Below are 56204 nucleotides of genomic sequence, written 5' to 3'. Positions count from 1 at the left end.
AGCCGGACCTGCCCGACGTCGTCTATCTCGAACAGCTCAGCAGCGCGTTGTACCTCGACAAGCAGGAGGACGTGGACGACTACACCGCCGTGATGAACGACCTCAGCGTGCAGGCCGAGTCGGCCCGCGACACCGTGACCATGTTGCGCGCGATCCTCCGGGATCTGTGAGGCGGTGATCTGCGAGGCGGGGAGCTGTGCGGTCAGCCCCTGCCCAGGTGGGCCAGCAGGCGGTCGAGGGGCCAGGTGTTCACCACGTCGTCCGGGGTGAGCCAGGCCCGCTGCGCGATGCCCACGCCGAACCGCTGGTGGGCCAGGTGCGGGACGGCGTGGGAGTCGCTGTCGATGGAGAACTTCACGCCGTGGTGGCGCGCGAGCCGCACCAGGTCGGAGGGCAGGTCGGCCCGGTCGGGATAGGAGTCGATCTCCATGATCGTCCCGGTCCTGGCGGCGGCGCGGAACACCGCGTCCCAGTCCGCGTCAACCGGCGGCCGCTTGCCGATCTTCCGGGTCGTGGGGTGGCCGATGACGTGGACGTGCGGGTTGTCGCATGCCGCGATGAAACGGCGGGTCATCTCCTCCCGTGACTGGGTGAAGTGCGAGTGCACCGACGCGACGCAGACGTCGAACCCGGCCAGCACCTCGGCCGGCCAGTCCACCGAGCCGTCCGGGGCGATGTTCAGCTCGCTGCCGTGCAGCAGCCGCATGTCCGGATATCTCGCCTGCAGCTCGGCGATGCGGGCGCGCTGGGCGAGGGCCTTGTCGAGGGTCATCCGCTGCATGACCAGGTCGGGCGCGTGATCGGTCACCGCGTAGTAGGAGTAACCGCGCATCGCGGCGGCGGCCACCATGTCCTCCAGTGAGGCGATGCCGTCGGTGAGGTCGGTGTGGGTGTGCAGGTCGCCCCGCAGGTCGTGCAGCTCGACCAGGCGCGGCAGCTCGCCCCGCAGCGCGGCCTCCACCTCGCCGCCGTCCTCGCGCAGCGCCGGGTGCACCCACTCCATGCCGAGCGCCTGGTAGATCTCCTCCTCGGTCTCCGACGCGATGAGGCGGTCGCCGTCGAACAGGCCGTACTCCGACAGCTTCCAGCCCTTCTTGACCGCCATCTCCCGGATGCGGACGTTGTGCTCCTTGCCGCCGGTGAAGTAGACCATGGCCGCGCCCCACGACTCGGCGGGGATGAGCCGCAGGTCGACCTGCAGGCCGCGGTCGGTCCTGACCGAGGTCTTCCGCTCGCCCTTCGCGACGATCTCGGTGACGTACGGCTGCCGCACGAACAGCTCCATCAGGCCGGGGTCGCCGACGGCGAGGATGTCGATGTCGCCGATCGTCTCGCTCATCCGGCGCAGCGACCCGGCGAAGGCGATCCGGTCGGCGGGCAGCGAGGCGATGACCCGCTCGGCGAGATCCGTCGCGACGCCGAGATGGACCCGGTCGCCCGACCGTTCCATGTGCTCGATGCCCTTGAGCAGGTTCTCCTCGGTCTTGGCGCCGAAGCCGCGCAGGCCCTTCAGACGGCCGTCCCGGATGGCGTCGGCCAGCGCGGCGGGAGAGTCGATGCCGAGCTCCTGGAACAGGAACAGCGCCTTCTTCGGGCCGAGCGAGGGGATCCGGGTCAGCCTGCGCACCCCCTCGGGCACCTTGCCCCGCAGGTCGTCGAGCTGGCGGAAGCTGCCGCGCTGGAGGAACTCCTCGACCTTCTTGGCGATCGCCTCGCCCACGCCCGGGATCGACCGCACATCGGTCTCCTCCAGGTCGCCGGGGAATCCCGCGATCGACTTGGCCGCCTTCTGGTAGCTGCGCACCCGGAAGGCGTCCCCGCCGTTCAGCGCGAAAAGCTCGGCGTACTCCTGCAGCGCCGCGGCTGCCTCGTCATTGGCCCGTCCCATGCGTCTCAGGGTAGGAGAAGCGGCAGCGCGCGTTCGAACGAACGGATCCAGTACGGCCAGGTGTGGGTGCCGTTTCCGTAGAAATCCGTCGTCACCTTCACCCCGGCCTTCTCCGCCGCCCTGGCGAAGTTCAGGTTCTGCCGCATGATCGCGGCCTCGGTGCGGTCGATCGCTCTGTCACCCTGGTCGAGCGGACCGGGCTCGCCGTCGCCCGCGGACGCGTAGAGGCGCACGCCCTTCAGCCGCCCGGCCAGGTCGGCGGGGTTGTGCGACGGCCAGGCGCTCGGGTCGCCCCACAGGTCCTCGGTGTCCACGCCGTTGTCCGCCATGAACGCCCGATATCCGGGGACGTCGGCGCGGGTGTCGAGCACCCCGGAGAACGACGCCGCGGCCTCGAACACACCCGGATGCCGGGCCGCGTAGACGATCGCGCCGAGCCCGCCCATGGAGAAACCGGCGATCGCGCGGCGCGTGCCGACGCCGTACCGCGGCTCGACCAGGCGCGGCACCTCGGTCAGGTGGAAGGTCTCCCAGGCGGGGCCGTCACGCCAGTCGGCGTACCAGCCCATCGAACCGCCCTCGGGGACGATGACGACGGCGTCGAGGCGGGTGGTCAACCGGGCCACCTCGCCCGTCCTGAGCCAGTCCCAGCCGCCGCCGGCGCAGCAGCCGTGCAACAGGTACAGCGCGCGCCAGCCGGTGGAGCCCGGCTTCCAGGCCGCGGGCTTCAGCACCCACACCGAGCGCCTCCCGCCCGTGGCCGGGGAGTCGATCACGAGCCTGTCCGTCCTCCCGTCCACGGCCTCCTGCGAGACGACCGTGGCCGTGGCCGGGGCACGGACGGGCGGCGGCGCCGCGGGCTCGGCGGTGCTCTGGCAGCCGGTCGCCATGACGACGAGGACGAGCCACGTCAGGATCCTCTTCACGAGGAGCTGGATGCCATACCGATCAACCGCCGTCAACCCCGGAAAAGGGCTTCGCGTAGACGAAAGGCCCGCGCGGCGGCGCGGCCGGTCGCTCGAACACCCGGACCTGGAAATACGTCCCCCACTTCGGCTCGGGGGCCGTCACGCCGTACGTCTCGGAGTGCTCGAAGCCGAAGCGGGAGTAGTACGCCGGGTCGCCGAGCAGCGCGACCAGCGGCTCGCCGAGCGCCTCGGCCGCGCCGAGCACGGCGTGCACGAGCGCCGAGCCGACGCCCCGCCGCTGGTGAGCGGGGTGCACGGCCAGCGGGCCGAGCCCCAGCACGGGAACGGCCCCCACGTGGGCCCTCGTGCAGACGACGTGACCCGCGATCCCGCCGCCCGGCGCCGGTGCGACGAGCGACAGCTCCGGCAGCCACCCGGGGTCGGCGCGCAGCTCGTCGAGCAACCTCACCTCGACCGGCGGTCCGTCCGGCCGGTCGGGGTTGCGGGCCGCCTCGTAGGGCGCGAAGGCGGTGGCGACGACCGCGCGGACGGCCTCGACGTCGCCGGGGTTCTCCCGTCGGATCAGCATCCGCCCAGCCTCCCGCCCACCCTCGGGACCCGGCAAGGGATTAACGGGCCGAGCCGACCGGGGAAGGCGGAAGCGAATTTGCGACTTTATGCGCGAATTGGTGCGAAATAGAGTTTGCAGGGGCGTGACCGGCCGCAAGCCGGACCGCCGCCGGCCAGCCGACTTGACCCGGATCCCGGTGGGCGAATACCGTTTCCCGAAAATTGCGTAAAATGCCGCGAAAGTTTCTGCGGCGGTTGGGCACAGCGATCGGGTGCCGCTGTGTCCCCCTGTCGATCGAGAGACAACGATCGACAGACAACAGTAAGGAGCACTGATGTCAGAGCCGACGGATCCCGAGCCGGTCGCCAGGCCCGTCCCGCGAATCAACACCGCGGTTCCGCACCCTGCCCGGATATACGACTACCTGCTGGGCGGCAAGGACAACTTCGCGGCCGACCGCAAGGCGGCCGAACAGCTCCTCAAGGTTTCGCCGGGCACCCGCGAGGGCGTTCGCGCCCACCGTGCCTTCCTTCGTCGGGCGGTGCGTCATCTCGCCGCCGAGGCGGGAATGACGCAGTTCCTCGACATCGGCACGGGCATTCCCACTCAGGGCAACACCCACGAGGTCGCTCAGCAGGCCAACCCCGAGGCCCGGGTGGCGTACGTGGACAACGACCCCATCGTCCTGGTGCACGGCCGTGCCCTGCTGACCGGCAGCGCCGCGGGGAAGACCTCGGTGATCGAGGCCGACATGCGGAAGCCGGAGACGATCCTGTCCCACCCGGAGGTCCGGGCCGTGATCGACTTCGACCGTCCGGTGGCCGTCATCATGGCGGGCGTCCTGCACTTCGTCACCGACGCGGAGGACCCGTACGGCCTGGTCGAGAGCTTCAAAGCGGCCGTGCCCCCGGGCAGCCACCTGCTGCTGTCGCACATCACGCTCGACTTCGCCCCTCAGGTGCGCGAGGAGGACTTCACCAAGCCCTACGACAACAGCACCGCGCCCATGGTGCCCCGCACCCTCGACCAGGTGCTGCGGTTCTTCGAGGGCTGGCAGGTGATCGATCCGGGCGTGGTCGAGGTGGTGCGCTGGCGGCCTGACGAGCACAAGGACCAGGAGCGGATTCCCGGAGGTCACGCCTGGGCCTACGGCGCCCTCGCGGCGAAGCCCTGACCAAGGAGCTGCGCGAGAAGGAAACGTACGGTTCCACGCATGGCCTCCGGTGCGGCGTGCGCACCGGAGGCCATCGCTTGGGGCTAGGGGAAAAGGGTCAGCGGGTGGAGCCGGCCTGAGTCAGCGGCCCCGCGGGACTCACTGCGTGAAGGTCCACTTCTGGTTGTTTCCGCCCCAGCAGGAGTAGAGCTGGATCTGGGTGCCGTTGCCGGTGCCCTGTCCGACGGCGTCCAGGCACAGGTTCGACTGAACACCGACGATGGTCCCGTCCGAGTTGAGGCGCCACTTCTGGTTGTCGCCGCCCCAGCAGGAGTAGATCTGGACCTTGGCGCCGTTGCCGGTGCCCGCGGCGTCCAGGCACTTGTTGCCGTAGACCCGCAGCTCCTGGGCGGAGGTGTAGGTCCAGGTCTGGTTGGTCTGGCCGTTGCAGTCCCAGATCTGCACCTGCGTGCCGTCGTTGGTGCTGGCGTTGGGCACGTCGAGGCAGCGGCCGGAGCCGACACTCCTGATCGGCCCGGTTCCGTTCCCACCACCGGGGGTCGGCGAGGTGCCCGGGCTGGGGGAGGTGCCGGGGCTGGGGGAGGTGCCGGGGCTGGGCGACGTCGTCGGCGTGGCCGCGTTGAGAGCGTTCAGGACCGAGGTGTAGGCGGCCTTCTTGTTGCCGTTGCTGTCGAACAGCAGCGGGCTGGTGTTCGCGCCGAGCCAGGAGTCGCTGTCGCGCACGCCCCACACGGTGATGCCGATGCAGCGGGAGACGGCAAGGCAGTCGTTCACGACGCTGGCGTAGGTCGAGGCGGAGCCGCCCTGGATGTCCAGCTCGGTGATGGCCACGTCCACGCCGAGGGCGGCGAAGTTCTGCAGCGTCGTCCGGTAGTTGCTGGGGTAGGGGCTGTTGCTGTTGAAGTGCGACTGGAAGCCGACGCAGTCGATCGGGACGCCGCGGGACTTGAAGTCCTTGACCATGTTGTAGACGCCCTGCGTCTTGGCCCAGGTCCAGTTGTCGGTGTTGTAGTCGTTGTAGCAGAGCTTGGCGGCCGGGTCGGCGGCGCGCGCGGTGCGGAAGGCGACCTCGATCCAGTCGTTGCCGGTGCGCTGGAGGTTGGAGTCACGCCGGCCGCCGCCGCTGTCGGCGTAGGCCTCGTTGACGACGTCCCAGTAGGGGATCTTGCCCTTGTAGTGGGCCATCACGCCGTTGATGTGGTTGATCATCGCCTGGCGCAGCGCGCTGCCCGACAGGGACTGCATCCAGCCGGGCTGCTGGGAGTGCCAGGCCAGCGTGTGCCCGCGCACCTGCTTGCCGTTCTGCACCGCCCAGTTGTAGATCCGGTCGGCGTTGGTGAAGTTGAACTGGTTCTGGTTCGGCTCGGTGGCGTCGATCTTCATCTCGTTCTCGGCCGTCACCATGTTGAACTCCCGGCTCGCGATGCCGGTGTAGTTCCCGTCGCCGAGTTTGCCGCTCGCGATGGCGGTGCCGAAGTAGCGGCCGCTTTGCGCCGCAGCCGCGCCGAGCGTGCTCGCCGCGGCGTCGGCGGGGACCGTCACCGCCACCACCGCCGTGGCCGCGGTGAGCACGCCGAGAGCGCCGGCGACCAGAGCCCGGCGCAGCCGGGTTCCGGGCGGGGACATGACGTTTTCGCCCATGTCTGAGCCTCCATAACTGAATCACCGAGGGGGAACGTGGAAGTTCCCGTGAGATCGACGCCGCGCCTCGTCGCTTGAGGACGCACACCACCGGGACGTCGGGATGGGCGGCCCCCTGCACGTGCACCACCACCTGGGAGCGGGGGACCGCCTTGGAGGATCAGTGTGGAAACCTCCCCGAAACTTGTCAAGACTTCAACGGAAACTTTCGGGCTACCTGGCCGAGGCGTATGCGCAAAATCGGTTAAGTGGGCGGGATCCGCGATCCGAAAGTTTCGGCGGTCCATACGTTGGGCGGGTGGAGTGGAATGAAAGTTTCACCACAGGCTTCTCACTGGTCTCGGGCCATCGCGATAACGCGCAGTTGGGCCACGCTCGGACCTGAGCGGCGGCGTGATCACGTATCAAGCCCCTTGACAAGGGTTCTCCGCCTCGTATTGGCTCCGCCCCACACCACCTCCAAGCACCCCGATGGAGAGGAGAGCAAATCGGCAGACGCATTGTGAACGCTCACAGCTTCGGCAGCGGCGGTCTCCCGCCGTCGCCCCGGTCGTCCGCCGGGCTCGGAAGACGCTCCGCCGACGTGCGGGCACCTCGATCACGGCCGGCGGTGCGGGGGAGGACGGCGGTGGCACTACCCTGCCAGGGTGAGCGTGGAAGTGTCCGTGGTGGTCCGCTATCGCAAGGCCGTGACGTACGGCGTGAACGCGCTGCTCGGCGCGCTCGAGACCGCGAAGGCCGAGTGCGATCTGCGGCTCGGGACCACTCCCGAGGAGACCGCGGAGCACATCGCGGCCAGCCCCGCGGACCGTGTCCTGGTCCTCTGGTCGTTCTACTCGCCGGACGCCGAGGCGATGGCCGCCGAGCTGGCCACCGTACGGGCCCTGGCCGACGACCCCCGCGTCCTGCACATCGCCGGCGGAGTGCACGCCACCGCCGAGCCGCAGCAGGTCGTCGACGCCGGCTGGGACCTCGCCGCGATCGGCGAGGGGGAGCCGACGATCGTCGCCCTGGTCGAGGCGCTGCGCGCGGACCGGCCGCTCACCACCGTGCCCGGGCTGGCCGTGCGCGACGGCGACGGCACGGCGCTGCGCACGCCACCGGCCCCGCAGTTACCGCTGGACGCGTTTCCGTCCTTCCCCGACCGGCGCCGCCACTTCGGGCCCATCGAGATCACCAGGGGCTGCGCCTACACGTGCCGCTTCTGCCAGACGCCCTTCATGTTCGGCGGCAGGTTCCGGCACCGCAGCGTGGACAGCGTGCGCGAGCACGTCCGCCGGATGGCCGCCCACGGCCTGCGGGACGTCCGTTTCATCACCCCCACCTCCCTCTCGTACGGCACGCAGGGGCCGGAGCCGGCGCTTGACGCCGTGGAGGAACTGCTGGCGGGCGTGAAAGAGGAACTGCCGGCGAACGGGCGGGTGTTCTTCGGCAGCTTCCCCTCCGAGATCCGTCCGGAGCACGTGACGCCGGAGGCGATGCGGCTGCTCAAGCGTTACGTGGCGAACGACAACATCATCATCGGCGCGCAGTCGGGCTCCGACCGCGTGCTGGCCGCGGCAGGCCGCGGCCACGGCAGTGCGCCGGTGCGCGACGCCGTGCGGATCGCCGTGGAACACGGCTTCCGCCCGAACGTCGACTTCATCTTCGGACTGCCCGGCGAGTCGTCCGAGGACCAGGACGCGTCCCTGCGGCTCGCCGCGGACCTCGCGGATCTCGGGGCGCGCATCCACACCCACACGTTCATGCCGCTGCCCGGCACGCCGTGGCGGGACGCCGAGCCCGCGTTCATCCCGCTGGCCACGATGCGAGAGCTGGACCGGCTCGCGCAGCGCGGCGACGCCTACGGGCACTGGCGCAAGCAGGCCGAGCACGCGGCGCGGCTCGCCGAGACGGCCAAGGCGTACCCGCGCCGTGCCCGGCGCCGCCGCACCACCGACCGCTGACGTCCCCGCGCTGATTCCCCGCCCTGGAGTCCCCGCCCGCCGAGCCCTCTCCCGGGCCCGGCGAGCGTGGGGCCTCTCGATCAGAACTGCTGCGGCCGCGCCTGGTACGGCTCCTCGAGGAAGGCGATCTCCTCCTCGGTGAGCTCCAGCTCGACCGCGGCGAGCGCGTCGTCCACGTGGTGCTCCTTGGTCGCGCCGACGATCGGAGCGGTCACGGCCGGGCGGCTGAGCAACCACGCGAGGGAGAGGGTCGCGGGGGAGACGCCCCGCTTCTCGGCGGTGCGGGCCACCCGCTCCAGGACCGCCTCGTCGGCGGGCCCGCCGTACAGCTGCTCCTGCCTGGCGCCGTCGCCGACCTGCCGCACGGTGTCGGCCTGCTTGCCCGCGCGGGCGAGCAGCCCGCGGGCGAGCGGGCTCCACGGGATGAGCCCCACCCCCTGGTCGAGGCACTGCGGGATCATCTCCCGCTCCTCCTCGCGGTGCAGCAGGTTGTAGTGGTTCTGCATCGAGACGAACCGGGTCCAGCCGTGCTTGTCCGCGGCGTGCTGGGCCTTGGCGAACTGCCACGCCCACATGCTGGAGGCGCCGATGTAGCGGGCCTTGCCGGCCCGGACGATGTCGTTGAGCGCCTCCATGGTCTCCTCGATCGGCGTCTCGTCGTCCCACCGGTGGATCTGGTACAGGTCGACGTAGTCGGTGCCGAGGCGGGCGAGGGAGGCGTCGATGGCCGACATGACGTGCTTGCGGGACAGGCCGTAGTCGTTCCTGCCCTCGCCCATCGGGAAGTAGACCTTGGTGGCCAGCACGTAGTCGTCGCGCCGGGGGAAGATCTTGCGCAGCAGCCGCCCGGTGACCTCCTCGCTGACGCCTCCCGAGTAGACGTCGGCGGTGTCGAAGAAGGTCACGCCGCCCTCGGCCGCCTTGCGCACGATGGGCTCGGCCTGCTCCTCGTCCAGGACCCAGCCGCCCCACTTGGCCGGTTCGCCGTAGCTCATCATGCCCAGGCAGATCCTGCTGACCTTCATCCCGGTGGTGCCAAGTCGTCGATACTCCATGGCAGCACCCTATTTGCCCCATCACGTTGCCGGGCGGGACGGGTGTCGCCCGCGCGCGGAGCGGGGCGCGTCACCAGCGCAGCGCGGTGAAGTCGACCGGCCGGGGTGAGAGCCGCCCGGTGCGGCCGGCCAGGTCGTGCATCCGGCGGGCGAACTCGTCGGCGGGCAGTCGCTTGCGGTCCCCGTGGCCGGGCAGCAGCCATTCGAAACGCACCCGCGGTGCCGTACGGGTCAGCGACGCGGCCAGTTCCGTGATGGAGTACCAGGTGACCGACTCGGCGACGGCGATGTCCCCGTCGGTGCGGGACCAGTAGAAACTGTCACCGCTGAAGCAGTAGGTCTCGTCGGCGAGATACAGCACGCTGCCCTCGGTGTGTCCGGGCAGCGGATGCGCTGTCACACCGTCGGCGATCTCGATCGGCTCGGTGCCCCGGAGGATGCCGTCGGCGTCCGGCGCGGCGGCCAGGTCTCCTTCGTGGATCCACAGGCGGGCGCCGAAACGGTCGGCGTATTCGCGGCCGTGCGCGGCGTGGTCGCGGTGGGTGAGCAGCACGTCGGTGATCGGACCGAGGGCGGCGTATTTGGCGGCCAGGGCGGAGCTCCAGCGCGGCGTGTCGATCATCATCAGGTTTCCGGCCGGTCGGCGCAGCAGGTAGGAATTCGCGCCGGCGGTGTGCCGCGAGTTGTGCCCGCACAGGTGCACGTGCTCGGAAAGGCGGAGGGGGAAGGGATCGAGCGCCGGGTCCGGTCCGCGCGCGCCGTGCCGGATCGACCGGGTGTGACAGGCGAAAGCCGCGGCGTACAACGCTTCTTCCTCCGCATCCGTGCGCGGCTGACGGACGACCGAGGAGCGGCCGTCGACCTCGGCGATTAGTTCCGGTGCGAGCTGCCGGGCGACGTCGCAGTTGGTGCAGCGATGATCGACGTGCCAGACGGCGTCGGCCGATTGCTCGTTCATGACGTGGTCCCTCCGCACGGGCCGGTGGAAAGCGGCGACCAATTGAATATCACGCGCCAGGAGGAGAACAAACCGAAGAATGTCATTGACTTTTCCGAAGACGGCCGCTCTCGGATGCCTTCTCCGGGTGCGGTTGACAATTTCGAAAATAGTGCTCTGTGCGCCGTTCGCGGATAACGCAATTGTCATGATGCGCTCAAGGAGCCGGCCGTACACCGTGCTCTGCTCGTCTTCCATGAATCCGATTTCCTGCACACGTGGATCGCGACGATATTCGCCTCCGCGGCCGGCAGGGGGGCCTCGGCTGGAGGTGAGCAGCGGACCCGTTTGACATAGGACAAAGGTTTCGTTGTCATAGGACATACGGCTGGCGTCTGCTGGTGGAGGTGAGGTCGTGCGGATCAGCGGGACGACGGCGACGGAGATCGCGGACAGCGTGCGGAACCTGATCGCGTCCGGAGAGCTGGCGCCGCAGGCGCTGCTTCCGCCGGTGCGGACACTGGCGCCTGAGCTGGGGGTGAACCGCAACACGGTGGCGGCGGCGTACCGGCAGCTGGTGGCCGCCGGTGTGGCCGAGACCCGCGGCCGCGGCGGAACCTTCGTCGCCGGAGTGCCACGCCTGGCGCGCGAGGGGGCGGGATTCGGCGGTCGGCTGATCGACCTGGCCAGCGGGAACCCCGACCCCGAGTTGCTGCCCGACGTGCTGGCGGCCGTTCAGCACGGGGAGTACCGGCAGCCGCTGTACGGCACGCCGGCGGTCGACCCGGCACTGGCCGAGTGGGCGGCGGCCCGGTACGCCGAGGACCTGACGGGCTCCTCGTTCCGCGTCCTGGTGACCAACGGCGCGGTGGACGCGACCGAGCGGTTGTTGAACGCGCACCTGACACGTGGCGATGCGGTGGCGATCGAGGATCCGTGTTTCTTGGCCAGTATCGGCACGCTGCGGGTGAACGGATATCGCACCGAGCCCGTTGCCGTGGATCACGCCGGGATGCGTCCGCAGAGCCTGCGGGCCGCGCTGGAGCGCGGTGCGCGGGCGGTCGTGTGCACACCGCGCGCGCACAACCCGACGGGAGCGAGCCTGACCGTCGAGCGGGCCGCCGAACTGCGCGCGATCCTCGCTGACCACCCGCAGGTCCTGGTGATCGAGGACGACCACTTCTCGGCCGTGTCCGCCATGCCTTACCACCGCATCACTCCGCCCGGGACAACCCATTGGGCGCTGGTCCGCTCGGTGTCGAAGTTCCTCGGCCCCGACCTGCGCCTCGCCCTCGTCGCCACCGACGAGGGCACCGCCAGGCGCCTGGAGGTCCGGCTGAGCCCGGGGACGATGTGGGTGAGCCGGCTGCTGCAGCACGCGGCCCGCGAACTCCTCCTCGACCCGGAGGTTCAAGAGCTGCACACGCGGGCTCGCACCGCCTACGCCCAGCGGAGCGCGTCGCTGGTGAAGGAGATCAACGCTCGTGGCATCGGCACCCCGGCCGGCTACCGCCCGGACGGGCTCAACGTGTGGATCGACCTCGGCTCCGACGCGCGGGAGGTCGTCGACGCGCTGGCCCGGCGCGGCTGGGCCGTGCGGCCCGGTGACCTCTTCGCCGCCGGCCGGGCGGAGCGACCGGCGCTGCGGGTGACCACCGCGACCCTCACCGAGCCGCAGGCGCGGGAGTTCGCCGCCGACCTCGCCGCCGTCCTCGACCACCCTCAGGCGACCTGAACGTCATCCGGCCCACCGCACCGCCGACCACGCAAGGAGACCAGCATGTTCATACAGCCCTGGGACGCCGCCCTGGACGAAGCCGAGTGGCAGACCTGGATCGCCGAAGGCCACGACTTCGGACAGCTGAGCGTCAACGGCCTGCCCGGCCGCGCGCCCGTCGTCGTCCCCACCCACTTCACCTGCGACGGACACGACCTCCTCGTCCACCTCGCCCGGCCCAACCCGGTGTGGAAGGCGATCGAGCACGACCCGAACGTCGTCCTCACCGTCATCGGCGACTACGCCTTCGTCCCCGGCCCCTGGCGCGCCACGGCCGGCGCCCCGCCTCACGACGGCGTCCCCACCAGCTACTACACGGCGGTCCAGTTCACCTGCCGCGCGGTCATCGTCGACGACCCCGAGGCCAAGGCCGAGCTGCTGCGCCGCCAGCTCGCCCACTTCCAGCCCGGCGGTGACCACGCCGTCGTCGCCGTCGACCGGCCTCCCTACAGCCGGTTGCTGCCCGGCATCCGCGGCCTGCGCCTGGAGGTCGCCGGCGTCCTGGCCAAGTTCAAGTACGACGACCACAAACCCGTCGAGCACCGCACCGCCGTCGCCGGCCACCTCACCGCACGCGGCCAGGGCCTCGACGTCCCCGCAGCACGTCAGCAGCGCCGCCGCCTGGACCGCATCGGCCCCTGGAAGCCCTGACCCCATGCCCGCACGCACGTACGCGGGATTCGCTAGCGTGCGGGGCTGTGGCGGAGAACGTATACGTGGGGAACGCTCATCTGGACTCGCTCGGCGACCGCGGGTGGCTGCTGGGGCATTTCAAACCCGATGGCGATGTGCGGCACAGCGAGGACGTCGAGATCAAGTGGTACGCGCATCCTCGTGGCGACCGGCGTGCGGAATGGGTCACGGGCGAGAAGCGCACCGCGCTCCTCGTGCTGATCAGCGGCCGCTTCCGCGTCGAGTTCCCCGGGCGGAGCGTGCTGTTGGCGAATCAGGGCGATTACGTGGTGTGGGGCCACGGGGTCGACCACTCCTGGCATGCCGAAGAGGAGTCGGTGGTGCTCACCGTCCGGTGGCCGTCGATTCCGGGGTATGCGGTCTCCGGCACGGCTCCCGCGTAGCCCCGGGCCGGGTCGGCGGGCGGACCCCCGAACGGTGGTGCGGTGCGCCGGTCGAAGGGACCCGCGGAGCCGCCTCTAGAATCTTGTTCCATGGCGATGTACGTCCCCCTCGATCAGGGCCGATACCAGGCGACGGAGCACACCCAGGGGCCGTGGGACCCACGGCATCAGCACATGGGGCCCGTCACCGCGCTGCTGGTGCACGAGCTGGCCCGCGTTCCCGGCCGTTCCCCCGGCCTTCCTCCGGCCCGGCTGGCGGTGGACGTGTTCGCCCCCGTCCCGGTGGCTGAGGTGGAGGTGCGCGCCGAGATGATCAGGGACGGCAGGCGCGTGCAGTGCCTCGGCGCATCCGTCACCTCCGGCGGGCGTGAGCTCGTCAGGGCGACCGCGTGGCGTATCCGGGAGGCCGGCAGCCCGGCGAGCGAGGCCGCGCCGCCGCCCGCGCCGGTCCCGCCGCCGGCCCCGGGCGACGCGGAGTCGTGGATCGCGCAGGGCTTCGGGTATGGCAGGGCCACGGACTGGCGGTTCGTCAAGGGCTCCCCGGACGAGGCCGGGCCCGCCGTCGCGTGGGGCAGGGCGCGGGTGCCGCTCGTCGAAGGTGAGGAGATCACGCCGCTGGAACGGCTCGCGATGTTCGCCGACAGCGGCAACGGCATCAGCGGCGTCCTGGACTTCGGCGCCTACCTGTTCGCCAACGTGGACCTCACCATCTCTCTGTTCCGCGCCCCGGAGGGGGAGTGGATCTGCCTGGACGCGTCCACGACGATCGGTCCCCGGGGACGCGGGCTCACCCGCACCACGCTGTTCGACCAGTCCGGCGAGGTCGGCACGGCCACGCAGACCCTCTTCGTCGAGCCCCGGACCGCCTGATCCCGTAGCCGGGGCGTCAGGCGGCCGTACAGGTGATGGGCGACGGCGCCTCGACGGCGCCACCGGACCAGCCGACCGCGAATTCCTGTGTCACCGCCGCGCCCGGCGGCAGCACGCCGTTCCAGGGCTGGCTGGTGACGGTCACCGTGGCTCCCGGCGTGCTGTAGCCACCGTTCCACACCACGTAGCTCAGACCGTTGGGGACCTTGAAGGTGACAATCCAGGAGGAGATGGGCAGCGTTCCCGTGTTCCGCACCGTCAGCTCGCCCCGGGAGGCCGCCGTCCACGAGAGGATGAAACGGATCGTCGCTTCGCACGAGCGTGTGCCGGTGGGCGGCGACGGGCTGGGCGACGGTGAGGGACTGGGCGAAGGCGACAGGCTTGGCGACGGTGACGGGCTGGGCGTTGGAGAGGGGCACGGCGAGGCACTGGGCGAAGGCGACGGGCTGGGCGAGGGGCTGGGTGACGGCGTCGGTGAAGGGCTGGGCGAAGAGGAGGCGCTGGGCGAAGGCGAGGGGCTGACCGACGGTGACGGGCTGGGTGACGGCGACGGTGACGGGCTGACCGACGGGGAGGGGCACGGCGAGGATCCGCCGGACGGTGAGGGCGACGGCGAGAGCGACGGACCGGCTGATGGCGAGGGCCACGAGCTGCCGACGGGCGGGATCCGGATGATCCGGTCGTCGCCGACGACCGGAGTACCGCCGCTGTCGTGGTTGCTCGTCGTCACCCAGAGCCAGCCGTCCGGACCGAGGGCCACGGCGCGCAGCCGTCCGTACCTCCCCTGAAGCTCGGCCACCGGGGTGCCCGCGGTGCCGCCCGCGGCCGGCACCGCCCACAGCCGCGTACCGCGCAGGGCCGCGGCGAAGAGCGTCCCGTTGGCGTACGCGAGGCCGCTGGGCGACGCCTCGGCCGGGCGCCAGGTCACGATCGGGTCGCGCCAGCGTGTGTCGCCGCACACACCTTGGCAGGCCGGCCAGCCGTAGTTGCCTCCCGGGACGATGGCGTTGAGTTCGTCCCAGGCGTCCTCGCCGAACTCCGTGGCGTACAGCCGGCCGCCCGTGTCCCAGGCGAGGCCCTGGACGTTGCGGTGGCCGTAGCTGTAGACCGGCGAGCCGGCGAACGGGTTGTCCGGAGGGACCGAGCCGTCGGGCCTGACGCGCAGGATCTTGCCGCCCAGGGTGCCGTTCTGCGCGTTGCCGGGGTTCCCGGCGTCGCCGGTGGAGACGTACAGCATGCCGTCGGGACCGAACGCGATCCGCCCGCCGTTGTCGGACTGGCCGCGGGGAATGCCGCTGAGGACGACCTGCTGTGTCTGGGGCGAGCTCAGCCGGAACCGGATCACGCGGTTGTCGGAAGCGCTGGTGAAGTAGACGTAGACGATCTGGTCCTGTGCGAAGGTGGGGGACACGGCGATGCCGAGCAGGCCGCCGTCGCCCGTCGCGTACACGTTCCGGATGGTGGTCACCAGCGTGGGTGTGTACCCCGGATACACCCGCCAGATGTCGGCGGTGGCGCGTTCGGTCACGAGGGCGCTGCGGTCCGGCAGGAAGGCCATCCCCCAGGGTGTCTGGAGCCCCGTGGCGGCGACCTGCGCCTTGGTGAAGTCGAACCCGCCGGTGGCCGCTCCCGCGGGGGCCGGCCGGGTCACGGCGAGCGCCGCGGCGGCGGTCACGGCGCAGAGGACGGCCGCGAGTGCCGCGGACAGACGCTTGGGCATCACGTGCTCCCGGGAGGGGGACGGGGGCCGCATACCGGCTCGTCAATCATCGAAAGCGTCCGCCGCGCCCGAGGCAATGGACCGGCGGAGGCCCGTCCACCGGCCTGCGCGTTCGTCCGCCGCCGGAGCCCGGGTGAGGAAACTTTCAGACCCGCGGCGGTGATGGCAGGTCAGCGGGCCGCGGGCCGGACGCGGATGATCCGGTCGTCGTCGGCGGATGGGGTTCCTCTGCCGTCGCGGTTGCTCGTCGCCACCCACAGCGAGCAGTCGGGCCCGACGGCCACGGCGCGCAGCCGCCCGTACGTCCCCTGGAACTCCGCCACCGGGGTGCCCGCCGTGCCGTCGCTGATCGGCACCGTCCACAGCCGCGTCCCGCGCAGGGCCGCGGCGAAGAGCGTGCCCTTGGCGTACGCGAGGCCGCTCGGAGACGCCTCGGCGGGGCTCCAGGTCACGAGGGGATTGGTGAAGCGCGGGTCGGAGCACACGCCCTCGCAGATCGGCCAGCCGTAGTCGCGGCCGGGGAGGATGCGGTTGAGCTCGTCCCAGGTGTTCTGGCCGAACTCCGTGGCGTACAGCCGGCCGTCCTCGTCCCAGGCGAGCCCCTGCACGTTGCGGTGCCCGTAGCTGTAGACCGGTGAGCCGGCGAACGGGTTGTCCACCGGCACCGAACCGTCGGGCCTGACGCGCAGGATCTTGCCGCCCAGGCTGTTCAGGTTCTGCGCGTTCGCCGAGTTTCCGGCGTCGCCCGTGCCCACGTACAGCCTGCCGTCCGGGCCGAACGCGATCCGCCCGCCGTTGTGGGTCTGGGCGCGGGGGATGCCCGTGAGGATCGGCTGCTGCGTCTGGGGCGAGCTCAGCCGGAACCGGACCACCCGGTTGTCGGAGGCGCTCGTGTAGTACGCGTAGACCCACTGGTCCAGGGCGTAGGCCGGGGAGACCGCGATACCGAGCAGGCCGCCCTCACCCCCGGGCGCCACGTTCGGGACCGTGGCCACTTTCACGGGCGCGGATCCGCGGCGCACCCGCATGATGTCCGCCGTGTCGCGCTGGGAGACCAGGGCGCTGCCGTCGGGAAGGAAGGCCATCCCCCAGGGCGCCCGCAGTCCCGTCGCGACGACCTGCGGGTCGGCGAAGTCGTACCCGCCGGTGTCCGCGTCCGCGGTGCCCGGCCGGATCGCGACGAGAGTGGCGGCGGCGGTCACCGCGCTGAGTGCGGTCGCGAGCGCCACGACGAGACGCTTGGGCATGAGAGGCTCCCGGTGCGGGACATGGGCTTACGGCTCGTGACGTACAACTCGCGAACCGTACACCGGGCGAACCGGGGAATCCGCCCGCCGCGCCGGCGCCCACCAGGGAAAACGCCTTCGGCCGATCCTCGGCGACCCGCGCGTCCTTCCGTTCCCCCGGCCCGCACGACGGCCGGAGCGCGGGAGCCCGACGCGCCTCGCGCGGCCCCGCGTCACCCGATCACGTCGGTCGTCCAGTCGCGTTCGTCGGCGCCGAGTACGGTGATCCGGTCGAGCAGCCCCCGCGGACCGCCGATCGCGCGCAGCGACGCGGGCACCGGGCCGTCGACCTGCACGCACAGGTCGAGGCCGGTGGCGCTCGTGCAGGTGCTCTTCCGGGGCTGCGGGGAGCCTCCTGCCGGGCTGACGCCGACTGTGACGGGCAGCCCGTTCGCCGAGAGGAACAACTGGAGTTCCCACGCGCCTGCGCCCCGCAACGGCGGCCGCCACAGATGCACTTCCTGCACGCGGACACCGGCGGGCAGGCCGTCGATGCGCAGCGGCAGGCAGGCCAGGGCCGCCCGCAGGTCGAGCGCCGCGTCGACGTTGTCCGCCCGGCCGGCGCGCTGCCAGTTGGTGTAGAGCTTCGTCACGGTGGCCTGCACGAGGTCGTCGGCGGCATGCCAGTCGCCGCACAACAGGTAGGCGACTTTGCGCAGCCACAGCGCCTTCTCCGTCACGTACTCGGTGAACTCGGCGTTGCGCCCTGGACTTCGGCTCACGTGCGTCCGCCCCCGTTTCAATGCCCGCGGGCGTGCTCGCCCTCTCTGATGCGCGCGGTGCCGCGAAGGTTGCACGGCGGGCCGAGATCGCTCGGTCCCGCGTCGCCAATTCAGCGGCAAGCGGCCCACAAGTCGCGATGCGTACAAACAGTGGCGTGAACGACTACGACATCCGGCGGCCGACGCCCGCCGACGCGGCGGCCATCCACGAACTGGTCGCCGAGCACGACATCGAGGTGACCGGCAAGCCCGACTGGACGCTCGACGACATCGCCGACACTCTCGGCGAGCTGGACCTGGAGCACGACAGCTGGGTGGTCCGCTCGGGCGGGCGGCTCCTCGGCTGGGGCTACGCCAGGCGCAAGGGAACGAGCGACAACGTGGACGTCGACGTGCAGGCGCGGGAGCCGGGCGCGGCCGCCCTGGTGTGGGACCTGGTGCTCGGCCGGGCCGGCGACCTCGCCCGTGAGGCCGGGCACGACCACGCGGTCGTCGACGTCAGCGTCTACGAGCAGGACACGGTCATGCGCGAGGCGGCCAAGGAGCGCGGCTTCGCGCCCGCGACCAGCTTCCACCGCATGCGGACCGACCACGCCGGCGTACGGCCCCTCTTCCTGCCCGGGGTCACGGTCGAGGCCGGCGCGCCCGAGGGCGAGGAGCTGCTGCGCGCGGCGCACGCCGTCCAGCAGGAGGCGTTCGCCGAGCACTTCGGGTTCGTGCCGAAGACGTTCGAGGAGTGGGCCGACGAAATGGAGGCGTCCAGCGCGAACGACTGGACGCAGCTGCTGCTGGCCCGCGTCCACGGCGAGCCCGCGGCCATGCTGCTCGGCACCAACCACTTCGTGCCCGACGAGAACTGCGGCTACGTCCGCACGCTGGCGGTGCGGCCCGCCTTCCGCGGGCGCGGTCTCGGCCGGCTGCTGCTCACGCGGGCCTTCGAGGCCGACGAGCGGCGCGGGCGGGTGGGCACGATCCTGCACGTGGACAGCAACAACACCACTCCCGCGCTCGGCCTCTACCGGTCGGTCGGCATGCGCCCGGTGCTCGTCATCGACGTCTGGCGCGCTCTCGTACGTCCCACGCGCTGAGATGTGGTTGCTCACAACCCGGATACCTCTACTGTGAAATGCGGAGGAACCAGACACCAAGGGAGTGGTTGATGCTGCACGAGAGGCTCGAGGCGGTCTACGACAACGTCCTGCGCCGCAATCCAGGTGAGATCGAGTTTCACCAGGCCGTACAGGAGGTGCTGGAGAGCATCGGCCCGGTGCTCGGCAAGCACCCCGAGTATGCGGAGCAGAAGATCATCGAGCGGATCTTCGAGCCCGAACGGCAGATCATCTTCCGGGTGCCCTGGGAGGACGACCGGGGCGAGGTGCACATCAACCGCGGCTTCCGGGTCGAGTTCAACAGCGCCCTCGGGCCGTACAAGGGCGGGCTGCGCTTCCACCCCTCCGTCTACCTCGGCATCATCAAGTTCCTGGCGGTCGAGCAGATCTTCAAGAACAGCCTGACCGGCCTGCCGATAGGCGCGGGCAAGGGCGGCGCGGACTTCGACCCGAAGGGCCGCTCCGACCGGGAGATCATGCGCTTCTGCCAGAGCTTCATGACCGAGCTCTACCGGCACCTGGGTGAGTACACCGACGTGCCCGCCGGGGACATCGGCGTCGGGGGACGAGAGATCGGCTACCTGTTCGGCCAGTACAAGCGCATCACCAACCGGTACGAGTCCGGCGTCATCACCGGCAAGGGGCTGACCTACGGCGGCGCCCAGGTCCGCACCGAGGCCACCGGCTACGGCTGCGCGTTCTTCGTCGAGGAGATGCTCAAGGCGCGGGGCACGTCGTTCGACGGCAAGCGCGTGGTCGTCTCGGGCTCGGGCAACGTCGCCGTCTACGCCATAGAGAAGGTGCGCGAGCTGGGCGGCGTCGTCGTGGCCTGCTCCGACTCATCCGGCTACGTGGTGGACGAGAAGGGCATCGACCTCGACCTCCTCAAGCAGGTCAAGGAGGTCGAGCGGCGCCGCCTCAGCGACTACGCCGAGCGCCGCGGCGCCGAGGCGACGTACGTCGCCGGGCGCAGCGTGTGGGAGGTGCCCTGCGAGGTGGCGCTGCCGTCGGCCACGCAGAACGAGATCACCGGCAAGGACGCCGAGGCACTCGTGCGGGGCGGGTGCGTCGCGGTCGGCGAGGGCGCCAACATGCCCACGATGCCCGAGGGCATCCGGGTGTTCCGCGAGGCGGGGGTGGCCTTCGGCCCCGGCAAGGCCGCCAACGCGGGCGGCGTGGCCACCAGCGCCCTGGAGATGCAGCAGAACGCCAGCCGCGACTCGTGGACGTTCGAGTTCTCCGAGCGGCGGCTCCAGGAGATCATGAGCGACATCCACGCCCGCTGCCTGGAGACCGCCGACGCGTACGGCATGCCGGGCGACTACGTGGCCGGCGCGAACATCGACGGGTTCAGGAGGGTGGCGGACGCGATGCTCGCCCTCGGCCTCATCTGAGCGCTCATCCGGGTGCTCGGATGAGTGCTCATCCGGAGTTCCGGCGGGTGCGCAGGAGAGGCAGCGCGCACCCGCCCGCGGCCAGCGAGACCGCGGCCAGCCACAGCGACGTCACCGTGGCGGCGTGCGCCGACGGGGCGAGGCTGAGGAACAGCGTGCCGAAGACGGCCACGCCGACGACCTGACCGAGCTGGAGCATCATCGCCAGCAGGCCGCTGGCGTCGGCCGCGTCGGCGGGCGCGACCCGGGCCAGCGCCACGGCCATGAGCGGGCTGAACGTGCCCGCCATGCCGGCCCCGATGGCCACGAAGCTGATCTCCAGCAGCGGCTCGCCGTGGCCGCCGCCGGCCAGCGCCGCCGCCAGGGCCAGCTCGCCCGCGGCGGTGACGACGGCGGACGCGACGATCATCGGCCGGTGCAGGCGGGCCGGCAGCCGCTTCCAGTTGAGGCTGGTCAGCCCGAAGGCGGCCGCCGCGGGGATGAACAGGCAGCCCGCCCGCAGGGCGCTGTCGCCGAGGTCGCCCTGCAGGTGGAGGGCCATGGCGAACAGCCAGCCGCCGTACGCCGCCATCACGAGGAAGATGCCGGACGCGGCGACGGCCACCCCGGGGGCGCGCAGCAGGCGGCCGGGGACGAGCGGATGCGCCGCACGCCGCTCCACGAGCAGGAACGCGCAGAACGCGAGAACCGACAGGCCCATCGCGACCCACCCCCACAGCGGCCAGTCCTCCTCGTGGCCGAGCACGAGCGGCACGACCAGCAGGCAGACCGCGAGCGACAGGGTGACCAGGCCGGGCACGTCGAGCCCCTGCTCACGCCGCACGTGCACGGCGGGCAGCGTGCGGGCGCCGACGGCGAGCAGCGCGAGCCCGATCGGCACGTTGACCAGGAAGACCGGCCGCCAGGCGGTGCCGAACAGGTCGGCGGTCACCAGCAGCCCGCCGAGCACCTGGCCGACGACCGCGCCGGCCGAGATGACCGTGGCGTAGACGCCGAGCGCCCGGCCCCGCGTGGCGCCGTCGAAGGTGACCTGGATCAGGCTGAGCACCTGGGGCACCATCAGGGCGGCTCCCGCGCCCTGCACCAGCCGGAAGGCGATCAGCACGCCGATCGACGGGGCGAGCCCGCACATCAGCGACGCGGCCGTGAACACCGCGAGCCCGGTGAGGAACAGCCGCCGGTAGCCGAGCAGCCCCCCGAGGCGTGCCCCGGTGATCAGCAGCATGGCGTACGCCACGGTGTAGCCGGAGATGACGAGTTGCAGTCCGGAGCCGGTGGCCCCGAGGTCGGTGCGCATCGTGGGCGCGGCGACGTTGACGATGGTGGCGTCGAGGATGGCCATGAACTGCCCCGCCAGGATGACGGTGAGCAGCACAGCCGGTGAGGTTCGCCGCGCGGCCGGCGCGCGGGTCGTGACAGTGGTCATGGCGGCAACGATGCGGCCGCCGCGATACCGGTAACGAGAGCCTGCCGATACTGGTACTGACACCACCTGGCAACGCGGTCGCGCACCCGGCACGATGGGGAGGTGACGACGGGGATGAGCACCAGGCACACCAGGCGTGAGGAGCTCGCGGCCTTCCTGCGCAGCAGGCGCGAGCGCATCCGGCCCGAGGACGTCGGCCTGCCGCCCGGCCTGCGCCGCCGCACGCCGGGCCTGCGGCGGGAGGAGGTCGCCCAGCTCGCGGGCGTGGGCGTGACCTGGTACACCTGGCTGGAACAGGGCCGCCCCATCAACGCGTCGGTGCAGGTGCTCGACGCCATCGCCCGTACGCTGCGGCTGGACGCGGCCGAGCGGGAGCACCTCTACCGGCTGGCGGACCTGCCGGAGATCGCCGATCCGGCAGGAGACGGGGACGGCCTCGACGCCGAGGTGCACACCATCCTGCGCCAGCTCGACCCGCTGCCCGCGTGCGTCTACAACGGGCGCTACGATCTGCTCGCCTGGAACGCCGCGTACGGCACGATCTTCGCGTCCGTGGTCGGCCGGCCGCGGCTCGAGCGCAACGTCCTGTGGCGGGTGTTCACCATGCCGGACTGCTGCTGCCCGCTCGTGAACAAGGACGAGGAACTCCCGCAGATGGTCGCGACGCTGCGGGCGGCCTTCGGCAGGCACGTGGGAGAGCCGGCGTGGACGGGCTTCGTCACCCGGCTGTCGGCGGCCAGCCCGGAGTTCGCCCGGATGTGGGCGATGCACGAGGTGGCCAGGCCGGGCGTCCGGATGAAGCTGTTCAAGCACTCGTCGGTGGGGCTGATCCGCCTGACGTCCACCAGCATGGCGCTGGCGGCGCCGCCGGAGACCCGCATCGTGGTCTACACGCCGATGGACGACGAGAGCCGGCGGCGGCTCGAATGGCTGACGGTCCATCCGGAGGTCGCCCACTGCCCGCTGCATGGGGAGCCCGTCCACGGGTAAAGCCGCAGTCATGGCCTGTCGTATCAGTGAACTCGTCGTCGACTGCCACGATCCCGAGCGGCTCGCCGCCTTCTGGTGCGAGGTGCTGGGTTTCGAGGTGATCGAGCGCAAGGACGGCTGGGTGGAGATCGGCCCGCCGGGCACCGGCTTCGGCGGTCTCCAGCCGACGCTCATCTTCGAGCCGGTGCCCGAGCCCAAGCGGGGCAAGCTGCGCCTGCACATCGATGTCAACCCCACCGACCGCGACCAGGAGGCCGAGCTGGAGCGCCTGCTGAAGCTCGGCGCCGTGCCGGCCGACGTGGGCCAGACCGGCGAGGAGAGCTGGCACGTGCTCGCCGACCCGGAGGGCAACGAGTTCTGCCTGCTGCGCCGCCGCCTGTGAGCCTCGCGCGGGCCGATGCGGTAGCGTCCGGAGGGTGGCGAGGATCTTCACGGTCGACGAGGCCAGGTCGCTGATGCCGGCGGTGCTGGAGCACGCCCGCGCGTTCGTCGTCGTACGCGCCGACCTGGCCGAGCTCACCCACGACCTGCGGCACGCGGGCGCCTCACCCCTCGGCGGCCTGCCGGAGGCCAAGGGCCTGGAGGCGCGGATGGACGAGATCCTGAGCTGGTTCGACGCCGAGGACATCGAGATCAAGGGCGTCGCCCCGCTGCTCGTCGACTTCCCCGCCGTGCTCGGCGAGGTGTCCGTACGGCTGTGCTGGCTGGAGGGGGAGACCGCCCTCGGCTGGTATCACCGCAGCGACCTCGGCTTCCCCGGCCGCCGCCCTCTTTCCTGACGACGCGGCCACGGCCGCGCCTGCCCTGACCTCGGCCGCGCCGATCTGGCCGGGCCGCTGCGCGACGCCCTCCTCGCCTGCCGCATGGATCTGTCCCTGCTGCGCGCCCGGCCCTCCGTCCGGCTTTCCGTCCGCGAGCTGCTGGGCCCGGCGACGCTCGCGTACCTCGACGCCGGAGACTTCGCCCCCGCCCACACCGGCGTCCGGGTCGAACGTCTGCCGGCGGGCCATCCGGACGTCGGCGGCCTGGTGGACTCCGTGGACGGGCAGGACGCCGAGGAGAGCGCGACGCGTCGCCAGGGCCCTCGGGTTCCGGGAGGCCGGCGCCCAGATCAGCCTTCTCGTGCGGCGCTGACCGCCGGCACCGCTCTCACTCGGACAGGTCGTCGAAGCCGTCGAAACCGCCGAAGGCGGCGCCGTACCGCACGCACACCATGCGGGCCACGGACTCGTGCGCGCCGAGGGGCTCGGCGCACCCGGCGCCGATCGACTCGGCGGCCGTCGTGATCCCCCCGAGGTCGGCCTCGGGGCCGATGACGTACGGCACCATGGCCAGCCGGTTGGCACCGATGTTGCGCAGGCGTTCGGCGGCGTCGCGCACGCTGGGCTGGCCGTCCAGCGCGGCGGGGACGACGGGGAGCGTCAGGCGGGCGGCCAGCAGGACGGCGGTCGCGTCGGCGCCGCGGGCGGCCTCGTCGCCCCCGGCGGTCGCGACGATGATCCCGTCGACCGGCGACGAGACGTTGAAAAGGCGCATGCGGTCGGCGCGGGCCAGGCCCGCCTCGGCCAGGCGCACGTGCAGGGCCTCGGCCAGCAGCGGATGGGGGCCGAGCGGCTCGGTGATCCGCACTGCGGCCTCGCTCTGCGTCACGGCGTCCCGTACGGCGCGCAGGACGCGCGGATGGGGCCCGGTGACGAGGGGGACGACCACCGCGGCCGGTCCGTCCGCGGGCCGCTGGGCGGCGATGGACGCGAACTCCTTGGTGAGGTCGGCGCCGCCGTCGGCCAGCGAGACGATGCGAAGGTCGATCTGCGGGTTGTCGAGCCTGACGATGGAGGCGACCTCCATGGCCACGTCGCCGCTCGGGCCCACCGGGTCCCCGGCCTTGCCCGGCACCGCCAGGACCAGGGCGGGCGCGTCGGGCGGCAGGTCGGCGGGGAGCGGCCGTCGGTGGCGGCCGGTTCCGGGCCGAGGAGAGCGCTCTCTGGTGGGGAGCTTCGGCGGGTCCTCGTGACCTTCGTTCACATCGGCGGATTCTAGGGCGAATCTGGTCTCAGAGCAGAACCAACGCGCGGCTTGTTGCGGCTTGGTGATCTAGGCGGTTTATGTGTTCGTTACTTGACGCTCCCCAAGGGACCCGCTTTGATATGGACTCATCCGGCCGTAAACGTTTACAGACCGCTGTGCGTTACCGGCTGGTAAACGATTACAGGACACTCTCTTCCAAGTGAGGTGCCGTTGACCGAGGGTCCCACGATCACCACGATCGCGCAACGCGCCGGTGTGTCGATCGCCTCGGTGTCACGGGTGCTCAACGGGCTGCCGACGCGCGAGGACACCGTGCAGCGCGTCATGCGCGCGGCCGACGAACTCGGCTACGTCCCCAATTCGGTCGCCCGCTCGCTCCGCAACCGCCGCACCGACCAGATCGCCTTCGCCATGGCCGACATCGGCAACCCGGTCTACGTGGCGATGGTGCGCGAGATCCAGCCGCTGCTGAAGGAGGCCGGCTACCGGCTCCTGATCCACTCCACGGACGGCGAGGCAGAGGACGAGCTCGGCGTGCTGCGCGGGCTGCGCGAGCGTTACGTGGACGGTCTCATCATCAGCCCGCTGCGCGGCGTCACCGAGGAGCACGTCGAGGCCATCGTCGCCGCGCGGGCGCCCGTCGTCGTCATCGGCTCTCTGCCCGAGGACATGCCGGAGGGCGCGCTGGTGGACAACGTGCGGACCGACTCGAGAACCGGCGTACGGCTCGCGCTGGATCACCTGCACGCCATCGGCAGGCGGCGCATCGGCTTCCTCAACGGCCCGCTCGACACCGTTCCCGGCGCCGCCCGCGCCGCCGCGTACCGGGAGGCGCTGGAGGCGCTGGACCTGCCGTACGACGAGGACCTCGTCGAGGTGGGCGACTTCTACCGCGACAGCGGCGCGCGCGCCGCGCGGGCGCTGCTGTCGCGCGTGCCCGGTGTGGACGCGCTGATGTGCGCCAACGACCTCATCGCGCTGGGCGCGCTCGACGTGCTGCGCGAGCAGGGCAGGGACGTCCCCGGCGATGTGGCGGTGGTCGGCATGGACGACACCGACCTCGCCTCGGTGACCTGGCCGACGCTGACCAGCGTCTCGCTCGGGTCGGCCGAGCGCGGCCGGGCGGCGGCCGGGCTGCTGCTCGACCGGCTGCAGAACGGCCCGCGCGAGCCGCGGGTGGCGGTCGTGCGGCCGAGCCTCACGATCCGCGGCTCGACCACCCTTCCCGAGGCGTCGCCGGGAGGTGCCCGGTGACCGCGCTCGCCGAGCGGCGGTACGGCCGCGCCGGAGGCGGGCCGCGGCGCGGGCCGCGGTCCGGGGGCGGCCTCGCGCTGCTGCTCCCCGCGCTCGTGCCGGTGCTGATCTTCAGCGTGGGCCCGCTGGTCTACGGCATCCTGCTGGCCTTCACCGACGCGCGGTCCGGCCGCAACACCGAGACCTCGTTCGTGGGCCTGGAGAACTTCGCCGAGCTGCTGTCGGACGGCGACTTCTGGGAGTCGTTCCGGATCGGCATGATCTGGGGCCTGTCGGTGACCGTGCTGCAGTTCCTCGCCTCGCTGGGGCTCGCGCTGCTGCTGAACCAGGACCTGCGCCTGCGCGGCGTGGCCCGGGTGCTGGCGGTCGTGCCGTGGGCCATGCCGCCGGTGGTGGTCGGCCTGATGTGGCGGCTGGTCTATCACCCGGACGCGGGCCTGCTCAACGGCCTGTTCGGCTCGAACGTCGACTGGCTGCACGACTTCTCCCTCGCGTTGCCCGCGGTCATCGTCGTCGGGGTCTGGACCGGCATGCCGCAGACGACGGTCGTGCTGCTCGCCGGCCTGCAGAGCGTGCCGAGGGAGCTGTACGAGGCGGTCAGCGTGGACGGCGCGGGCCCCTGGCGGCGGTTCTGGAACGTCACGCTGCCGCAGCTGCGGCCCGTCATCGTGGCCATCACCTCGCTCGACTTCGTGTGGAACATCAACCAGTTCAGCCTGGTCTACGTGCTCACCCAGGGCGGGCCGGGCGGGCGGACGAGGCTGCCCATGCTGTTCGCGTACGAGGAGGCGTTCCGGTACGGCTTCTTCGGGTACGCCGCGACGCTCGGCGTGGCGATCACGATCGTCGTGCTGGTCGTGCTGGGCCTGTACCTGTGGCGGCAGGCGCGGGAGGGAGACTGACATGACCCGCGCGCTGAAGTACCTCGCTCTGCTGGGGTACGTCGTGTTCCTGGCGTTCCCGCTGCTGTGGCTGCTGTCCACGGCGCTGAAGACGCCGCAGGAGATGGCGGCTCTCGACCCCACGTGGATCCCGCGGCATCCCACGCTGGCCAACTTCGCCGACGCCTTCGCGGAGCAGGACCTGGTCGGCGCCGGGCTGCGCAGCCTCGTCGTCGCGGTCGCCACCGCCCTGATCACGGTGGCGCTCGCGCTGCCCGCGGCGTACGCGCTGGCCCGGTTCCGCGGCGTCGCCGGGAAGATCGCGATCGGCTGGGTGCTGGTCAGCCAGGTCTTCCCGGTCGTCCTGATCATCATCCCGCTGTTCATGGTGCTGCGGCGGCTGGAACTGGTGAACACCCTCGCCGGGCTCACGGTCGTGCACGTCACGTTCGTCCTGCCGTTCGCGCTGTGGATGCTGCGCGGATACGTGCGGGCGGTGCCGCGCGAGCTGGAGGAGGCGGCGGCCGTGGACGGCGCGGGCCGGCTGCGCGCACTGGCCGCCGTCGTCGCGCCGCTGCTCGCGCCCGGCGTGGTCGCGACGCTGCTGTTCAGCTTCATCTCGTCCTGGAACGAGTTCATGTTCGCCCTCGTGATCCTCAAGGATCCCGAGGTGGAGACCCTTCCGCTGACGCTGGTGCGCTTCGTCGGCCCGGAGGGGGTCGCCCGGCTCGGCCCGCTGGCGGCGGCGTCGCTGCTCGCGACCGTGCCGAGCCTCGTCTTCTTCGCCATCATCCAGCGGCGCCTGCGGTCCGGCCTGATGGCCGGGGCCGTCAAGGGCTGATCCGCATGGCGACACCTGATAGGAGGTCTCAATGAGCGAGCGTAGCGAGCGAATCGGGAAACACTGCGATCGACGAATGTCGCTCCGAGCCGAAGGCGAGGAGGCGGCATGAAGAGATTGAGTGCCGCACTGGCCGTGGCGGCGGTCGCGCTCGCCGCCGGATGCGGGAGCGGCGGAGGTGACGGCGGCGGCGACGCCGCGTCCGGGGAGCCGGTGAAGCTGCGCTTCCTCAGCCTGGCCTGGCAGAAGGAGTCGATCGAGGCCAACAAGCAGATCGTCGCCGACTGGAACGCGGCCAACCCGAAGATCCAGGTCGAGTACGTCCAGGGGAGCTGGGACAACGTCAACGACCAGCTCGTGACGTCGTTCGAGGCCGGCGACCCGCCGGACGTCATCCACGACGACTCCCCGGCGCTGTCGAGCTTCGCCTCGCGGGGCTTCCTGCTCGACCTCACCGGCAAGGTCCCCGCCGAGCTGAAGAGCGACATCCCGCAGGCCGCGTGGGACACGGTCACCTTCTCGGACGGCAAGAGCGGCCAGGGCGTGTACGGCGTGCCGTTCCTGCAGGAGTCGCAGGTGCTCATCGCCAACAAGAAGCTGCTCGACGACGCCGGCGTGCGCGTGCCCACCCCCGACTCCCCGTGGACGTGGGACGAGTTCGCCGACGTGGCCAAGAAGCTCACCAAGAAGGGCGCGTACGGCGTGGCCTGGCCGATGAAGTCGCCGGTCAACAAGATGCTGAACCTGGCGCTCAACTTCGGCGGCACCTTCTTCGACACCCAGAACGGCAAGACCACGGTGAAGGTCGGGCCGCAGGAGCGCGAGGTGCTCCAGCGCGTCCACGACCAGCTCTACACCGACAAGTCGGCCGACCCGTCCGCGCTCGGCATGGGCACCGCCGACCCGCTGCCGGGCTTCTTCGCCGGCAAGTACGCGATCGTCCCGGCCGGGGTCTACCTGCGTCAGCAGGTCGCCGAGCAGGCGCCGAGCGGGTTCGAGTGGGTCACGCTGCCCCCGCTGAAGGGACAGACCTCCCAGCAGGGCGCGGTCTCCCAGACGCTGTCGGTCGCGGCCGACAGCAAGCACCCCGACGAGGCGCTGAAGTTCATCGCCTACTTCCTGAACGGCCCGAACCAGGCGAAACTGGCCAAGGGTGACTGGCTGCTGCCCACCAGCACGACCGCCGCGAAGGACCCCGCGCTCACCACGAAGGAGAACGGGTGGGACGTCGCCACCGCCTCGGCGAAGGACCTCGTCGTCGCGCCGTTCCTCAAGGTGAACGGGTTCGACGAGTGGAAGAGCAAGGTGGCCACGCCGGCGATGCAGGAGTACTTCGCCGACAAGATCAGCCTGGACGAGCTGGCCAAGCGGCTCGTCGAGGAGGGGAACAAGGTGCTGGAGCGGTACAGCCGTTGATCTCCGTACGCGACCGCGCCCGGGGCTGCCTGCTCGGCCTCGCCGCCGGCGACGCCCTGGGCGCCCCCGCGGAGAACCTCACTCCGGAGGAGATCGCCGCCCGGTGGGGCGTGCTCACCGAGATCGAGCGCGGCGGCACCGACGACACCGAGTACACGATCTTCGCCGCCACCGTGCTCCTGCGCCACGGCCACGCGCTCACCTCCGAGGACGTGGCACGGGCCTGGCGCGAGGAGATCGTGGCGCGGCTCGACGGGCCGATGCGCGGCGCCGGGTTCTCCGAGCTCGGCACCGTCGAGGCCCTGCGCCGCGGCCTGGAGCCGCCGCTGACCGGCCGGTGGCACGCCCACGGCTGGTCCGACGGCCTGGCCATGCGGGCCGCGCCGTACGGGATCTTCGCGGCGGGCGACCCGGACGAGGCGGCGCGGCTGGCGGAGGCCGACGGGCGGGTGAGCCACACTGGCGAGGGGATACTCGGCGGCCGGGCGGTGGCCGCGGCGGTCGCGGTCGCGATGACCGGCGCCCCGCCCGCCGAGGTGGCCGGGGCGGCGCTGCGGGCGGTCCCGGAGGACTCCTGGACGGCCCGCAACCTCCGCGCCGCGCTCGACGTCGCCGCCCGCACGCCCCGTCCCCTCCTGGGACGTGCGCTACACGACACGGTCGTGGTCAAGCACTACCCGTGGACGGACCTGGCGCCCGAGGCGGTCGCCCTCGCGTTCGCCGCCTACGTGGCGGGCGGCGGGGAGGTCGAGGCGTCGGTTGTCACGGCGGCCAACCTCGGCAGGGACGCCGACACCACCGCCGCCGTCGCCGGGGCTCTCGCGGGGGCGGGCCGGGGCGAGGCGGCGGTGCCCGCGCGCTGGGCCGAGCGCATCGGCCCGGTGGCGGGCCGGTGCCTGCCCGTGGTCGCCGGACGGGACGTCCGCGACGTCGCCGACGAGATCGTGAAAGGACTGTAGGACCACATGCCATCGGGGGACAGGCGGGACGGGCGGGACCGGCTCGATCGTGTGCGCGGGGCCTTCGCCGGGCTCGCCGCGGGCGACGCGGCCGGGTGGCCGGCCGTCCGGCACCGGTCCACGCTGCTGGCCGGCTGGAGCAGGCGGCTTCACCGGGAACTCGACGCGTTCGCCGAGGAGCATCAGGTCACCACGCTGCCGGTGCCGTTCGCGCTGAACCAGCCGGTGGCGCCGCTGGCGGCCGGCCCGTCGGACGACGCCGAGTGGCTGGCCTGGACGGCCCTGAGCATCCGGGAGGACCGCGCGGAGGCGTTCGGCCGGCTCGCGGGCCGCGACGACGTCCGGGCGCGCATCTCGGTGTGGGCGGCGCTCGACAACCTGGCGGCGGGCAAGCGCCCGCCCGCCAGCGGGCATGACAACCCCCACCACTTCGACGACGCCGCGGCCGTGCGGGCCGTCGCCTTCGGCGCGGCCGGGCTGGACCCGCTGGAGGACGCGTGCGTCACCAACGCGGAGGACGGCGTGCTCGGCGCGGTCGCGATGGCCCGGGCGGTGGCGGCGCTGACGGAGGGCGCCGCGATGGCCGACGCGGTGGAGGCGGCGCTCGGCGCGCTGCCGCCGGACACGGCCATCGGGCACGCGGCGCGCGAGGCGCTCACGGCGGCGCGGGCGGCAGGCTCGCCCTTCGCCGCCGTCCCGGCGCTGGACGCCGCCGTGCTCGACCACGTCTACAGCTACGGCGTGGCCGCCGCGCAGACGGTGCCGATCGCGCTGGCCCTCGCGGAGGCCGCCGTCTCCTCCGCCGGAGGGACGCGCGGTATGGAGGAGTTCGGTGTGAAGGAGTTCGGCGCGGAGGCGTTCGGTGCGGGCGTCTCGGCGGCGGCCTGCCTCGCGCCGGTCGCCGACTCCGCGCCCGCGCTCACGGGTGCGCTGCTCGGCTGCGCCGCGGGGTACGACGCGCTGCCCGCCGCCTGGCGCGAGCGGGTCCGCACCCTGGCCGGTTGCTGCCTGCCGGAGCTCGCGGGAACCGACCTGCTGGACATCGCCGGGCGACTCGCATGACGCCCGTCACGCGTACGGACAAGGGGGAGGACTGGATGACGCCGCAGGAGGACCTGCCGGATGATGACCTGCTGGCCGATCGCGCCGTGGGGTGTGTGGCGGGCGCCGCGGTGGGTGACGCGCTCGGCGGGGCCACCGAGGGGTGGACGCCCGAGCAGATCCAGGAGCGCTACGGAGGCCGTGTCCGCGGCGTCGTCCCTCCCTTCAACGAGGACTGGCGCAACGCCCGCCCGATCGCGCCGTACCACAAGGGAGACGGCCACGTCACCGACGACACGTTGATGACGCACGCCCTCATCCGGGTGTACGAGCGGGTCGGCGCCCACCTCGACGCCTACGCCGCCGCCGAGCATCTGGTCCCCGAGATGATGGGGGAGAAGCGGTGGATCCCCGAGCTGGAGGCCGAGGCGCTGCCGCTCCACCGGGTGTTCCTCGCGGAGAAGTGGCTCGTGCTGCGGCTGCACTACGGCCACGCCGACCCTCGCGAGGCGGGCGTGGGCAACATCGTCAACTGCGGCGCCGCGATGTACATGGCCCCGGTCGGCGTCGTCAACGCCGGCGACCCCGACGGCGCGTACGCCGAGGCGATCGACCTGGCCGGGGCGCACCAGTCGAGCTACGGCCGCGAGGCGGCGGGGGTGCTCGCGGCGGCGGTCGCCGAGGCGATGCGGCCGGGGGCGACGCCCGACTCGGTCGTCGCCGCCTGCCTGCGGCTCGCCCGCGACGGCACCCGGTCCGCCATCGACGCCGTGTGCTCGGTCGCCCGGGGCCTCGGCCACTGGGAGGGCTCGTTCGAGGCCCTGCGGGCGGCGATCAGGCCGTACGACACGGTGGCCGACACCTACCGCGACCAGGGTCTCGGGGCGCGGCGGCCGAGCCGGGTGCACAGCATCGAGGAGCTGCCGCTCGCGCTCGCGTTCCTGGTGATGGCCAAGGGCGACTACCGCGAGACCGTGCTCGGCGGCGTCAACTACGGGCGCGACGCCGACTCGATCGCCTCGATGGGCGGCGCCGTCGCCGGGGCGCTCGGCGGGCGGGCCGCCGTCCCCGCCGACTGGCTGGAGCAGGTGGCGACGGCCAGCCGTACGGACCTGGTCGGGCCGGGGCTGGCGCTCGCGGCCGTGGCGCGGCGGGTGCACCGGGCCGACCGGGAGCGCCGCCGCGCGCACGAGGCCGCCTTCGACGCCCTGCTCGGGTCGCGCGGGGAGGGGGACGCGCGATGATCCGGCTGACCTGGGTGCAGCCGGAGGACCTCGTCGGCCACGAGCTGCGGCAGGCGGCCGAGGACGGACGTGGGGCGCTCCCCGAGGTGGCGGCCATCGGCGACCGCTGGCACGCCGCGGGGGGACACGACGCCCCGCCCCGGGCGGGCGCCTCCCCGGGGCCCGCCCCCGCAGAGCTGCGCACGCTGGCGGGGGAACTGCTCGACGAACTCGCGGCGATCCCCTCGCCGCTGCCCGAGCCGTCGGGGTTCGAGGAGATCGTCGCGAGCTGCCCGGACTGGCCCGCCTCCTGCCCGCCCGCCCGGCCCGAGCCCGGGCGGGTCCGGGCCGCGTGGTGGGGGAGGGCCGCCGGATGCCTGCTCGGCAAGCCGGTGGAGAAGATCCCCCGCGAGGGGATCAGGGCCATCGCCGAGGCGACCGGCAACTGGCCGATCCGCGGCTGGTTCACCGCGAAGGGGCTGCCGCCGGAGATCGCGGAGCGGTGGCCGTGGAACCGCCGCAGCGCGGCCACCAGCCTCGCCGAGAACATCGACGGCGTGCCCGAGGACGACGACCTCAACTACGCGCTGCTCGCGCTCGCCGTGCTCGAACGGCACGGACCGGACTTCACGACCGAGGACGTGGCGCGGACCTGGCTCGACGCGCTGCCCGCCGGGCGGGTCTTCACCGCCGAGCGGGCGGCCTACCGCAACCTGCTCGCGGGTCTCGAACCCCCCGCGACCGCCGTCCATCGCAACCCGTTCCGCGAGTGGATCGGCGCGCTGATCAGGGCTGACGTGTACGGCTGGGCCAATCCGGGCGACCCGGCGACGGCCGCGGCATGGGCGTGGCGGGACGCCCGGCTCAGCCACACGGCCAACGGGATCTACGGCGCGATGTTCGCCGCCGCGATGTGCGCGCAGGCGCTCGTGGCCGGGGGCGTGGGCGAGGTGATCGAGGCCGGGCTGTCGGTCGTGCCGTCCGGCTCGCGGCTGGCCGAAGCCGTACGGCAGGCCGTCGCGGACGCCGCGGCCGAGCCGGACTTCGAGCGGGTCGCCGACCGGCTGTACGCGCGGCACGGGCACCTCCACTGGGTGCACACGGTCAACAACGCGGCGCTGCTGGCGGCGGCCCTCGTCCACGGCGCCGGGGACTTCGCCGCGACCGTCGGCGCTGCCGTGGCCGGCGGCTGGGACACCGACTCGGCCGCCGCCACGGCCGGGTCGATCGCCGGGGCGCTGGCGGGCGGCGTCCCCGAGCGGTGGACGACCCGGGACCGGCTGGCCAGCAGCCTGCCCGGCTTCGACGGCGTCTCGATCGAGTCGCTCGCCGCCCGCACGCTCGCGCTTGGTGAGGGGGACCGACGGTGATCTCGGTGTTCGGCAGCGCCAACATGGACCTGGTGGCGTACGTCGCCCAGGCTCCCAAGCCGGGGGAGACCATCACGGGCCGGGAGTTCCGCACGATTCCCGGCGGCAAGGGGGCCAACCAGGCGATCGCCGCGGCCCGCGCGGGGGCGGAGGTGGCCTTCCTCGGGGCGGTGGGGGACGACGCGTTCGGGCCGGTGCTGCGCGCCGCGCTCGCCGAGGCGGGCGTGGAGGTGGCCGGGCTGCGGGTCGTGCCCGGCGCTTCGGGCGTCGCCCACATCGTCGTGCAGGACGGCGGCGACAACTCGATCATCGTGGTGCCCGGCGCGAACGGCGCGGTCACCGGGCCCGCCGGGCGGGACGCGGAGATCATCGGCCGGTCCGACGCGCTGCTGCTGCAACTGGAGCTGCCGATGGACGCCGTGGTCGCCGCGGCTCACGTTCCCGGCGCTGAGGTGATCCTGACCCCGGCCCCGGCGGTGCCGCTGCCCGCCGAGCTGCTGGAGGCCGTCGACCTCATCGTGCCAAACGAGCACGAGGCGGCGGCCCTCACCGGCCGTGACGATCCCCGGGACGCGCTGGAGGCGCTGCTCGACCTCGTCCCCGAGGTCGTCGTCACCCTGGGCGCCCGGGGCGCCCTGTACGGCTCGCGCGACGGCACCCGCCTGCGTGAGGCCGCCGTACCGGTGCGGGCGGTGGACACCACGGCGGCGGGGGACACGTTCGCGGGGGCGCTGGCCGTGGCCAGGACCGAGGGGGCCGACCCGGCGCGGGCGCTGCGCTTCGCCTCGGCCGCGGCGGCGCTGTCGGTGCAGCGGGAGGGCGCCAGCACCTCCATGCCGCACCGCCACGAGATCGACCGTCTTCTGGAGGGACTGTGAGCACAGGCGGGCCGCTGGAGGGGGTCCGCGTCATCGACGCGGCCACACTGTTCGCCGGGCCGACCGCGGCGATGCTGCTCGGCGACTACGGCGCGGACGTCGTCAAGGTGGAGCACCCGCGCAGGCCGGACCCCTCGCGCGGGCACGGGCCCGAGGGGCTCTGGTGGAAGATGCTCGGCCGCAACAAGCGGACGATGACGCTCGACCTGTCCGCCGCGGAGGGCCAGGACCTGATGGTCCGGCTCGTCGAGGACGCCGACGTGCTCATCGAGAACTTCCGTCCCGGCACGCTCGAGCGCTGGAACCTGTCCTGGGACCGGCTCAGCGAGGTCAACCCCGACCTGGTGCTCGCCCGGGTCACCGGGTTCGGCCAGTTCGGCCCGTACGCGCGGCGGCCCGGCTTCGGCACCCTCGCCGAGGCGATGAGCGGGTTCGCCGCGATGACGGGGGAGCCCGGCGGGCCGCCCACGCTGCCGCCGTTCGGGCTCGCGGACGGCATCTGCGCGCTGGCCACCGCGTTCGCCGTGATGACGGCCCTGCGGTCGGGGCGCGGGCAGGTCGTCGACCTGTCGATCATCGAGCCGATCCTGACGGTGCTCGGCGCCCAGCCGACCATCTACGACCGGCTCGGCGTCGTGCCCCCGCGTACGGGCAACCGCTCGGTCAACAACGCGCCGCGCAACACCTACAGGTGCCGAGACGGCTCCTGGGTCGCGGTCTCCACCTCGGCGCAGAGCATCGCGGAACGGGTGATGCGCCTGGTCGGACGGCCCGACCTGGTGGACGAGCCGTGGTTCGCCACCGGCGCGGGCCGGGTGGCGCACGCGGACGAGCTCGACGCGGCCGTGGCGGCGTGGGTCGGCGAGCGGACCCGGGAGGAGGTGCTGCGGGCGTTCGAGGAGGCGGAGGCCGCGGTGGCGCCGATCTACGACGTGCGCGACGTGCTGGCCGACCCGCAGCTGGCGGCGCTCGACGCCGTGACCACCGTGGAGGACCCCGAGCTCGGCCCGCTGCGGATGCAGAACGTGATGTTCCGGCTGTCGGAGACTCCGGGACGGATCCGGTGGACCGGCCGTCCGCACGGCGCCGACACCGACGAGATCCTGCACGGCCTCGGCCTGACCGGCGCGGAGATCGAGGCGCTGCGGGCCAAGGGCGTGGTGTGACATGTCACAAGGTGATCGGGCATGAGTGGAGATCTTCCGGAAAGGGGCACGGAGGATTCGCGAGGAGTTGACGCCATGCCTTCTTCCGGACCCCTGACGTGGTTGTACGTGCCCGCCGACCGCCCGGACCGGATCGGCAAGGCCCTCGGCGGCGAGGCGGACATGGTGATCGTGGACCTGGAGGACGCGGTCGCCCCGGAGAACAAGGGCATTGCCCGGGCCGGGGTCGTCGCCCTGCTGGCCACGCCGCAGCCGCGCGTGGAGGTCCGCGTCAACGACGTCCGCACGCCGTACGGCCAGGCCGACCTGCACGCGCTCGGAACGCTGCTGCACGGCGGCGGCGGCGTGCGCATCCCCAAGGTGGAGTCGGCCGACGAGGTCCGCTGGATCGCCGACGCGGTGCCGGGCGTGCCGCTGCGCCCGATCATCGAGTCGGCCCTCGGGCTGGAGCGCGCCTTCGAGATCGCCACCGCCTCACCGGCCGTCGCCGGGATCGGCCTGGGCGAGGCCGACCTGCGCGCCGACCTCGGCGTGACCGACGAGGCGGGCCTGACCTGGGCCCGGTCCCGCATCGTGGTCGCGGCCCGGGCGGCGGGGCTGCCGGCCCCGGCCCAGTCGGTGTACACGAACGTCCGCGACCTCGACGGCCTTGCCGCCTCCTGCGCGGCGGGCCGGGCCATGGGCTTCCGCGGCCGGGCGGCCATCCACCCCATCCAGCTTCCGGTGATCGCGGCGGCCTACCGCCCGACCAGGGAGGAGATCGTGGCCGCCCTGGAGGTCGTCTCCGCCGCCGACCAGGGCGCGGTCGCCCTCGCCGACGGCCGCTTCGTCGACGAGGCCGTCGTCCGCCAGGCCCGCCGCCTCCTCACCGACGCGGGCGACCACTGACCGGATCAGCCGAGGTCGTCGTAGGGCGGCCCTTCACCGGCCCGTTCATTGGGGACAGACCCTTCGTCGGGTGGGAATGTGCTGGGGGCGTCGAACCGGTGCGTCAGGTCGTCGGCCACGCTCTGTTTGCCGTATCTGACGAGGTATTCGGCGACCTGCCGACTGAACAGGGCACGCTGTGGGTCGCCGTCGGGGAAGCCGGCTGCGGCCAGGAACGCGGCGAAATGGTCGGTGGCGTCCTGCGCGGGGTCGCTCACCAGCGGCTCGTCCTCTGCTTGAGCGGAGGGCGTCCACGGGACAAAGGGCCGGAAACACTCCGGCACCTCCTGGTTATTCGCGGCGGAGGAAACCTGGGCGAGGATGCCCAGATCCTGCACCACCTTCTCCACGCGGTCGTCGTTCCTGGCGAGCCACCAGACCACGGCGCTGCCCGGATCCTTGAGCACGTCCTCCCCGAGGTACTGCCGTTTGCTCTGTTCGTAGGTTCTCTCGTGTTCCCAGACGGCCTTCTGCTTCCGTATCTCGGCGAGCTTGTCCAGTCGCTGCCGGTCAGGGTCGGGGAGGGAGAGCGTGACCGACTCGGCCATCGCCCACACGCGTTCCGCGGCGTCCGGTCGCATCGTGCCCAGCGCGCCGTTCAGTTCGTGCTGGACGAGGGAGGCTCTGCTAGGAGGGCGGTTCCTCGTGATGGCTTTGGCGCGTTCCAGAATCGCGTCGACCGCCAGCCCGGCGAGGTTGACTCCAGGCTCTCCCGCCGCTCCGGCGATCGGAGACCATCGCACCGCCGCCGAGAACAGGAAGTCGTAGTCCTCCTCCTCGCTTGGCAGCGCCACATCGATGATGCGCTGCTCACGGGGCTCCGGCGGAGTGGGCGGAGAGTAGGGCATCTCGACAGGGAGTGCGTCGTCCGTTCCCCGGCCGATGCTTCTGACCAGGAGCACGACGACGGCGGTCGCCGCGGCGAGTACGATCCACACCCAGGGAGGCACCGGGGCGAAGGCAATGAGGCCAGCGAGAATCAATCCCGCGAAGAGGACGAAATACACCGTAACCGTTCTGCGACCAGAACTCATGACATTGTCTTTCTGATCCATTGTCCTGATGAGGGGCTTACGCCATCTGCAGGCCCAGAGCAGCGTCGATCTTCTGCCGGACGAGGCCGACGAGGCGGGCGTGGCGCTCGCGCGTCTCCGACGTGGGGAGCGCAAGGTCCCGCGTGACGATGTAAAGGGGAGCGAGGAGATCCGTACGCTGTCCGCCGCCGCCGACGAGCACGTCGAGGAGATGCTCGCGGTTCCGCTCGTCCTCCAGGGCCGCTCGGATCCAACGTTCGGCCTGACGACGCCAAGTTTCGTAAGGGTGCAGGCGGAGGACGGCATGCCAGCCGGAGATCAGCCGTTCCCGGACGGCGGGGTCGGACAGCGGCGGCCGGGTGAGCGGGCCGGGAGCCGTGAGCGGAACCGTGCCGACGAACTCGAGGAACATGCCGGCGTCGAAGCGCTTCCATGTCTCGTCCGCCGACTCGAGCCGATCAGCCAGCCGCTTCAGCATCCAGACGCGGAGCTGGTCGTCGGCGGCCACTATCCGATCGAGGGCATCGCGGGCATGCGTCGTGCCGCGCTCCCTGCGGGCCAGATGGTGGAGTCGCACCATGGCCTGGTCCGGATGGTGGACGGCGATCACCTTCCAGCACGCCACGACGAGCACCTGCGAGAGGCCCTTGGAGATGGCCGTGTCCTTTGACCAGTCGTAGATCCTTCTTCGGAAGAACCTGCCGTGCGCCTCGTGTTCGAGGCCCCGCCGCAGTGCCTGTACGGCGGCGCTCATGCGGTCGCCGTTCCGGTTGTCCTGCGCGCACTGCCGTACGAAATCCAGCAGCAGGTCCCGGTACCTGTCGTGCAGGCACAGATCTGCGAACCGTTTGACCAGGGTCTCGCGGTCACTGTCCTCCATACCGGGCAAGCCCACGGTGTCGGTCATCCACCGCTCGATGGGTTGTCGCAATTCGGGCCAGTGGGCCCAGAAGTGCGCCCGGACCGCCGCGTCGTACCCGAACGAGGTAAATCTCACCCGTCCCGAGGAGTCGGCCGCCGCGTCGATGGCTTTCAACCGTACGGTGATGTCCTCGTGTTCCAGCAGCGGGAGCGTGTCCTGCGGATGCTCCACCACCTGCAGCATTTGGGCGGCTCCTCGGCGGACAACCTCGGCGGGAGCTCCGTGAAGCATGGCGGTGGCCAGCAGTAGCGCCCGCTGTGGGCCCTGCACGAGTACTGCCAGCTTTTCCGTGACGCGCACGCTCTGCTTGTTGTCCAGCACGGCTAAAGCGGCGGCGCACCAGGCTGCGAAATCGTCTTCTGGCCTGGCCGACGCTCGTGCCTCGATGACGAGCTCGGCGAAATAGGCGATTCGCCGCATGGGCGGGTTGACGGCCAGGAATCCCGAAAGGCCGGCAGGCTCCGGGCCGGTCTCGGCGGCGGGGACGCCCCCCGCACGTAAATAGCGCTGGAGCGCCGGTCCAGCCCGGGGACGGGTGATCTCGACCCGGAAGGGGCGCAGGTCCGCACCGAGCGGGTCGGCCGTCGTGTCAGGAAGCACCGCCACCAAATGGGCCCCGTGCTCGCGTACGGCTGTACGGAAACCGGGAAGCTCGTTCTGGATCTCCGTCCAGCTTGCCTCGCTGGTGATGACGGACAGGTCCACGAGCAACAAAGCGCCCTCGCTGACGTGGCCGGTGCGGAGATAAGGGGGTTTCTCCTCCGGCAGGATCTCCTTGAACGTCTCGGCCCCTGAGTACAGCTCGGCAAGGAGCATCCAGGCCGCGGCCTTCCGACCGGTGCCCGGAGCTCCTTCGAGGAGAACGGTGCCCGACGATTCCAGGACGGTACGTGCTCTGCCGAAGCCACCGGGTTCGAGGAAACGTCGGCGGAGCCATCTCAGGTGATCGTCGGCGACGACCCGCGGATCCTTGCCCGCGGCCGCCGCCAGTTGGAGGAAGACGTTGAGGTCGCCGTCGCCCGTGTGCAGGAATCCGTGATTGACGGAGACGGATGACCTAACCTGCTCGCTCAATGGCCGTCCTCCTTGTCGTCCTCACGGACGCCGTCGAATCGGTGGCCGATGCCTCCGTGGTTGTCACCTGCGACGAACGCCGCCCCGTTACCGGAGAATTGCTGGTTGTAGATGTTGCCGTCGCCCGTGTGAGCTGTGCCGCGGTTATCCCTGATATAGGTGCGGATCTCGCCGGTCATGACGTCACCGGTGGTGATGTCCCCGGTGGTGACGTCACGACCCTGGATGGCAGGGCCATACATCGTGCCGGCCGAATTGCGCAGCGAGCCTGGGGCGGCAGTGTCCGCCGCCGGCCCGGAAGTCTGACGGGTCACGGACCTGAGTGACGGAATCCATTCGGACAACCTGGTGAACAGGCGCCCAAGGTCGGCCTCGAGGTTCTCCAGGTTCAGGCGCTCCGACTGGACCTCGGTGAGCCACTTAAGTTCGAGCGGCAGCTCCGCCGGGTCGAGCCGTCTGGCTCCCGGCCCTTCCAGAACCGGGATGACCGGTATTCCGAGGGTGTGCGCCTCGCGGAGTTCCCGCCGGACCCAATCGTCCTTGTCACGCAGCTTCGCAGAACTGGTCCAGCTGGGACCGATAACGGCGAGGATGACGGTGGCGCGCCGCACGTTGCCGAGCAGTTCTTCGGGAAAACGCTGGCCGGGCCTGATGGATCTGGTAGCGCGGAAGATCTGTTCCTTCCCTCCCATTATCTTGGACAGTTCCTGCTCGATGAGGATGGCGGTCTTGTCGCCGTCGCCTGTGCGATAGTTGATGAACACGGTGGGCATGCGGATCCTTTCTTCTACGGTGTGATGATCTGCAGGGTCGTGCCGAGTTCGGGGGCGAGATCGCGCACCGACCGGTTGCGCGGATGACGGGCCAGGACGCGGGCGAGGGCACGCAGGTCGGTGGTGATCGTGGCGGAGCCCACCGCGGTGACGCTGCCCAACAACCGCATGGCGAGATCGCACGCGTGGTCGACCTCGCCGGCCGCGGCATGGGCGAGCGCGCAGCGTAGGCCATAGCGCACTTGGGTCCGCATGGCCTGGGACGACACCTGCGACAACTGGGTCTCCATGATCTCAGCGGCATCGGCCGGCCGCCCCAGGTCATAGAGGCACCAGCCGGAGACCATTGCGACCGGGTCGGGGAGATTGGTAGTGCCGATGACGGGTGTGTCGGAGTCCGGTACAGCCAGGGCGAGTAGTTCCCTCGCGCGGTCCAGTGCGCGCATGCAGGCGTCGTAGTCGCCCGCGAGCGCGTGCCCCTGTGCCTCGCGCTGCGCGGCCAGACCGCGGATTCGCGGCGGGACCCTGTCGTTCTGGGCTCGCTGGGCCAACTCGACGGTTTGCGTGGCATCCGCTCGGTAGAGCGTGACAAGTGCCCGGCGGACCAGTGCGTACGCGGCCAAGTCGTAGTCGCCCCCGGCGGCGGCCAGATCCACGGCTCGTTGTGTCCACCACAGCGCTGCCTGCTCGTTGCCCGTCTCCTGCACGAGCCAGCCGACGTACTCGGCGTACCGGGAACCGAGCTTCAGCAGCCCTTGGCGAGTCCGGGTGTCGGCACGGCTGGACAGTTCTCGGAGCGTATGAGTCTGCGCGATAAGTGCGGGGATCAAGACATTGGGAGCGACGGTCTGGCCGAGTTGCCGGTAGTAGTCGAACAGCGATCGAGATGCTCCGAGAAGCGACCCGTCTTTGCCCGCAAGCGGGTTCGTCAGCCCGCCGATGCTCATGCCCGCGATCGAGGCCGCACCCGAGGCCAGCGCTTGCCTTCGACTCATGGGCTGGAACCAGCTTCGTCCATCTGCGGATAACTGCATCAGCCACACCTCGTCGTCGCCGGTCGTTTCTTCAGGTCCTTCTCGGGGAAGCCGCTCATTTACCAGGCCGGCGAGTTTCCCTCCGGCATTGAGCGCGGTATCGCAGAGACGAGCCAACTCCCGGCTCGGGGCCTTGATTCCTCGCTCGACTTTGCTGAGCTGACCTTTGCTGTAATGCACTAGTTTGGATAAATCGGTAAGGGTGAGATCGGCAGCGAGGCGCCGCTTCCGAAGCTCCGTACCGAAGAGGACCAACTGCTGAACCACGTGAACCTCCGCCACCGCCTTGTCCGCGAAGCAGTGGATCAGCGCTCACCAGCCTGCGTCAGCTGCTGTCGGTCAGACAAGACACGCTCCGGTGTTTCCCGTTTCCACTTATGGAGGCAACAGGAGGCGGTTCTATATGTCCAGGCTCTATTTGTATGTCTTCAGCGTGTTTCTTCGCAGGTCGGCAAGAACTCACCGCCGTCGTAGTCTGACCGTCCGTGGAACGCGGCCGCGCGCGGGATCTACGCTTTCGTCCTGATCGGATCGGAGGCCGCACGCACACGCGCGTCGGCTTCGCGGTGGTTCGCGGCGGCCTACCGCCCGACCAGGGAGGAGATCGTGGCCGCCCTGGAGGTCGTCTCCGCCGCCGACCAGGGCGCGGTCGCCCTCGCCGACGGCCGCTTCGCCGACGAGGCCGTCGTCCGCCAGGCCCGCCGCCTCCTCACCGACGCGGGCGACCACTGAGGCGCTTCACGTCGCGCGCTTTGCGACGAACACGTATTCACGGCCCGGGCGATCGGGGGCGTCCCGCACCTCCAGCACGCGATAGCCGTTCGCGACCAGGCTGGTCTCCACTTCGTCGCGGTCGCGGAACCGGAGGGTCGAGTCCGACGTGACGACCGCGCCGTCCGCCAGGAACGTGTAGGTGTAGCGGAAGGACACCGACGGCAGGCTCACGTCGGTGACTTCGAGGCGCCGCTCCACGAGCCCGATCTCCGGGAGGTCGAGGACGACGGGACCGGTGTCGGAAGCCCACTCTTCCCACGCCCGGCGTTCGGGACGCCTGGTCTCGAACACGAGATGGCCCCCCGGGCGAAGCGCGCCGTGGATGCCCCGGAGGGTCCGCGTCCAGTCGTCGTCGGTGAGGAAGACCTGCGCCACGTTCCCCGTCATCACGGCGAGGTCGGCGCCGAACGCCGGGACCTCGGTGGCATCGCCGTGGACCCAGGTGATCCTTCCGGTCCGATCCTTCGATCCGGCGATCCGCAGCGACGCCTCGGCGGGATCGACGCCCATGACCGTGCGTCCGCTGTCCGCCAGCAGAATCGCCAGGCACCCCGTTCCGCAGCCGACGTCGAGCACGCGGTCCGCGCCCAGCTCGTCGGCGATGCCGAGATAGGCGTCCAGGTCGTCGCGGTCGCCGTCGAACGCGTCGTAGACGGCGGCCAGGCGAGGGTGGCTGAAGATCGGGTCAGGCATGGGGCGACCATACCTCGTCCCCTTCGCCGGCGTCGGCGGCCTCGTCATCGGCCTGGGCGAGGTCCAGGAGACGGGCAGGCTTGGACCATATGACAATTTCTGCTTAGATTGTCAGGACGTCAGAGCGTGGAGAGGGCGCATTCGTATGAGAACCGCCAAGTGGCTCGCGGCCGTAGCGACCGGAATGACCTTGACTGTGACGGCGGCGCCCGCGCAGGCCGCCCTGGCTCCGGGCCAGGTCGCGAGCTGGGCCACCGGCAAGTGCATGGCCATCGGGAACTCCAGCACGGCGAACGGGGCGGCCGTGATCCAGTGGGACTGCCTCACCAGCAGTCCGGGTCAGTTCTGGCATCTGCGGGTGGGCAGGATCCACTCCTACACGGTGGAGGTCGTGAACGACCACAGCGGCCTGTGCCTGGCCGTCGCCGACGGCAGCACGAGCAACGGCGCACGCTTGATCCAGTGGACCTGCAACGGGCACGAGAGCCAGCAGTGGCTCCGGCGCGACGAGACCTTCGTCAACAACGGCAGCGGGAAGTGCGCGGCGCTCCCCAACGGCACCTCGGCCAACGGGGCGGAGCTGATCCAGTGGACCTGCAACGACGGCTACGGCCAGATGTGGGATCTCTAGCGGTCGTACCGCGTGCGTGAGGGCGGCCTCGGCCAGGGCGGTGCGCATGGCAGGCCCGGCAGGCTCGAGCCCGCCCGAAAGCTCGGCGTCCAAAGGGGGCCAGGCGGGCGGGGAACCGCTCCGCCGCGGCCTGGCCGGGCTTCGTGAGCAGGAAGGCAAGACCAAATGATCAGGCAGCCGAATCATCCGGCACCCAACGCATCCACCCGTGTGTTCGCGTCCGTCGTGGCGGTCGCGACGGCCGCGGCCTCCGGCTACTTCGCCGTGGGCGGCGTCCTGACCCCGGGCGCTTTGGTGCCAGGCGGGGACGCCACGGCGGCCCGCGTGTTCGCGGCCTACATGTCCGCACGCGGCGTCGTGCTCCTCGGCGCCCTGCTGCTGTGCGCGGCCCTGCGCGCCTGGCGCCCGCTGGCCCTGGTTCTCGCACTCAACGCGGCCGTCCAGGCGGTCGACGCTCTGATCGGGGTCGTCCGGCACGAGCCGGCCCAGGCGATCGGCCCCGCGTGTTTCGCTCTCCTCCTGGCCGCCGCGGCGGTGCTGCTGGAAAGGACGCGACGATGATCGGACGACGGGCCTTCCTCGCCGGAGCGGCGGGCGTGCTGGCCTCGCGTCCCCGGGCGTCGTCGGCCGCCCTGCCCGACTACGTGAGCGGCTCGGACATCCAGGCGCTGCTCGACCAGGCCAGGGACGGCAGGGGCACCAGGGACGCCGCCGGACGGTACGTCGCCAAGGTCCCCAAGGCCACATACCTGCTGACCAAGCCGCTGATCGTGTACGGGAACACGCACCTTGACGCGACCGACGCCAGGATCGTGGCCCGATTCCCCGCCGAGGGCGTCAAACGCACCATGGTCCTCAACGCCGTCGGCGCCGCGACCGGCGGTTACGCCGGGGCGGGCAACATCGCCATCACCGGCGGCAGCTGGGATCCGGTGTGGGACTTCGTCCAACGCGACAGCCTGGACCAGGCGCCGGCCATGAACGGCATCACGATCATTCATTCCAGCGACGTGCTCATCCAGGGCGTGACCATGTGGAACGTCAAGTGGTGGCACGGCATCGAGCTGAACGCGGTGCGCCGCGGCACCGTGCGCGACTGCGTGCTCAAGGGCTGGATCGCCGATCCGGGCCAGGGGCTGTGGCACGGTGAGGCCGTCCAGCTGGACCTTCCCGCAGAGGGCAACACCTGGGGCGGCGCCGGCGACCTGACGCCGTGCCGCGACATCCTGCTGACCGGCAACACCTGCGACGCCTCCGGCTCACAGGCCGGCTGGGGCCAGTTCACCGGGTCGCACACCACCGACCCCGACCACCCGCACTCCGGCGTACGGATCGAGAACAACACCGTACGCAACACCCGCTGGGACGGCATCGCCACCGTGAACGCCACCGGCGCGCGCATCGCGGGCAACCGGGTGGATGGCTGCGAGGGCGGCATCTACGTCAAGTCGGTCGCCGGTGGGCCCCTGCGCGGGGTGGAGATCACCGGCAACCAGGTGACGAGCTGCGGTGTCCGGGACTGGCTGGCGGTACGGGCCGACGACGCCGGCCCGATCACCGACGTCGTGGTGACCGGCAACGTGGTCCCGTGTTCGAGGGTGCGCTACTACGGCTCGGTCACCCCCAGAACGGGCACGACCCTGGACTGCCCGCCCGCCTAGGGCGTGTCGTCCGCGAGGTACGGGCCGAGTGCCTCACGGCGTGGGCCCAGCCGATGGAGGCGCCGGTGGCCGACGGCCCGGCCTCACTTCAGGTGCCGGGCTGCCGGGCACGACCGTGTACTACCTGGTGGGCGAGGAGGCGAAGACCGCTCGTGCGAACGCCTTGGGGGAGGGGACATGACGGCGGTCATGGCGCTCGCGATCCCGTGAGCCACGCCGGCGTGGCATCGCCACGGTTCTCACCAGGTCGCCGTCACCCTGGCCACTCTGCTGATACGGGCTGACGCTTCGGCGACACGGCCCAGTCCGGGCTGTGCCGGGCGTCACGCGTGGAGCACGGCGGCCGGCCTGCTGGTCAGGCCCCTGACCGCGAGCTCCACGAGCTGACGCAGGCGCTTGCGCAGGACGGCCGGCTCCGCCTTCTCCCGCACTATCCCCGACAGCGCGTCCACCAGGACGGCGGCGGCGTCCGCGGCGGACAGGGTCGCGTCGAGCAGGTCGAGTTCCTCGGCCGCGTCGCCGAGCGTGGCCTCGACGACCGACAGATAGGCCGACTCGAACGAGGCCATCACGTCCTCGACGATCACTTGGGCCTCGGCGAACAGCTCCGCCCGGTACTCCGCCTCGACCGCGCCGGCGAAAAACTCGATCTTGATGACCAGGACGTCGTAGAGGCGGTCGGCGACGGGCCGGCCGGAGCGCCGTGCGGCCTCGGCCGCGGCGACGATGTCGTCGGCGAACCTCCGCGCGACCGCCCTGAAGACGTCTTCCTTGCCTTTGAAGTGCAGATAGACGGCCGGACGCGACATGCGCGCCGCACGTGCGATCAGGTCCATGGAGGTGCGGCGGTAGCCGTACCTGCCGAACACGTCGAGCGCGGCGGCCACGATGTGGTCGCGCTTGGCCTCGGCGGCATCCGTCATGCTGACACGATATACGCGTTCCGTCAGCTCGCCACCACGCAGCCGAGTTCCGCTCCGCGCCGATCAGGGCGCGCCACCGCCCGCGCGGACGCCCCGCAGCCCGAACGCCCGGGTGACCAGCTGCTCGCGCAGCCCCGCAGGGGCGTGCGCCAGCATGCCGTAGACGCGGACGTCCGCGCTGACCGGGTAGCGCCGCTTGGGATCACGCGCCTCGACGGCCGTCGCGATCGTGGCGGCGACGGCCTCGGCCGGGCCGGTCTTCTGGTTGGCGATCGCCTTGCGAAACGCTCGAGGTGGTCGTCGTACAGCGCGACCCTGTGCGGGTCGGCGGCCGCCAGCGCCTTGCGCGCGGCGGCGCCGGCCTTGTCGAAGGTGGCGGTGGCGGTGGCCCCTGGCTCCACGGCGATCACCGGGATGCGCCATGAAGCCCGACGACCTGCGCCGCCACCTCGACGAGGAGGCCCGCTTCTTCGCCGAGGCGGCGGCGCGTTACGAGGAGTACCCGAAGGCCAAGGATCGCGGCGAGTTCGGCGACAGTCCCCAGACCCGATCCATGCGCATCGCCATCGAAGCCGGCGTACGCCTCTATCGGACCCTCGCCGAGTGGGCCGAGTGGGCCAAGACCGTCCCGCCGAACTCGTCAGCCACGACCGATTCCTGACGAGAAGGCCGTAACCGTCCCTGGCCGGACGGTCACTCGGCGGTCGGGGGCTTCTTGCCGAAGGCGCCGATACGCGCGTGGAAGACGCCCATGACCAGGACGCCGACCGCTCCCGCGACGGCGGCGGGCAGAGGGTGCGCGCCCACGTCGGCGGTCGCGGTCAGCGCGGCCGCGATCAGGTACATCCCCCAGCCCGCGACCACGTTGACCAGCGGCCCGTAGCCGAACGGCGTAGGGAAGCCCTCTTTGGTGATCCCCTTCACGAAGTGCGGCGTCGCGTTCGCCGCGAAGACGCCGGCGAAGAAGCTCAGAAGGACCGTTGGCCACATGCCTGCTCCCGGTTCAGGGGGTAATCGATTCTGACAATTTAGACCATAAATGTCAGTATGACATCCAGTCTCGCCGGGGAGAAACGCCAACGGCATGCTCTTCGCCTGGCGCTCGATTGCCATCACCCTACAAATTTGGTAGGAAATACCTGTGTATTCGGCATCGTGGTTGGTCCGGCGTCGGCACGTCGACCTGTGCCGTCTGAACGGCTCGGCCTGTCGCTCCTGAACCTCGACCTCCCGGCCGGCGCGGTCACCTTCGCCGGCCGTCCTCCTTCCATCGCCGTGCCGTGCCCGCGATCGAGCGGCGCGGCCCGGAGCCCTCATCCCGGAGCGACCACTGTGACGTCATCCCCCTCCAGATCCGTCTCCGCCGCCCCCCGCCTTCCGACGCCGGACGAGGCGCCCGAGTCCGCCGGTCCGCCGCCCGCCGAAGGAACGCCTGCCGCCCCGACGCCGGCCCGGCGGGGGCGCAGGGCCCGCCGGATCGGCGTGCGGGTGCTGTCGCTGTTCGCACTGCTCGCGCTGTGGCAGCTGGCGGCGGCAGCGGTGGGCAACCCGTCGTTCGTGCCCGCGCCCCGGGCCGTGTGGGACCAGCTCGTCCTGCTGTCCACCACCCACGACGGCGTTCGCGGCTACGGCGGTCACCTGCTCGTCGAGCACCTGGGAATCAGCCTGCGCCGCATCCTCATCGGCTCGGCGCTCGGCGTGGCGGCGGGGCTCGTCCTCGGCGTCGTCCTGGGCGCCGTGCCGTGGATCCGCCTCGTGGCCGAGCCGGTCGTGACGTTCGTACGGGCCCTGCCTCCGCTGGCGTACTTCAGCCTGCTCATCATCTGGTTCGGCATCGACGAGACGCCCAAGCTGTGGCTGCTCGCCATCGCCGCGCTCCCGCCGGTCGCCGTGGCCACCGCCGCGGCCGTCCACGGCGCGCCGACCGGCCTGGTGGAGGCGGCCCGGGCACTGGGCGCCTCACGGTGGGACGCGATCAAGGATGTCGTGCTGCCCGCCGCCCTGCCGGAGATCTTCACCGGTGTCCGGCTGGCCGTCGGGGTCGCGTACTCCTCGGTCGTCGCGGCGGAGACCGTCAACGGCGTGCCCGGCATCGGGGGGATGGTCCGGGACGCCCAGCGCTACCTGCAGACCGACGTCGTGGTGCTCGGGCTGCTCGCCATTGGCCTGTCCGGCCTGCTGATCGACGGCCTGCTGCGCGCCGCGGAGACCCGGCTCATCCCTTGGCGCGGCCGCGTCTGAGCCCCTGCCAAGCCTCGTCAATCCCCCTCCCACTGCAAAAGGAACTCTCCGCCATGTCACGACCACGCCTCACGCGCCTGCTTTCCGCCGCCCTGGCCGCCGCGACGGCCGCCGTCCTGGCCGCGTGCGGCAACGGCACCGCCTCCGGCGGAGGCGGAGGCGGCGGTACGGCGGACCGCACCATCCGCGTCGCCTACCAGGCGTTCCCCAGCGGGGACCTCATCGTGAAGAACAAGGGGTGGCTGGAGCAGGCGCTGCCCGGCTACACGATCAAGTGGACCAAGTTCGACTCCGGCGCCAGCATCAACACCGCCTTCGTGGCCAAGAGCGTGGACATCGCGGCCATCGGATCGAGCCCGGTCGCGCGCGGGCTGTCCGCGCCGCTCAACATCCCCTACCAGGTGGCGTTCGTGCTCGACGTGGCCGGAGACAACGAGGCCCTGGTCGCCCGCGACGGCAGCGGCATCTCCTCCGTGGCGGACCTGCGCGGCAAGAAGGTGGCGACGCCGTTCGCCTCGACGTCCCACTACAGCCTGCTCGCCGCCCTCGACAAGGCGGGGGTGCCGGAGTCCGCGGTGAACCTCGTCGACCTGGAGCCGCAGGACATCCTGGCGTCCTGGACCCGCGGCGACATCGACGCCGCGTACGTCTGGCTGCCCACGCTTGACGAGATCAAGAAGACCGGCAAGACGCTCATCAGCAGCCGCGAGCTGGCGACCGCGGGCAAGCCCACCCTCGACCTGGGCGTGGTGTCCACCGCGTTCGTCCAGGCGCACCCCGACGCGGTCGACGCCTGGCGCAAGGCCGAGGCCAGGGCGCTCGACCTCATCGCGGACGATCCCGACGCCGCGGCCCAGGCGGTGGGAGCGGAGCTCAATATCGGCAAGTACGAGGCCAAGGCGCAGCTCAGCCAGGGTGTCTTCCTCAAGCCGGCCGATCTGGCCTCGCCCGAGTGGCTCGGCACGCCGGACAAGGTCGGCGGCCTGGCGCAGAACCTGGTGAGCGCGGCCCAGTTCCTCAAGGACCAGCAGAAGATCGACACGGTGCCCGACCTCGCCACGGTGGAGCGGGCGATCTACACCAAGGGGCTCCCCGGTGTCCTCGCGCCCTGACCCGGCTGTCGCCCCGGCCACGGCGGACGAGGACGTCGCCGCCGTCCACCTGCACCAGGTCGAACACGTCTACGGCGGCGCGGGAGGACCGGTCGCCGCCCTGGGGCCGATCTCCCTGACCGTCCCTTCCGGCGCCTTCCTCGTGCTCGTCGGGGCGTCCGGATGCGGCAAGAGCACGCTGCTGCGCCTCGTCGCGGGCTTCGAGAGGCCCACCTCGGGCACCGTACGGACCGGCGGCGCCGAGCCCGTCCCGGGCAGGGGCGCCGGGATCGTCTTCCAGCAGCCGCGCCTGTTCCCGTGGAAGACCGTGGGCGGCAACGTCGAGCTGGCCCTGCGCTACGCCGGCGTGCCCCGTGCGGAACGTGCCCGACGGGTGCCCGAGCTGCTGGAACGGGTGGGCCTTCACGACGTGGCGGACCGCAGGATCTGGCAGATCTCGGGAGGGCAGCAGCAGCGCGTGGCGATCGCCAGGGCACTCGCCGGCGACGACCCGCTGCTGCTGCTCGACGAGCCGTTCGCCGCCCTGGACGCGCTCACCCGCGAGCGCCTGCAGGAGGACCTGCGCCGGGTGAGCGCGCAGACCGGCCGCACGTCGGTGTTCGTCACCCACAGCGTCGAGGAGGCCGTGTTCCTCGGCAGCCGCGTCGTCGTGCTCACCCGCCGGCCGGGCCGGATCGCGCTCGACCTGGACGTCGACCTCCCGCGCACCGGAGTGGAACCGGACGAACTGCGCGCCCTTCCCGAGTACGCCGCGCTCCGCGCCGAGGTCGGTCATGCCGTACGCGCCGCCGCCGCGTGAAGCGCCGCAGCACCCAACCGTGAGGAGATGACATGACCACACCGACCGCCGTCAAGCTGAACGTGCGGCCCCTCGGGCCCCACTTCGGCGCCGAGGTCGAGGGACTGGACCTGGCGACCGCCACCGACGAGGAGCTGGCCGCGGTGCGCGCCGCCCTGGTCGACCGGAAGGTGCTGTTCTTCCGTGAGCAGAGCCTGGACGACGACGGGCAGGTGACGCTCGGCCGGCGTCTCGGCGAGCTGACCGCCTCCCACCCGGTCGTCGGGGGCGTCGACGATGCGCATCCCGAGATCTACGCCCTCGACAGCGCCGACAACGGCTTCGCCGACGTCTGGCACACCGACGTCACGTTCATGCCGCGCCCGCCGCTCGGCTCCATCCTGCGCGCGGTGATCCTCCCGCCCACCGGCGGCGACACGAGCTGGGCCGACAGCCAGCTGGCCTACGACTCCCTGTCCGCCCCCGTGAAGGAGCTGGCCGACCAGCTCACCGCGGTCCACGACGGCAACCGCGAGTTCGGCTACTACCTGGCCCAGCGCCGCGGCGGCAAGGGCAACGTCTGGGACGGTGAGATCGTCACCCGGCTGGAGCCGGTGGAGCACCCCGTGGTCCGCGTCCACCCTGAGACCGGCCGCAAGGGGATCTTCGTCAACCCCGGGTTCACCTCCCACATCGTGGGCGTGTCCGAGGCCGAGAGCCGGGCCATCCTGGACCTGCTCTACGCCCACCTGACCAAGCCCGAGCACATCGTGCGCCACCGCTGGAGGACCGGCGACGTCGCCATGTGGGACAACCGGAGCACCGCTCACTACGCCAACCGCGACTACGGCGACGCGCACCGGGTGATGCACCGCATCACCCTCCGCGGCGACCGGCCCTTCGGCCCCGGCCGTACGGACGGGTGACCGGGCGGCGGGACGCGATCGGGTCCGGCCCCGTGAGGAGGTCCGGTCGCGTTCCCGCTGCCCCGGCGATTCAAGCTTTCGTCCCGATCGGATCGGAGGCCCGTACGCACGTGCGCGTCGGCCTCTCGACCGTGCCCCCGGCTTCCTAGCGTGATGCCCTGCAGGTGATCAGTGTTACTGCCGCCCCTGCCGGGGCGTTCACATAAGCGGGGATGAAGTATGCGACTCAGGCCGCTCGCGTTGATGTCGGGGGCCGCGCTGACGCTGGCCATGCTCACCGGCCAGGCCGACGCCTCGGACACGACGGTGACCTTCACGGTCACCTCGGGCGCGTTGACGATCACGGCGCCCGCGGGTCCGGTGAGCCTGGGCAGCACGACGGCGGGCGGCACCGTCAGCGGGCCGATCGGCACCGTCACGGTGACCGACGCCCGCGGCGGCGTCCCGACGTCCGACTGGATCGCCCGTGTCTCGTCCACGGCCTTCGTGGGCGCGACCGACCCGATCCCGGCGTCCGCGGCGACCTACACGCCCGGCCTCGGCACGTTGATCGTCGGCAACGGCACGCTGACACCGGGGCCGGGCGGGACCCTCGACGTGCAGCGGGTCGCCATGACCTACACCGGCGGCACCGGCAACAGCCAGGCGTCCTGGCACCCGGTCATCAGCGTGACCGTCCCGCTGTCGGCGGACCTCGGCACCTACAGCGGGACGGTGACCCATTCCGTCGCCTGACAGATACGCGCGTCGCGCCGCGGCCGTCATGCTGTCCGTGCTGTGCTCCGGCGCGGTCACGGCACAGGCGGCCGCGGCGGCCGCCGCCGTCACGCGCGGCGCCGTGGTCTCCGGCATCTCCACCGGAGGGGACGGCCCCGGAGAAGGGCTCGGCATCCGGCTGGTCGACGCGCCCGTCGCCCGCCGCGACGACCCCCGCGCCCGCAAGGGAGTGGTCGACCACGTCAGCCCCGGCACCACCATCAAGCGCCGGCTCGAGGTCTTCAACAGCAGCGCCCATCCCATGCACGTCTCGCTGTACGCGGCGGCGGCCGACATCGACCACCGGGCATTCGTGTTCGCGCCGGATCGCACCCCGAACGAGCTGTCGAGCTGGACCACGGTCACGCCATCCGAGATCGATGTGGCGCCGGGCCACACCCGCATGGCCTGGTTCACCATCCGCGTACCCAGGGACGCCTGGCGCGGTGAGCGCTATGCGGTGATCTGGGCGCAGACGACCGCCGAGCCGGACGCGAGGCACAACGTCGGCCTCGCCAGCCGCGCCGGAATCCGGGTCTACCTGGACATCGGCCCCGGCGGAGAGCCTCCGTCCGACATGAGCATCGACCGTCTCACCCCCGAGCGGGACGCCGGCGGGCGGCCGACCCTCGTCGCCCAGGTACGCAACACCGGCGGCCGTGCCCTGGACCTGTCCGGGTCGCTGTCCCTGTCGGAGGGGCCGGGCGGGCTGCGCGCCGGGCCCTACCCTGCGCAGCTGGGCGTCGCACTGCGGCCGGGGGACACCGGACGGCTCACGGTCGTGATGGACCCCCGGCTCCCCGACGGCCCCTGGAAGGCCGACCTCGTCGTCCAGAGCGGTCTCGTCAAGCGCACGGTGTCGGCCACCGTCGTCTTCCCCCGTACGGGGGTCGGCCGGCCGGTCACCATGTCCGCCGGCCCGTTGCCGTTCGTCGCCCTGCTCGCCGGTGTGATCGGACTCGCCGCCACCGGTCTCGTCGTCCGGCGCCGCAGAGCCGTCTCCCCCCACGATTCCCGAAGGGCATGAATGCTCCTACGACCCACACCCCTCACCACCGCGACCGTGCTCGCGATCTCGATTCTCCAGGGCGCCCTGCCGGGCCCGCCGGCCGCCGCGGCTCCGTCGATCGCCACCTACACCCTGCCCAGGGCGGGATCGCTGACGATCAGCGCCCCCGTCGCGGTGTCCCTCGGCAGCGTGGCGCCCGGAGGCCAGCGCAACGCGCCTCTGGGGACGGTGACGGTGACCGACCACCGCGATCCCGGCGCCGGCGCGTGGACCGCCACGGTCTCCTCGACGGACTACACCCGCACGACCGCCCCCGTCGTGACCATCGGGAGGGCCGGCATGAGCTACTGGTCCGGCCCTGCCACCGACACCCAGGGCGGCGGCACCTTCATTCCCGGCCAGCCCACGGCCGCGAGCAGCGTGACCCTCGCCGTCCCGAGGACGGCGTTCTCCCACACCGCGGAGGCGGGGGTCAACAACGCATCCTGGAATCCCACCCTCGTCCTGTCCGTCCCCTTTGCGGGGGTCACCTCCGGCACTTACACCGGCGTCGTCACCCACTCCGTCGCCTGACCAGGGGCGACCTTCGGGAGCGATCGTCAGAACCCGTGGACGGGAGCCGCGCCGATCCAGCGGTGGTAGGCGTCCACGTCGACGTTGCTGCCGCACACGATGGTGACCACGTGCCGGCCGGCGAAGCGGTCGCGGTCTTCGAGGATCGCCGCGATGCCGAGCGCGGCCGACGGCTCGACGACGAGGCCGGCGTGGTGGAGGAGCATCCGCATACCGGCGATGATCGATGCCTCCTGGACCAGGACGGCGTCGTCGGCGACCAGGAGGAGATCGTCCAGGACGGCCGGGATGGGGCGGCGGCCCGCGACGCCGTCGGCGATGGTGTCGGTCGAGTCGGTGGTGACGACGCGCCGTTGGCGCCACGACCGCGTCATCGCCGGCGCGCCTACCGGCTGGACGCAGATCACCTCGACGGCGGGCGCGCAGGCCTTCACCACGTGACCCACGCCGGTGGCCAGCGCCCCGCCGCCGAGAGCGATCAGGACGGCGTCGAACGACGGCGCGCTGTCCACCAGTTCCAGGCCGATGGTCGCCGCGCCCTCGCAGGTCTCGATGTCCAGGCTGTCTTCCACCAGCCGGATGCCGTCGTATCGCGCGACGGCCGCCGCCCGCTCCCGCGCCAGGTCGAAGTCGCCGTCCACCAGCTCCAACCTGGCGCCCAACGCGCGGATGCGATCAAGCTTGGCCGCAGGCGCGAAGCGGGACGCCACGACGGTGACGTCGAGCCCCCGGCCGCGACCGGACCAGGCGAGGGCCTGGCCGAGGTTGCCCGCGCTGGCGCACACCACGGCTCGCGAATCACCGGCGGCGAGCAGGCTCGCGACCACCTCGGTGCCGCGGGCCTTGAAACTGCGGACCGGGTTGGCCGTTTCGAGCTTGATGCTCACCGCGCACCCGAGGCCGGGCTCCAGCGCCTCGCAGCGGTACAGGGGAGTGTCGCGGAAAATCGGGTCGATCATCCGGCGAGCCGCCCGGATCCGGGCGGTGTCGAGGCGCGTCTCCTGCACGGCACAGCAGCGTAGCGCCGCCGGCGCTGTCCCCCATGAACGCGGTGACCGGCGGTTCGGTTCCCCCAACGGGCATGATGGGGGCCTCCGTGGTGTCAGGTGGTCTCGGTGCGATGGGCGCCGTGGGTTCTGGCATGTGCCGGCGCCACTGCCGCCGCTGACCATCGGCATGGCCTGGCACCCCGCCACGCGGCCGACGGAGGCCACCACTGGCTCCACGACGCCGTACGCCGGACTCTTCGCGCATCCGGAAACCCGGCCGCCTGACGGGAATGGGTCTCGCGGCGCGGATCCCGCTATCGCCCGTGCCGCCGATCCCCCTCATCCGCACGCCTTCTGTGGCCGGAGTCCGGCGCTGCGCTGGCGAGCAGCATGTCCAGGGCGGCGGGATAGGCGCTGTCGTTCATGCCTGCCACCAGCAGGGGCGCGACGGCCGCGATATTGGGGTGGGTGGCGGGGGACAGGCGGGCGTAGGTCGCCTGCCACATCTCCTCGTCCGCCCTGCGCGCCTGCTCCGGCAGCGCGAGGGACGCCGCGTCCAGCGCGGCGAAGGCCAGCGTCATGTCGATGAAGGCGTGGTAGACGCGGACCGCCTCGCGGTCGGGGAACCCGGCGCCGCGCAGCAGCCCGAGGATCGCCTCGTCCGCCGCGATCTCGTGGGACTTGCCGCTGATGCGGCTGGCGGTCAGCACCGCGGCCTGGGGGTGTTCGAGATAGGCCGCGTGGATGCGCAGGCCCAGTTCGCGAAGGTCGGCGCGCCAGTCGCCGGTGCCGTGCCAGCCGTCCATGGCCCGGCCGATGAGCATGTCGCCGATGGCCAGGGTCAGGTCGTCGATGCCGGCGAAGTAGCGGTAGAGCGTGCTGGGGTCGGCGCCCAATGCGATGCCGAGCCGTCGTACGGACAGTCCGGCGACACCGTGTTCACGCAGCATGCGCAGCGCGGTCCGCACGATCAGGTCCTCGGAGAGAACGACTCCGTTCTTGGTCGGGCGGCGCCGTCGGCGCGCCGACTCGGAAACCACCGGCTTGGGCATGGTGCTCCTCTCCTCGTCGCCACCTTATGCCAACACCATTGACGTTCCGCGCGGCGGTGGCGTTGGATCGTGTGCACCAGAGGGGTCTTTGTCCTGAAAAGGGAGTTTTGTCATGCGTGTTCTGCTCGTCGGCGCCGGTGGGGTGGGCACCGCGATCACCCGGATCGCGGCCCGCCGATCCTTCTTCGAGCACATGGTCGTCGCCGATTACGACCTGTCCCGCGCCGAGGCGGCCGTCGGCGCGCTGGGGGAGGCGGGCGTCCGCTTCAGCCCCCGGCGGGTGGACGCGAGCGACGAGGCCGCGGTGGTGGCACTACTGGCCGAGCACCGCTGCGATGTCCTGCTCAACGCCACCGACCCGCGGTTCGTGATGCCGCTGTTCCGGGCGGCGCTGTCGGCCGGCGCGCACTACCTGGACATGGCGATGTCGCTGTCGCGGCCGCATCCGGAGCGTCCGCACGACGTGTGCGGGGTCAAGCTGGGAGACGCCCAGTTCGAGATGGCCGGCGAGTGGGAGAAGGCGGGCAGGCTCGCGCTGGTCGGCATCGGGGTGGAGCCGGGGCTGTCGGACGTCTTCGCCCGTTACGCCGCCGACGAACTGTTCGATCACATCGAGGAGATCGGCATCCGAGACGGCGCCGACCTCACCGTCGACGGGTACGACTTCGCGCCGTCCTTCAGCATCTGGACCACCATCGAGGAGTGCCTCAACCCGCCGGTGGTCTACGAGGCAGGCCGGGGCTGGTTCACCACGCCGCCCTTCAGCGAGCCGGAG

At 71.6% G+C, this 56204-nt stretch carries 57 protein-coding genes (1 of these 57 running past the window's edge); 37 read left to right on the top strand and 20 right to left on the bottom strand.

Features of this window, described 5'->3' with window-relative positions:
• Positions 1–170: the 3' portion of a helix-turn-helix transcriptional regulator gene (locus FLW16_RS38070; RefSeq protein ID WP_260616045.1), read on the top strand. It extends 655 nt beyond the left edge of the window; 170 of the gene's 825 nt are visible here — the last part of the coding sequence; the start codon falls outside the window, past its left edge; its stop codon occupies positions 168–170.
• Between the two features lie 32 nt (positions 171–202).
• Here the strand turns inward: FLW16_RS38070 and polX are convergent, their stop codons facing one another.
• Genes polX through FLW16_RS38055 form a run of 3 tightly spaced genes read right to left on the bottom strand, consistent with a single transcriptional unit; the run spans position 203 to position 3385 of the window.
• Positions 203–1888 carry a DNA polymerase/3'-5' exonuclease PolX gene (gene polX, locus FLW16_RS38065; RefSeq protein WP_142565851.1) on the bottom strand — a complete coding sequence of 562 codons (1686 nt, stop codon included), beginning with the start codon at positions 1886–1888 and terminating at the stop codon, positions 203–205.
• Positions 1889–1893: 5 nt separating this feature from the next.
• Positions 1894–2814, bottom strand: a complete 921-nt coding sequence (locus FLW16_RS38060) for an alpha/beta hydrolase family protein (protein ID WP_142565849.1) — start codon at positions 2812–2814, stop codon at positions 1894–1896.
• Positions 2815–2836: 22 nt separating this feature from the next.
• Positions 2837–3385, bottom strand: coding sequence for a GNAT family N-acetyltransferase (locus FLW16_RS38055; protein WP_142565847.1), 549 nt, complete (start codon positions 3383–3385; stop codon positions 2837–2839).
• Between the two features lie 316 nt (positions 3386–3701).
• Between FLW16_RS38055 and FLW16_RS38050 the strand changes: the two genes are divergently transcribed.
• On the top strand, positions 3702–4541 hold the full coding sequence (locus FLW16_RS38050; protein ID WP_142565846.1) for an SAM-dependent methyltransferase: 840 nt from the start codon (positions 3702–3704) through the stop codon (positions 4539–4541).
• Positions 4542–4679: 138 nt separating this feature from the next.
• Here the strand turns inward: FLW16_RS38050 and FLW16_RS38045 are convergent, their stop codons facing one another.
• The gene (locus FLW16_RS38045) at positions 4680–6182 is read right to left on the bottom strand and encodes an endo-1,4-beta-xylanase (RefSeq protein WP_142565844.1); all 1503 of its coding nucleotides are present in this window, start codon (positions 6180–6182) and stop codon (positions 4680–4682) included.
• Positions 6183–6829: 647 nt separating this feature from the next.
• On the opposite strand from FLW16_RS38045, the gene FLW16_RS38040 reads away from it, so the two are divergent.
• The gene (locus FLW16_RS38040; RefSeq protein WP_142565841.1) at positions 6830–8128 is read left to right on the top strand and encodes a TIGR04013 family B12-binding domain/radical SAM domain-containing protein; all 1299 of its coding nucleotides are present in this window, start codon (positions 6830–6832) and stop codon (positions 8126–8128) included.
• Between the two features lie 80 nt (positions 8129–8208).
• On the opposite strand, the gene FLW16_RS38035 is transcribed toward FLW16_RS38040, so the two are convergent.
• Both FLW16_RS38035 and FLW16_RS38030 read right to left on the bottom strand, forming a co-directional pair.
• Positions 8209–9183: an aldo/keto reductase gene (locus tag FLW16_RS38035; protein WP_142565840.1), complete on the bottom strand. Its 975-nt coding sequence runs from the start codon at positions 9181–9183 to the stop codon at positions 8209–8211.
• 70 nt (positions 9184–9253) lie between these two features.
• Positions 9254–10378, bottom strand: a complete 1125-nt coding sequence (locus tag FLW16_RS38030; protein ID WP_221891480.1) for a 4Fe-4S domain-containing protein — start codon at positions 10376–10378, stop codon at positions 9254–9256.
• Positions 10379–10535: 157 nt separating this feature from the next.
• Here FLW16_RS38030 and FLW16_RS38025 point away from each other — a divergent pair, with 157 nt between their 5' ends.
• The 4 genes from FLW16_RS38025 (at position 10536) to FLW16_RS38010 (ending at position 13843) form a co-directional block, all read left to right on the top strand.
• Complete coding sequence (locus FLW16_RS38025; protein ID WP_142565838.1) at positions 10536–11855, top strand: aminotransferase class I/II-fold pyridoxal phosphate-dependent enzyme; 1320 nt, start codon at positions 10536–10538, stop codon at positions 11853–11855.
• A 45-nt stretch (positions 11856–11900) separates the two neighbouring features.
• Positions 11901–12548, top strand: a complete 648-nt coding sequence (locus FLW16_RS38020) for an FMN-binding negative transcriptional regulator (RefSeq protein ID WP_142565836.1) — start codon at positions 11901–11903, stop codon at positions 12546–12548.
• Between the two features lie 47 nt (positions 12549–12595).
• Complete coding sequence (locus tag FLW16_RS38015) at positions 12596–12973, top strand: signal peptidase I (RefSeq protein ID WP_142565835.1); 378 nt, start codon at positions 12596–12598, stop codon at positions 12971–12973.
• Positions 12974–13063: 90 nt separating this feature from the next.
• Positions 13064–13843, top strand: a complete 780-nt coding sequence (locus tag FLW16_RS38010; RefSeq protein ID WP_142565833.1) for a thioesterase family protein — start codon at positions 13064–13066, stop codon at positions 13841–13843.
• 16 nt (positions 13844–13859) lie between these two features.
• Here FLW16_RS38010 and FLW16_RS38005 read toward each other — a convergent pair whose 3' ends face one another.
• The 3 genes from FLW16_RS38005 to FLW16_RS37995 form a co-directional block, all read right to left on the bottom strand.
• A complete protein-coding gene (locus tag FLW16_RS38005) occupies positions 13860–15563 on the bottom strand; it encodes a PQQ-dependent sugar dehydrogenase (protein WP_142565831.1) in 1704 nt (567 codons plus the stop codon).
• A 170-nt stretch (positions 15564–15733) separates the two neighbouring features.
• Positions 15734–16810 (bottom strand): sorbosone dehydrogenase family protein, encoded by a 1077-nt coding sequence (locus FLW16_RS38000; RefSeq protein WP_142565829.1) that lies wholly within the window; start codon positions 16808–16810, stop codon positions 15734–15736.
• Positions 16811–17022: 212 nt separating this feature from the next.
• Positions 17023–17571 carry a sigma factor gene (locus FLW16_RS37995; protein ID WP_142565827.1) on the bottom strand — a complete coding sequence of 183 codons (549 nt, stop codon included), beginning with the start codon at positions 17569–17571 and terminating at the stop codon, positions 17023–17025.
• A gap of 155 nt (positions 17572–17726) precedes the next feature.
• Between FLW16_RS37995 and FLW16_RS37990 the strand changes: the two genes are divergently transcribed.
• Both FLW16_RS37990 and gdhA read left to right on the top strand, forming a co-directional pair.
• Positions 17727–18659: a GNAT family N-acetyltransferase gene (locus FLW16_RS37990; RefSeq protein WP_260616042.1), complete on the top strand. Its 933-nt coding sequence runs from the start codon at positions 17727–17729 to the stop codon at positions 18657–18659.
• Positions 18660–18730: 71 nt separating this feature from the next.
• A complete protein-coding gene (gene gdhA, locus FLW16_RS37985) occupies positions 18731–20074 on the top strand; it encodes an NADP-specific glutamate dehydrogenase (protein ID WP_142565823.1) in 1344 nt (447 codons plus the stop codon).
• Between the two features lie 28 nt (positions 20075–20102).
• Here gdhA and FLW16_RS37980 read toward each other — a convergent pair whose 3' ends face one another.
• The gene (locus FLW16_RS37980; RefSeq protein WP_185949773.1) at positions 20103–21500 is read right to left on the bottom strand and encodes an MFS transporter; all 1398 of its coding nucleotides are present in this window, start codon (positions 21498–21500) and stop codon (positions 20103–20105) included.
• A gap of 114 nt (positions 21501–21614) precedes the next feature.
• Here FLW16_RS37980 and FLW16_RS37975 point away from each other — a divergent pair, with 114 nt between their 5' ends.
• Genes FLW16_RS37975 through FLW16_RS37965 form a run of 3 tightly spaced genes read left to right on the top strand, consistent with a single transcriptional unit; the run spans position 21615 to position 23269 of the window.
• Complete coding sequence (locus FLW16_RS37975; RefSeq protein WP_142565819.1) at positions 21615–22490, top strand: helix-turn-helix transcriptional regulator; 876 nt, start codon at positions 21615–21617, stop codon at positions 22488–22490.
• 10 nt (positions 22491–22500) lie between these two features.
• The gene (locus FLW16_RS37970) at positions 22501–22872 is read left to right on the top strand and encodes a VOC family protein (protein WP_142565817.1); all 372 of its coding nucleotides are present in this window, start codon (positions 22501–22503) and stop codon (positions 22870–22872) included.
• A gap of 34 nt (positions 22873–22906) precedes the next feature.
• On the top strand, positions 22907–23269 hold the full coding sequence (locus FLW16_RS37965; protein ID WP_142565815.1) for a DUF2203 domain-containing protein: 363 nt from the start codon (positions 22907–22909) through the stop codon (positions 23267–23269).
• Positions 23270–23639: 370 nt separating this feature from the next.
• Here FLW16_RS37965 and FLW16_RS37960 read toward each other — a convergent pair whose 3' ends face one another.
• On the bottom strand, positions 23640–24515 hold the full coding sequence (locus FLW16_RS37960; protein WP_185949772.1) for a sirohydrochlorin chelatase: 876 nt from the start codon (positions 24513–24515) through the stop codon (positions 23640–23642).
• Positions 24516–24728: 213 nt separating this feature from the next.
• Between FLW16_RS37960 and FLW16_RS37955 the strand changes: the two genes are divergently transcribed.
• From FLW16_RS37955 to FLW16_RS37905, 11 genes are all read left to right on the top strand, one after another.
• Complete coding sequence (locus FLW16_RS37955) at positions 24729–25772, top strand: LacI family DNA-binding transcriptional regulator (RefSeq protein WP_142565813.1); 1044 nt, start codon at positions 24729–24731, stop codon at positions 25770–25772.
• Complete coding sequence (locus FLW16_RS37950) at positions 25769–26674, top strand: carbohydrate ABC transporter permease (protein WP_142565811.1); 906 nt, start codon at positions 25769–25771, stop codon at positions 26672–26674. The genes FLW16_RS37955 and FLW16_RS37950 overlap by 4 nt, the downstream gene beginning before the upstream one ends.
• Before the next feature lies 1 nt (position 26675).
• On the top strand, positions 26676–27494 hold the full coding sequence (locus tag FLW16_RS37945; RefSeq protein WP_142565809.1) for a carbohydrate ABC transporter permease: 819 nt from the start codon (positions 26676–26678) through the stop codon (positions 27492–27494).
• A 108-nt stretch (positions 27495–27602) separates the two neighbouring features.
• A complete protein-coding gene (locus FLW16_RS37940; protein WP_142565807.1) occupies positions 27603–28910 on the top strand; it encodes a sugar ABC transporter substrate-binding protein in 1308 nt (435 codons plus the stop codon).
• Entirely contained in the window at positions 28907–29869 is a 963-nt protein-coding gene (locus FLW16_RS37935) for an ADP-ribosylglycohydrolase family protein (protein WP_142565805.1), read from the top strand. The genes FLW16_RS37940 and FLW16_RS37935 overlap by 4 nt, the downstream gene beginning before the upstream one ends.
• A gap of 6 nt (positions 29870–29875) precedes the next feature.
• Complete coding sequence (locus tag FLW16_RS37930) at positions 29876–30931, top strand: ADP-ribosylglycohydrolase family protein (RefSeq protein ID WP_142565803.1); 1056 nt, start codon at positions 29876–29878, stop codon at positions 30929–30931.
• Entirely contained in the window at positions 30928–32154 is a 1227-nt protein-coding gene (locus tag FLW16_RS37925; RefSeq protein ID WP_260616041.1) for an ADP-ribosylglycohydrolase family protein, read from the top strand. The genes FLW16_RS37930 and FLW16_RS37925 overlap by 4 nt, the downstream gene beginning before the upstream one ends.
• Positions 32151–33503: an ADP-ribosylglycohydrolase family protein gene (locus FLW16_RS37920; RefSeq protein ID WP_142565801.1), complete on the top strand. Its 1353-nt coding sequence runs from the start codon at positions 32151–32153 to the stop codon at positions 33501–33503. Before FLW16_RS37925 ends, FLW16_RS37920 begins: the two co-directional genes overlap by 4 nt.
• Positions 33500–34381 carry a ribokinase gene (locus tag FLW16_RS37915; RefSeq protein ID WP_142565798.1) on the top strand — a complete coding sequence of 294 codons (882 nt, stop codon included), beginning with the start codon at positions 33500–33502 and terminating at the stop codon, positions 34379–34381. Before FLW16_RS37920 ends, FLW16_RS37915 begins: the two co-directional genes overlap by 4 nt.
• A complete protein-coding gene (locus FLW16_RS37910; protein WP_142565796.1) occupies positions 34378–35547 on the top strand; it encodes a CaiB/BaiF CoA-transferase family protein in 1170 nt (389 codons plus the stop codon). The genes FLW16_RS37915 and FLW16_RS37910 overlap by 4 nt, the downstream gene beginning before the upstream one ends.
• Before the next feature lie 75 nt (positions 35548–35622).
• Entirely contained in the window at positions 35623–36435 is an 813-nt protein-coding gene (locus tag FLW16_RS37905) for a CoA ester lyase (protein ID WP_142565794.1), read from the top strand.
• A 5-nt stretch (positions 36436–36440) separates the two neighbouring features.
• On the opposite strand, the gene FLW16_RS37900 is transcribed toward FLW16_RS37905, so the two are convergent.
• From FLW16_RS37900 to FLW16_RS37885, 4 genes are read right to left on the bottom strand one after another with little or no spacing between them, the layout of a single operon-like run.
• The gene (locus FLW16_RS37900) at positions 36441–37529 is read right to left on the bottom strand and encodes a hypothetical protein (RefSeq protein ID WP_142565792.1); all 1089 of its coding nucleotides are present in this window, start codon (positions 37527–37529) and stop codon (positions 36441–36443) included.
• Between the two features lie 16 nt (positions 37530–37545).
• Entirely contained in the window at positions 37546–39504 is a 1959-nt protein-coding gene (locus FLW16_RS37895; protein WP_142565791.1) for a hypothetical protein, read from the bottom strand.
• Complete coding sequence (locus tag FLW16_RS37890) at positions 39501–40277, bottom strand: toll/interleukin-1 receptor domain-containing protein (protein ID WP_142565790.1); 777 nt, start codon at positions 40275–40277, stop codon at positions 39501–39503. Before FLW16_RS37890 ends, FLW16_RS37895 begins: the two co-directional genes overlap by 4 nt.
• Before the next feature lie 14 nt (positions 40278–40291).
• Positions 40292–41578, bottom strand: coding sequence for a helix-turn-helix domain-containing protein (locus tag FLW16_RS37885; RefSeq protein WP_142565788.1), 1287 nt, complete (start codon positions 41576–41578; stop codon positions 40292–40294).
• Positions 41579–41917: 339 nt separating this feature from the next.
• Here FLW16_RS37885 and FLW16_RS45675 point away from each other — a divergent pair, with 339 nt between their 5' ends.
• Positions 41918–42043 carry a hypothetical protein gene (locus tag FLW16_RS45675; protein ID WP_260616039.1) on the top strand — a complete coding sequence of 42 codons (126 nt, stop codon included), beginning with the start codon at positions 41918–41920 and terminating at the stop codon, positions 42041–42043.
• Positions 42044–42049: 6 nt separating this feature from the next.
• Here FLW16_RS45675 and FLW16_RS37875 read toward each other — a convergent pair whose 3' ends face one another.
• Positions 42050–42778, bottom strand: a complete 729-nt coding sequence (locus FLW16_RS37875; protein ID WP_142565786.1) for a class I SAM-dependent methyltransferase — start codon at positions 42776–42778, stop codon at positions 42050–42052.
• A gap of 145 nt (positions 42779–42923) precedes the next feature.
• Here FLW16_RS37875 and FLW16_RS37870 point away from each other — a divergent pair, with 145 nt between their 5' ends.
• The 3 genes from FLW16_RS37870 (at position 42924) to FLW16_RS37860 (ending at position 45070) form a co-directional block, all read left to right on the top strand.
• Complete coding sequence (locus FLW16_RS37870) at positions 42924–43409, top strand: RICIN domain-containing protein (protein WP_185949771.1); 486 nt, start codon at positions 42924–42926, stop codon at positions 43407–43409.
• Positions 43410–43619: 210 nt separating this feature from the next.
• Positions 43620–43970 carry a hypothetical protein gene (locus FLW16_RS37865; RefSeq protein ID WP_142565782.1) on the top strand — a complete coding sequence of 117 codons (351 nt, stop codon included), beginning with the start codon at positions 43620–43622 and terminating at the stop codon, positions 43968–43970.
• Positions 43967–45070 carry a right-handed parallel beta-helix repeat-containing protein gene (locus tag FLW16_RS37860; protein WP_142565780.1) on the top strand — a complete coding sequence of 368 codons (1104 nt, stop codon included), beginning with the start codon at positions 43967–43969 and terminating at the stop codon, positions 45068–45070. The genes FLW16_RS37865 and FLW16_RS37860 overlap by 4 nt, the downstream gene beginning before the upstream one ends.
• Before the next feature lie 323 nt (positions 45071–45393).
• Here the strand turns inward: FLW16_RS37860 and FLW16_RS37855 are convergent, their stop codons facing one another.
• The gene (locus tag FLW16_RS37855; RefSeq protein WP_142565778.1) at positions 45394–45993 is read right to left on the bottom strand and encodes a TetR/AcrR family transcriptional regulator; all 600 of its coding nucleotides are present in this window, start codon (positions 45991–45993) and stop codon (positions 45394–45396) included.
• A gap of 421 nt (positions 45994–46414) precedes the next feature.
• On the opposite strand from FLW16_RS37855, the gene FLW16_RS37850 reads away from it, so the two are divergent.
• Entirely contained in the window at positions 46415–46654 is a 240-nt protein-coding gene (locus tag FLW16_RS37850) for a hypothetical protein (protein ID WP_142565775.1), read from the top strand.
• 32 nt (positions 46655–46686) lie between these two features.
• On the opposite strand, the gene FLW16_RS37845 is transcribed toward FLW16_RS37850, so the two are convergent.
• Complete coding sequence (locus tag FLW16_RS37845; protein WP_142565773.1) at positions 46687–46983, bottom strand: hypothetical protein; 297 nt, start codon at positions 46981–46983, stop codon at positions 46687–46689.
• 151 nt (positions 46984–47134) lie between these two features.
• Between FLW16_RS37845 and FLW16_RS46330 the strand changes: the two genes are divergently transcribed.
• The 8 genes from FLW16_RS46330 (at position 47135) to FLW16_RS37810 (ending at position 53388) form a co-directional block, all read left to right on the top strand.
• Entirely contained in the window at positions 47135–47212 is a 78-nt protein-coding gene (locus FLW16_RS46330) for a putative leader peptide (RefSeq protein WP_357052223.1), read from the top strand.
• 113 nt (positions 47213–47325) lie between these two features.
• Positions 47326–48234: an ABC transporter permease gene (locus FLW16_RS37840; protein WP_260616037.1), complete on the top strand. Its 909-nt coding sequence runs from the start codon at positions 47326–47328 to the stop codon at positions 48232–48234.
• 53 nt (positions 48235–48287) lie between these two features.
• On the top strand, positions 48288–49346 hold the full coding sequence (locus FLW16_RS37835; RefSeq protein ID WP_142565769.1) for an ABC transporter substrate-binding protein: 1059 nt from the start codon (positions 48288–48290) through the stop codon (positions 49344–49346).
• Positions 49330–50145 (top strand): ABC transporter ATP-binding protein, encoded by an 816-nt coding sequence (locus FLW16_RS37830; RefSeq protein WP_185949770.1) that lies wholly within the window; start codon positions 49330–49332, stop codon positions 50143–50145. The genes FLW16_RS37835 and FLW16_RS37830 overlap by 17 nt, the downstream gene beginning before the upstream one ends.
• A 32-nt stretch (positions 50146–50177) precedes the next feature.
• Complete coding sequence (locus FLW16_RS37825; protein ID WP_142565767.1) at positions 50178–51050, top strand: TauD/TfdA family dioxygenase; 873 nt, start codon at positions 50178–50180, stop codon at positions 51048–51050.
• Between the two features lie 219 nt (positions 51051–51269).
• Positions 51270–51785 carry a hypothetical protein gene (locus FLW16_RS37820; protein WP_142565765.1) on the top strand — a complete coding sequence of 172 codons (516 nt, stop codon included), beginning with the start codon at positions 51270–51272 and terminating at the stop codon, positions 51783–51785.
• Between the two features lie 28 nt (positions 51786–51813).
• Positions 51814–52833, top strand: a complete 1020-nt coding sequence (locus tag FLW16_RS37815; RefSeq protein WP_260616036.1) for a hypothetical protein — start codon at positions 51814–51816, stop codon at positions 52831–52833.
• Entirely contained in the window at positions 52834–53388 is a 555-nt protein-coding gene (locus tag FLW16_RS37810; protein WP_221891479.1) for a hypothetical protein, read from the top strand.
• Between the two features lie 26 nt (positions 53389–53414).
• Here the strand turns inward: FLW16_RS37810 and FLW16_RS37805 are convergent, their stop codons facing one another.
• On the bottom strand, positions 53415–54395 hold the full coding sequence (locus FLW16_RS37805; protein ID WP_142565763.1) for a threonine/serine dehydratase: 981 nt from the start codon (positions 54393–54395) through the stop codon (positions 53415–53417).
• A 296-nt stretch (positions 54396–54691) separates the two neighbouring features.
• Complete coding sequence (locus FLW16_RS37795) at positions 54692–55429, bottom strand: TetR/AcrR family transcriptional regulator (protein WP_142565761.1); 738 nt, start codon at positions 55427–55429, stop codon at positions 54692–54694.
• Positions 55430–55541: 112 nt separating this feature from the next.
• Between FLW16_RS37795 and FLW16_RS37790 the strand changes: the two genes are divergently transcribed.
• A partial coding sequence (locus tag FLW16_RS37790) for a saccharopine dehydrogenase family protein (RefSeq protein ID WP_185949769.1) occupies positions 55542–56204 on the top strand: 663 nt, incomplete at its 3' end.

The sequence above is a fragment of the Microbispora sp. KK1-11 genome (assembly GCF_006874435.1).
GTDB lineage: Bacteria > Actinomycetota > Actinomycetes > Streptosporangiales > Streptosporangiaceae > Microbispora > Microbispora catharanthi.
This window is presented reverse-complemented; position numbering and strand designations above follow the sequence as displayed.

Coding starts and splice junctions, on each gene's coding strand:
- polX (WP_142565851.1), bottom strand. CDS start 1,888: ATGGGACGGGCCAATGACGAGGCAGCCGCGGCGCTGCAGGAGTACGCC.
- FLW16_RS38055 (WP_142565847.1), bottom strand. CDS start 3,385: ATGCTGATCCGACGGGAGAACCCCGGCGACGTCGAGGCCGTCCGCGCG.
- FLW16_RS38050 (WP_142565846.1), top strand. CDS start 3,702: ATGTCAGAGCCGACGGATCCCGAGCCGGTCGCCAGGCCCGTCCCGCGA.
- FLW16_RS38045 (WP_142565844.1), bottom strand. CDS start 6,182: ATGGGCGAAAACGTCATGTCCCCGCCCGGAACCCGGCTGCGCCGGGCT.
- FLW16_RS38035 (WP_142565840.1), bottom strand. CDS start 9,183: ATGGAGTATCGACGACTTGGCACCACCGGGATGAAGGTCAGCAGGATC.
- FLW16_RS38030 (WP_221891480.1), bottom strand. CDS start 10,378: ATGGAAGACGAGCAGAGCACGGTGTACGGCCGGCTCCTTGAGCGCATC.
- FLW16_RS38020 (WP_142565836.1), top strand. CDS start 11,901: ATGTTCATACAGCCCTGGGACGCCGCCCTGGACGAAGCCGAGTGGCAG.
- FLW16_RS38010 (WP_142565833.1), top strand. CDS start 13,064: ATGGCGATGTACGTCCCCCTCGATCAGGGCCGATACCAGGCGACGGAG.
- FLW16_RS38005 (WP_142565831.1), bottom strand. CDS start 15,563: ATGCCCAAGCGTCTGTCCGCGGCACTCGCGGCCGTCCTCTGCGCCGTG.
- FLW16_RS38000 (WP_142565829.1), bottom strand. CDS start 16,810: ATGCCCAAGCGTCTCGTCGTGGCGCTCGCGACCGCACTCAGCGCGGTG.
- gdhA (WP_142565823.1), top strand. CDS start 18,731: ATGCTGCACGAGAGGCTCGAGGCGGTCTACGACAACGTCCTGCGCCGC.
- FLW16_RS37980 (WP_185949773.1), bottom strand. CDS start 21,500: ATGACCACTGTCACGACCCGCGCGCCGGCCGCGCGGCGAACCTCACCG.
- FLW16_RS37975 (WP_142565819.1), top strand. CDS start 21,615: ATGAGCACCAGGCACACCAGGCGTGAGGAGCTCGCGGCCTTCCTGCGC.
- FLW16_RS37970 (WP_142565817.1), top strand. CDS start 22,501: ATGGCCTGTCGTATCAGTGAACTCGTCGTCGACTGCCACGATCCCGAG.
- FLW16_RS37945 (WP_142565809.1), top strand. CDS start 26,676: ATGACCCGCGCGCTGAAGTACCTCGCTCTGCTGGGGTACGTCGTGTTC.
- FLW16_RS37940 (WP_142565807.1), top strand. CDS start 27,603: ATGAAGAGATTGAGTGCCGCACTGGCCGTGGCGGCGGTCGCGCTCGCC.
- FLW16_RS37930 (WP_142565803.1), top strand. CDS start 29,876: ATGCCATCGGGGGACAGGCGGGACGGGCGGGACCGGCTCGATCGTGTG.
- FLW16_RS37925 (WP_260616041.1), top strand. CDS start 30,928: ATGACGCCCGTCACGCGTACGGACAAGGGGGAGGACTGGATGACGCCG.
- FLW16_RS37920 (WP_142565801.1), top strand. CDS start 32,151: ATGATCCGGCTGACCTGGGTGCAGCCGGAGGACCTCGTCGGCCACGAG.
- FLW16_RS37905 (WP_142565794.1), top strand. CDS start 35,623: ATGCCTTCTTCCGGACCCCTGACGTGGTTGTACGTGCCCGCCGACCGC.
- FLW16_RS37900 (WP_142565792.1), bottom strand. CDS start 37,529: ATGGATCAGAAAGACAATGTCATGAGTTCTGGTCGCAGAACGGTTACG.
- FLW16_RS37890 (WP_142565790.1), bottom strand. CDS start 40,277: ATGCCCACCGTGTTCATCAACTATCGCACAGGCGACGGCGACAAGACC.
- FLW16_RS37875 (WP_142565786.1), bottom strand. CDS start 42,778: ATGCCTGACCCGATCTTCAGCCACCCTCGCCTGGCCGCCGTCTACGAC.
- FLW16_RS37870 (WP_185949771.1), top strand. CDS start 42,924: ATGAGAACCGCCAAGTGGCTCGCGGCCGTAGCGACCGGAATGACCTTG.
- FLW16_RS37860 (WP_142565780.1), top strand. CDS start 43,967: ATGATCGGACGACGGGCCTTCCTCGCCGGAGCGGCGGGCGTGCTGGCC.
- FLW16_RS37855 (WP_142565778.1), bottom strand. CDS start 45,993: ATGACGGATGCCGCCGAGGCCAAGCGCGACCACATCGTGGCCGCCGCG.
- FLW16_RS37850 (WP_142565775.1), top strand. CDS start 46,415: ATGAAGCCCGACGACCTGCGCCGCCACCTCGACGAGGAGGCCCGCTTC.
- FLW16_RS37845 (WP_142565773.1), bottom strand. CDS start 46,983: ATGTGGCCAACGGTCCTTCTGAGCTTCTTCGCCGGCGTCTTCGCGGCG.
- FLW16_RS37835 (WP_142565769.1), top strand. CDS start 48,288: ATGTCACGACCACGCCTCACGCGCCTGCTTTCCGCCGCCCTGGCCGCC.
- FLW16_RS37825 (WP_142565767.1), top strand. CDS start 50,178: ATGACCACACCGACCGCCGTCAAGCTGAACGTGCGGCCCCTCGGGCCC.
- FLW16_RS37820 (WP_142565765.1), top strand. CDS start 51,270: ATGCGACTCAGGCCGCTCGCGTTGATGTCGGGGGCCGCGCTGACGCTG.
- FLW16_RS37815 (WP_260616036.1), top strand. CDS start 51,814: ATGCTGTCCGTGCTGTGCTCCGGCGCGGTCACGGCACAGGCGGCCGCG.
- FLW16_RS37810 (WP_221891479.1), top strand. CDS start 52,834: ATGCTCCTACGACCCACACCCCTCACCACCGCGACCGTGCTCGCGATC.
- FLW16_RS37795 (WP_142565761.1), bottom strand. CDS start 55,429: ATGCCCAAGCCGGTGGTTTCCGAGTCGGCGCGCCGACGGCGCCGCCCG.